At 65.9% G+C, this 56,842-nt stretch carries 55 protein-coding genes and 2 pseudogenes (1 of these 57 only partly in view); 50 read left to right on the forward strand and 7 right to left on the reverse strand.

The features are described from left to right. Positions 1-9: 9 nt before the first annotated feature. The 4 genes from AC3WJE_RS00745 to flgA all read right to left on the reverse strand — a co-directional run bounded on the left by AC3WJE_RS00745 (position 10) and on the right by flgA (position 2,638). Positions 10-1,236: an ATP-binding protein gene (locus AC3WJE_RS00745; RefSeq protein ID WP_493728850.1), complete on the reverse strand. Its 1,227-nt coding sequence runs from the start codon at positions 1,234-1,236 to the stop codon at positions 10-12. A gap of 58 nt (positions 1,237-1,294) precedes the next feature. Beyond that, positions 1,295-1,621, reverse strand: a complete 327-nt coding sequence (locus tag AC3WJE_RS00750; protein ID WP_493728851.1) for a hypothetical protein — start codon at positions 1,619-1,621, stop codon at positions 1,295-1,297. An 8-nt stretch (positions 1,622-1,629) separates the two neighbouring features. Next, on the reverse strand, positions 1,630-1,926 hold the full coding sequence (flgM, locus tag AC3WJE_RS00755; protein ID WP_493728852.1) for a flagellar biosynthesis anti-sigma factor FlgM: 297 nt from the start codon (positions 1,924-1,926) through the stop codon (positions 1,630-1,632). 67 nt (positions 1,927-1,993) lie between these two features. Beyond that, on the reverse strand, positions 1,994-2,638 hold the full coding sequence (gene flgA / locus AC3WJE_RS00760) for a flagellar basal body P-ring formation chaperone FlgA (protein WP_493728853.1): 645 nt from the start codon (positions 2,636-2,638) through the stop codon (positions 1,994-1,996). Between the two features lie 199 nt (positions 2,639-2,837). On the opposite strand from flgA, the gene AC3WJE_RS00765 reads away from it, so the two are divergent. Further along, a complete protein-coding gene (locus tag AC3WJE_RS00765; RefSeq protein ID WP_493728854.1) occupies positions 2,838-3,785 on the forward strand; it encodes a chemotaxis protein in 948 nt (315 codons plus the stop codon). Positions 3,786-3,924: 139 nt separating this feature from the next. Here the strand turns inward: AC3WJE_RS00765 and AC3WJE_RS00770 are convergent, their stop codons facing one another. Next, positions 3,925-4,140, reverse strand: a complete 216-nt coding sequence (locus AC3WJE_RS00770) for a hypothetical protein (RefSeq protein ID WP_493728855.1) — start codon at positions 4,138-4,140, stop codon at positions 3,925-3,927. 213 nt (positions 4,141-4,353) lie between these two features. Between AC3WJE_RS00770 and flgB the strand changes: the two genes are divergently transcribed. From flgB to AC3WJE_RS01010, 48 genes and pseudogenes are all read left to right on the forward strand, one after another. Continuing rightward, on the forward strand, positions 4,354-4,749 hold the full coding sequence (gene flgB / locus AC3WJE_RS00775) for a flagellar basal body rod protein FlgB (protein WP_493728856.1): 396 nt from the start codon (positions 4,354-4,356) through the stop codon (positions 4,747-4,749). Positions 4,750-4,760: 11 nt separating this feature from the next. After that, on the forward strand, positions 4,761-5,168 hold the full coding sequence (gene flgC, locus AC3WJE_RS00780; RefSeq protein ID WP_493728857.1) for a flagellar basal body rod protein FlgC: 408 nt from the start codon (positions 4,761-4,763) through the stop codon (positions 5,166-5,168). Between the two features lie 20 nt (positions 5,169-5,188). Then, complete coding sequence (locus AC3WJE_RS00785; RefSeq protein WP_493728858.1) at positions 5,189-5,884, forward strand: flagellar hook assembly protein FlgD; 696 nt, start codon at positions 5,189-5,191, stop codon at positions 5,882-5,884. A gap of 85 nt (positions 5,885-5,969) precedes the next feature. Further along, positions 5,970-7,196: a flagellar hook protein FlgE gene (flgE, locus tag AC3WJE_RS00790; RefSeq protein WP_493728859.1), complete on the forward strand. Its 1,227-nt coding sequence runs from the start codon at positions 5,970-5,972 to the stop codon at positions 7,194-7,196. Between the two features lie 141 nt (positions 7,197-7,337). Further along, positions 7,338-8,084: a flagellar basal body rod protein FlgF gene (locus tag AC3WJE_RS00795; RefSeq protein ID WP_493728860.1), complete on the forward strand. Its 747-nt coding sequence runs from the start codon at positions 7,338-7,340 to the stop codon at positions 8,082-8,084. A 220-nt stretch (positions 8,085-8,304) separates the two neighbouring features. Beyond that, entirely contained in the window at positions 8,305-9,090 is a 786-nt protein-coding gene (flgG, locus tag AC3WJE_RS00800) for a flagellar basal-body rod protein FlgG (RefSeq protein WP_493728861.1), read from the forward strand. An 11-nt stretch (positions 9,091-9,101) separates the two neighbouring features. Next, positions 9,102-9,797, forward strand: coding sequence for a flagellar basal body L-ring protein FlgH (gene flgH, locus AC3WJE_RS00805; RefSeq protein WP_493728862.1), 696 nt, complete (start codon positions 9,102-9,104; stop codon positions 9,795-9,797). 70 nt (positions 9,798-9,867) lie between these two features. Then, a complete protein-coding gene (locus AC3WJE_RS00810) occupies positions 9,868-10,980 on the forward strand; it encodes a flagellar basal body P-ring protein FlgI (protein WP_493729020.1) in 1,113 nt (370 codons plus the stop codon). Further along, positions 10,980-12,008, forward strand: coding sequence for a flagellar assembly peptidoglycan hydrolase FlgJ (gene flgJ, locus AC3WJE_RS00815; RefSeq protein ID WP_493728863.1), 1,029 nt, complete (start codon positions 10,980-10,982; stop codon positions 12,006-12,008). The genes AC3WJE_RS00810 and flgJ overlap by 1 nt, the downstream gene beginning before the upstream one ends. Before the next feature lie 14 nt (positions 12,009-12,022). Continuing rightward, entirely contained in the window at positions 12,023-13,864 is a 1,842-nt protein-coding gene (gene flgK / locus AC3WJE_RS00820; protein WP_493728864.1) for a flagellar hook-associated protein FlgK, read from the forward strand. A gap of 11 nt (positions 13,865-13,875) precedes the next feature. Then, complete coding sequence (gene flgL, locus AC3WJE_RS00825; protein ID WP_493728865.1) at positions 13,876-15,078, forward strand: flagellar hook-associated protein FlgL; 1,203 nt, start codon at positions 13,876-13,878, stop codon at positions 15,076-15,078. A 382-nt stretch (positions 15,079-15,460) separates the two neighbouring features. Further along, positions 15,461-16,675 (forward strand): flagellin, encoded by a 1,215-nt coding sequence (locus AC3WJE_RS00830; protein WP_493728866.1) that lies wholly within the window; start codon positions 15,461-15,463, stop codon positions 16,673-16,675. A gap of 130 nt (positions 16,676-16,805) precedes the next feature. Further along, entirely contained in the window at positions 16,806-18,245 is a 1,440-nt protein-coding gene (gene fliD, locus AC3WJE_RS00835; RefSeq protein WP_493728867.1) for a flagellar filament capping protein FliD, read from the forward strand. A gap of 23 nt (positions 18,246-18,268) precedes the next feature. Further along, entirely contained in the window at positions 18,269-18,691 is a 423-nt protein-coding gene (gene fliS / locus AC3WJE_RS00840; RefSeq protein WP_493728868.1) for a flagellar export chaperone FliS, read from the forward strand. Beyond that, the gene (locus tag AC3WJE_RS00845; RefSeq protein ID WP_493728869.1) at positions 18,688-19,011 is read left to right on the forward strand and encodes a hypothetical protein; all 324 of its coding nucleotides are present in this window, start codon (positions 18,688-18,690) and stop codon (positions 19,009-19,011) included. The genes fliS and AC3WJE_RS00845 overlap by 4 nt, the downstream gene beginning before the upstream one ends. 23 nt (positions 19,012-19,034) lie before the next feature. Beyond that, entirely contained in the window at positions 19,035-19,607 is a 573-nt protein-coding gene (locus tag AC3WJE_RS00850; protein ID WP_493728870.1) for a PilZ domain-containing protein, read from the forward strand. Positions 19,608-19,687: 80 nt separating this feature from the next. Beyond that, positions 19,688-20,320, forward strand: coding sequence for a response regulator (locus tag AC3WJE_RS00855; protein ID WP_493728871.1), 633 nt, complete (start codon positions 19,688-19,690; stop codon positions 20,318-20,320). 176 nt (positions 20,321-20,496) lie between these two features. Next, a pseudogene (rpoN, locus tag AC3WJE_RS00860) lies at positions 20,497-21,896 on the forward strand (RNA polymerase factor sigma-54). Positions 21,897-21,911: 15 nt separating this feature from the next. Next, entirely contained in the window at positions 21,912-22,289 is a 378-nt protein-coding gene (locus AC3WJE_RS00865; RefSeq protein ID WP_493728872.1) for a response regulator, read from the forward strand. Further along, positions 22,286-23,731 carry a sigma-54 dependent transcriptional regulator gene (locus AC3WJE_RS00870; protein ID WP_493728873.1) on the forward strand — a complete coding sequence of 482 codons (1,446 nt, stop codon included), beginning with the start codon at positions 22,286-22,288 and terminating at the stop codon, positions 23,729-23,731. The genes AC3WJE_RS00865 and AC3WJE_RS00870 overlap by 4 nt, the downstream gene beginning before the upstream one ends. A 286-nt stretch (positions 23,732-24,017) precedes the next feature. Then, the gene (gene fliE, locus AC3WJE_RS00875) at positions 24,018-24,389 is read left to right on the forward strand and encodes a flagellar hook-basal body complex protein FliE (RefSeq protein WP_493728874.1); all 372 of its coding nucleotides are present in this window, start codon (positions 24,018-24,020) and stop codon (positions 24,387-24,389) included. 17 nt (positions 24,390-24,406) lie between these two features. Continuing rightward, positions 24,407-26,140: a flagellar basal-body MS-ring/collar protein FliF gene (fliF, locus tag AC3WJE_RS00880; protein ID WP_493728875.1), complete on the forward strand. Its 1,734-nt coding sequence runs from the start codon at positions 24,407-24,409 to the stop codon at positions 26,138-26,140. After that, entirely contained in the window at positions 26,130-27,140 is a 1,011-nt protein-coding gene (gene fliG / locus AC3WJE_RS00885) for a flagellar motor switch protein FliG (RefSeq protein WP_493728876.1), read from the forward strand. Before fliF ends, fliG begins: the two co-directional genes overlap by 11 nt. After that, positions 27,137-27,754, forward strand: coding sequence for a FliH/SctL family protein (locus tag AC3WJE_RS00890; RefSeq protein WP_493728877.1), 618 nt, complete (start codon positions 27,137-27,139; stop codon positions 27,752-27,754). The genes fliG and AC3WJE_RS00890 overlap by 4 nt, the downstream gene beginning before the upstream one ends. Positions 27,755-27,995: 241 nt before the next feature. Beyond that, positions 27,996-29,339: a flagellar protein export ATPase FliI gene (gene fliI / locus AC3WJE_RS00895; RefSeq protein ID WP_493729021.1), complete on the forward strand. Its 1,344-nt coding sequence runs from the start codon at positions 27,996-27,998 to the stop codon at positions 29,337-29,339. A gap of 15 nt (positions 29,340-29,354) precedes the next feature. Continuing rightward, entirely contained in the window at positions 29,355-29,816 is a 462-nt protein-coding gene (gene fliJ, locus AC3WJE_RS00900; protein ID WP_493728878.1) for a flagellar export protein FliJ, read from the forward strand. Further along, complete coding sequence (locus AC3WJE_RS00905; protein WP_493728879.1) at positions 29,813-31,126, forward strand: flagellar hook-length control protein FliK; 1,314 nt, start codon at positions 29,813-29,815, stop codon at positions 31,124-31,126. The genes fliJ and AC3WJE_RS00905 overlap by 4 nt, the downstream gene beginning before the upstream one ends. A gap of 245 nt (positions 31,127-31,371) precedes the next feature. Further along, positions 31,372-31,890 carry a flagellar basal body-associated FliL family protein gene (locus AC3WJE_RS00910; RefSeq protein WP_493728880.1) on the forward strand — a complete coding sequence of 173 codons (519 nt, stop codon included), beginning with the start codon at positions 31,372-31,374 and terminating at the stop codon, positions 31,888-31,890. 12 nt (positions 31,891-31,902) lie between these two features. Beyond that, a complete protein-coding gene (gene fliM / locus AC3WJE_RS00915; protein ID WP_493728881.1) occupies positions 31,903-32,919 on the forward strand; it encodes a flagellar motor switch protein FliM in 1,017 nt (338 codons plus the stop codon). A gap of 80 nt (positions 32,920-32,999) precedes the next feature. Then, positions 33,000-33,254: pseudogene (gene fliN / locus AC3WJE_RS00920) on the forward strand (flagellar motor switch protein FliN); the annotation flags it as partial. Next, positions 33,251-33,661 (forward strand): flagellar biosynthetic protein FliO, encoded by a 411-nt coding sequence (gene fliO, locus AC3WJE_RS00925; RefSeq protein ID WP_493728882.1) that lies wholly within the window; start codon positions 33,251-33,253, stop codon positions 33,659-33,661. The pseudogene fliN and the gene fliO, both read left to right, overlap by 4 nt. A gap of 2 nt (positions 33,662-33,663) precedes the next feature. Beyond that, positions 33,664-34,512 (forward strand): flagellar type III secretion system pore protein FliP, encoded by an 849-nt coding sequence (gene fliP / locus AC3WJE_RS00930; protein WP_493728883.1) that lies wholly within the window; start codon positions 33,664-33,666, stop codon positions 34,510-34,512. Positions 34,513-34,606: 94 nt separating this feature from the next. Then, positions 34,607-34,876, forward strand: a complete 270-nt coding sequence (locus tag AC3WJE_RS00935; protein ID WP_493728884.1) for a flagellar biosynthetic protein FliQ — start codon at positions 34,607-34,609, stop codon at positions 34,874-34,876. A gap of 274 nt (positions 34,877-35,150) precedes the next feature. Further along, complete coding sequence (gene fliR, locus AC3WJE_RS00940) at positions 35,151-35,942, forward strand: flagellar biosynthetic protein FliR (RefSeq protein WP_493728885.1); 792 nt, start codon at positions 35,151-35,153, stop codon at positions 35,940-35,942. 126 nt (positions 35,943-36,068) lie between these two features. Continuing rightward, positions 36,069-38,996, forward strand: a complete 2,928-nt coding sequence (locus AC3WJE_RS00945; RefSeq protein ID WP_493728886.1) for a ligand-binding sensor domain-containing diguanylate cyclase — start codon at positions 36,069-36,071, stop codon at positions 38,994-38,996. A 101-nt stretch (positions 38,997-39,097) separates the two neighbouring features. Continuing rightward, positions 39,098-41,998, forward strand: coding sequence for a ligand-binding sensor domain-containing diguanylate cyclase (locus tag AC3WJE_RS00950; protein WP_493728887.1), 2,901 nt, complete (start codon positions 39,098-39,100; stop codon positions 41,996-41,998). Positions 41,999-42,090: 92 nt separating this feature from the next. Beyond that, positions 42,091-42,414, forward strand: coding sequence for an ArsR/SmtB family transcription factor (locus AC3WJE_RS00955; protein WP_493728888.1), 324 nt, complete (start codon positions 42,091-42,093; stop codon positions 42,412-42,414). 150 nt (positions 42,415-42,564) lie between these two features. Beyond that, on the forward strand, positions 42,565-43,596 hold the full coding sequence (arsB, locus tag AC3WJE_RS00960; protein WP_493729022.1) for an ACR3 family arsenite efflux transporter: 1,032 nt from the start codon (positions 42,565-42,567) through the stop codon (positions 43,594-43,596). Positions 43,597-43,612: 16 nt separating this feature from the next. Continuing rightward, positions 43,613-44,035 carry an arsenate reductase (glutaredoxin) gene (arsC, locus tag AC3WJE_RS00965; protein ID WP_493728889.1) on the forward strand — a complete coding sequence of 141 codons (423 nt, stop codon included), beginning with the start codon at positions 43,613-43,615 and terminating at the stop codon, positions 44,033-44,035. Continuing rightward, positions 44,013-44,756 (forward strand): arsenical resistance protein ArsH, encoded by a 744-nt coding sequence (arsH, locus tag AC3WJE_RS00970; protein WP_493728890.1) that lies wholly within the window; start codon positions 44,013-44,015, stop codon positions 44,754-44,756. Before arsC ends, arsH begins: the two co-directional genes overlap by 23 nt. A 362-nt stretch (positions 44,757-45,118) precedes the next feature. After that, positions 45,119-46,252, forward strand: coding sequence for a flagellar biosynthesis protein FlhB (flhB, locus tag AC3WJE_RS00975; protein ID WP_493728891.1), 1,134 nt, complete (start codon positions 45,119-45,121; stop codon positions 46,250-46,252). Then, positions 46,249-48,354 carry a flagellar biosynthesis protein FlhA gene (flhA, locus tag AC3WJE_RS00980; RefSeq protein ID WP_493728892.1) on the forward strand — a complete coding sequence of 702 codons (2,106 nt, stop codon included), beginning with the start codon at positions 46,249-46,251 and terminating at the stop codon, positions 48,352-48,354. The genes flhB and flhA overlap by 4 nt, the downstream gene beginning before the upstream one ends. A gap of 164 nt (positions 48,355-48,518) precedes the next feature. Then, positions 48,519-49,997: a flagellar biosynthesis GTPase FlhF gene (flhF, locus tag AC3WJE_RS00985; protein WP_493728893.1), complete on the forward strand. Its 1,479-nt coding sequence runs from the start codon at positions 48,519-48,521 to the stop codon at positions 49,995-49,997. A 52-nt stretch (positions 49,998-50,049) separates the two neighbouring features. Further along, positions 50,050-50,874 (forward strand): nucleotide-binding protein, encoded by an 825-nt coding sequence (locus AC3WJE_RS00990; protein WP_493729023.1) that lies wholly within the window; start codon positions 50,050-50,052, stop codon positions 50,872-50,874. Continuing rightward, positions 50,871-51,620: an RNA polymerase sigma factor FliA gene (locus AC3WJE_RS00995; RefSeq protein ID WP_493728894.1), complete on the forward strand. Its 750-nt coding sequence runs from the start codon at positions 50,871-50,873 to the stop codon at positions 51,618-51,620. The genes AC3WJE_RS00990 and AC3WJE_RS00995 overlap by 4 nt, the downstream gene beginning before the upstream one ends. A 109-nt stretch (positions 51,621-51,729) precedes the next feature. Further along, positions 51,730-52,122: a chemotaxis response regulator CheY gene (cheY, locus tag AC3WJE_RS01000; RefSeq protein ID WP_493728895.1), complete on the forward strand. Its 393-nt coding sequence runs from the start codon at positions 51,730-51,732 to the stop codon at positions 52,120-52,122. Beyond that, positions 52,122-52,739 carry a protein phosphatase CheZ gene (locus tag AC3WJE_RS01005; RefSeq protein ID WP_493728896.1) on the forward strand — a complete coding sequence of 206 codons (618 nt, stop codon included), beginning with the start codon at positions 52,122-52,124 and terminating at the stop codon, positions 52,737-52,739. The genes cheY and AC3WJE_RS01005 overlap by 1 nt, the downstream gene beginning before the upstream one ends. Positions 52,740-52,755: 16 nt before the next feature. Continuing rightward, positions 52,756-54,519, forward strand: a complete 1,764-nt coding sequence (locus AC3WJE_RS01010) for a chemotaxis protein CheA (RefSeq protein WP_493728897.1) — start codon at positions 52,756-52,758, stop codon at positions 54,517-54,519. A gap of 61 nt (positions 54,520-54,580) precedes the next feature. Here the strand turns inward: AC3WJE_RS01010 and AC3WJE_RS01015 are convergent, their stop codons facing one another. Both AC3WJE_RS01015 and AC3WJE_RS01020 read right to left on the reverse strand, forming a co-directional pair. After that, positions 54,581-54,844, reverse strand: coding sequence for a hypothetical protein (locus AC3WJE_RS01015; RefSeq protein ID WP_493728898.1), 264 nt, complete (start codon positions 54,842-54,844; stop codon positions 54,581-54,583). A gap of 83 nt (positions 54,845-54,927) precedes the next feature. Beyond that, positions 54,928-55,626 carry an alpha/beta hydrolase gene (locus AC3WJE_RS01020; protein ID WP_493728899.1) on the reverse strand — a complete coding sequence of 233 codons (699 nt, stop codon included), beginning with the start codon at positions 55,624-55,626 and terminating at the stop codon, positions 54,928-54,930. Between the two features lie 294 nt (positions 55,627-55,920). On the opposite strand from AC3WJE_RS01020, the gene AC3WJE_RS01025 reads away from it, so the two are divergent. Further along, positions 55,921-56,842, forward strand: partial view of an alpha/beta hydrolase gene (locus AC3WJE_RS01025; protein ID WP_493728900.1) — the 5' portion only. The gene runs 14 nt beyond the window's last position; 922 of the gene's 936 nt are visible here — the first part of the coding sequence; it begins with the start codon at positions 55,921-55,923; its stop codon lies beyond the right edge, outside the window.

Here is a 56,842-nt window from a genome sequence, read left to right on the forward strand (position 1 = left end):
ATCACGGCTTCACCGCGGCTGCCGCACCGGGAGCACGATCCGGAACGTCGCGCCCTGCCCTGTCGTGCTGTTCACGTCGATGCGGCCGTGGTGTTTGTTGATGATGCCGTAGGAGATCGACAGACCCAGGCCGGTGCCGCTGCCTACCGGCTTGGTGGTGAAGAACGGATCGAAGATGCGCTGCAGCAGGTCGGCGGGAATGCCGCTGCCGCTGTCCTTGAATTCTATCCAGGCGTGTTCGCCGCCTTCGCAGCCGGTGCTGACGATGATCGTGCCGCGCTCGGCGATGGCCTGGCCGGCGTTGAGCAGCAGGTTCATGTAGACCTGGTTGAGCTCGGACGGCAGGCACTCCACCAGCGGCAGCTCGCCGTAGTGGCGTTCCAGCGTCACCTTGTACTTGAGCTCGTTCCAGATGATGTTGATGGTCGATTCCAGACCGGCGTGCAGGTCCACCAGCTTCCATGACTCGGAACGGTCCGAGTACGAGAAGTCCTTAAGATCACGCACGATCCGGGTCACCCGCTCGATGCCCTCGCGCGATTCGGCCATCAGCTGCGGCAGGTCACGACTGATGAAGTCGATGTCGGCGCGGTTGCGGATGTCGTCGATCTCCGGGATCAGCGCCTTCGGATCGGGCGCGCGCAGGGCGCGCTCATAGGCTTCGATCAGGGTGAACAGGCTGCGCAGGTATTCCTGCAGGCTGCCCAGGTTGGAGTGCACATAGCCGATCGGATTGTTGATCTCGTGCGCGACGCCGGCGGCGAGCTGGCCGATCGAGGCCATCTTCTCCGACTGCAGCAGCTTGTCCTGGGCACCGTTCAAGCGCATGTAGGCCTGGCGCAGCTCGGCGTGGCGTTGTTGCAGTTCGCGCTCGTAGTCCTGCTGCCCTTCCAGGTTGTGGAAGATCGACAGGTAGTGGCCGACACCCTTGTCCTCATGGAAGTACAGGTGCGTGATCACCACCCGCTCACCGACCGGCAGGCTGCCGCTCCAGTTGCCTTTGGCGCGGGCCTGGGCCAGCGCATCGGCGGGCAGGATCTGGGCGACGTGTTTTTCGAATTCGCTGCCGCTCCTGGCTTTCTCGTCGTCCAGTGCCTCACGTGCGACGGCGTTGGCGAAGACCAGCCGGCCATCGGCGCGGAACAGCACGATGCCTTCCAGCGTTCGCTCGCTGAAGGCACGCAAGGTGTTGGGGGATGGCAGCAGGGTCGAGTCGAAAAGCGGTGTGTCGGTCACAGTGCGAGATGGATGCAACGGTGCACGCACTATACGCCGGCCGTTCCGGCGGACGGAATCAGGCTACGGCGAGCGGGCGACTGGCCTGCAAGGTGTTGGACTGCCCGTTGGCGTCGTACGCCGGTGCGCTCTCGCTGCGGCCGAGGTGACGCAGGGCCCAGTTGACCTCGCGGCGGCGACGCGCCAGCAGGGCACCGTTGGCACGGTTGAACTCGGCCAGTTCGCGCAGGCGCTGTTGCTGGCCTTGCGGCACCGCGGTTTCCAGTTCGCGCAGGGCATCCAGCTTGGCCTGCACGGCCTGCATCAGCCCTTCGACATCGTGCTCGAGCAAAGCCCGGCGCTCACCGGCGAGGGCGTCGCTCAGGCGTTGCAGCGGCTCGCTCATGGCCTGGCTCATCCGGCGAGCTGCTGTTCCAGATTCTGCAGGCGGCTGGAGATGACGTCGGCGTTGACCTTGTAGCTGCCGTTCTGCAGGGAGTCCTTGACCGCCTGCACGCGACTGCTGTCCACCGCCGGCGCCTTGGCGAGGTTGCGCTGCAGGGCCTGCAGATTGGTGGCCTCCCCGGTCAGGCTGAGGCTGTCACTCGGGGTGGTGGCGGTGATCGCCGACCCCGCCGATGCAACCCTGCCGCTCGCACTGCTGCGCACGGTGGCGGCTGCAGGGAGATTGCCGTCGATTTTCTGGCTCATGACAGGTTGGGTCCTTTACGGTTCGCTGGGGTTAACGGCCATGGGCGGCCGAACTTTAGTGAATGTGTCAACGCGAAACGACTACTGCACCGCTGGCATCGACCGTTCCCTGGACGACGCGGCGCGAGGAAGCATTCTCTACCGATACCCGCTCGTCCTGCCCGGCATCGGACAGGGCGCGTCCGGTCATCCGCACTTCCAGTCCGTTGCGACGCGAGACCAGCTCCACGGTATCGCCACGCTTGACTAGCCGAGGTGAAACCACGTCGTTGGCCGACAGCAGCGTGCCGGCCGACAACACGCGCCGGGCGGTCTTGCCGACCGCATCGACCGGGTTGGCCAGTGCTGCGCCGGCGATACGCGACGCGTCGCGCTTCTCGATGCTGATATCGGCCAGGCTGATGGTTTCTCCAGCGGCGATGCCGCGATTGAGCACCAGCACGTCCTGGTTGCGCCGGACTTTGACCGGCACGAACAACCGCCAGCCGGCCGGTTGCGGGCAGGCCACCTCGACGGTGTTGCTGCCGGTGGGCTGGGCCTGCAGCGGTACCGGACACGCCGGCATGCGCAGCCCGGGATCCAGCGTGGCTTCGGCATCGGCGTTCGGCCCCACCGTGGACAGCGCCGCGGCACGGATCGAATCCACCGGCTGGAAGCCGTCGGCCCAGGCGGGGGCGGCCACCAGAAGGAGAATCAGCAGGATCGGGCGCATCGACGACTCCGGGACAACGGTTCGAGCGGACTTTCTGCAAGTGCTGTGCCGAAAGGGCCGGGATTGGGGATTCGGGATGGGGGATTCGTAAAAGCGACTCCTGGCCTCCGCAGCGCTTTTACGAATCCCGAATCCCCAATCCCGACTCCCTGTCTTTAAGAGCCTCAAGTTGCCCGCCGGACGTGTCGATAACGGTTGCATGTCCTATGACCTGCTCAACCGGATCGACCAGCGCACCCGCCTGGCCGGCCATAACCGACTGGCGCTGCTGCTGTTCCGGCTCGGCGGTCGTCAGCTTTTTGGCGTGAACGTGTTCAAGGTGCAGGAGGTGCTGCGTCGGCCGGGGTTGTTCCAGGTGCCGGGGCTGCCTTCCGAGTTCGCCGGCGTGGCCGATGTGCGCGGGCGGTCGGTGCCGGTGCTCGACCTGGGACTGGTGATCGGGCACCCCGAGCGCCGCACCTCGGAGGCCGAGGGCGATCCGGGCTATCTGGTGGTCGCCGAGTTCAATCGGTCGGTGCAGGGGTTCCTGGTCAGTGGCGTGGAGCGGATCGTCAACATCGCGGTGGAAGACATCCATCCGCCGCCGGAGCTGGGCGCCGAGGCCACCTACCTGACCGCGGTCACGCGCTTCCAGGGCGAGCTGATCCAGGTCATCGACGTGGAAAGCGTGCTGGCCGACATCGCCCAGGTCGAGACCGACATCCAGTTGGACCCGTCGCTGGTGCTCGATACCGCGGGCCGCCAGCTGCAGGTGCTGGTGGTCGACGATTCGCGCGTGGCGCGCCAGCAGATCCGCAGCGTGCTCGATCAGCTGGGTGTGGGCGGCACCCTGCTCTCGGATGGTCGCCAGGCACTGGACCACCTGCTGCAGGTGCTGGCATCCGGCGAGAGCCCGGCCGAGCGCTATGCCATGGTCATCTCCGACATCGAGATGCCGGCCATGGACGGCTACACGCTGACGACGGAAATCCGGCGCAACCCGGGGTTGGCGGATCTGTACGTGCTGCTGCACACCTCGCTGTCCGGCGTGTTCAACAACGCCATGGTCGAGCAGGTCGGCGCCAATGCGTTCGTCGCCAAGTACAGCGCGCACGAGCTGGCGGAATACGTACTTGCCCGGCTCAGAGTGGTGGCCGAGGCGGCCTGACGGCCTTATCGCTCGAAGTGTTGCGGCATTGTGCTTGCAACGGCCGGGGCAGCCAGGATCGATATGGGCGCCGTGGCGCAACCGGGCGCGCCGGGAAAATGACGCACTCTTCCCGTCAACGCTGCCGGCGATGGCTGATTCAGGCGAAAACGTCGACCAGTGAACCCAGCGCGGCATCGCCGGCCAGTGCGACCACGCCGGTGGTCAGGGGCAGCGAGCCGGTGGCCATGCCGGCCACGACGGCGACCTTGGCGATGTCCTTGAGGTCGCCGTTCAAGGCGCCGCGCGCGGTGTCGCGCATCGCGCGCCAACTTGCGCCGATGGTGTGATCTGCTACTGAGGAAATGATTCCCACAGCTTCTCTCCCGAAAATTAAAGCAACGCAATGCCGGATCCACCACATGGTCCACCCGGCTTCCGGACAGCAGGCCAAAGCAGCCTGCAAACAGTCCGAAAGGGATAGCGGCACGCCTCCGGGCGATCTTTAGCGCGACCTTCAGCCTGCCGATCCGGCATTTCTGGCACAAAGCTTGCCTGCACCCCTGCGAGCCATACCCCTGGGGGTGCCATGTCTTCCAACCCGATCTCGGCCTACTTCGGCGTCCACGGCGCCGCCCTGCCCCTGCGCGAGGAGCGGATGAAGCTCATCGCCAGCAATCTGACCAACGCCGACACGCCGGGCTACAAGGCCAAGGAGCTGAACTTCGATGCCGCGCTGCAGGCGTCGATGAGCCAGCAGGGCCCGCTCGCCACCACCGATGCCAGGCACGTCGCGATTCCCGAACAGGGGCCGAGTGCGTTCCTGTTCAACCGCCAGGGCGCCCAGCCCAGCCTGGACGGCAACACCGTCGACCCGGATCTCGAGCGCGCCGCCTACGGCCGCGCGGCACTGGAGTACCGGGCCTCGCTGTCCTTCCTCGAATCCAAGGTCAAGAACATGTTGACCGCGATCACCGGCCAGTAAGGGGTACTGCGATGAGCAACCTCCCGATCTTCGACGTCGCCGGCTCGGCCTTGCAGGCCCAGTCGGTGCGCCTGAGCACGATTGCCTCGAACCTGGCCAATGCCGATTCGGTGGCCTCCACGCCCGAACAGGCCTACCGGCCGATCGAGCCGATCTTCCAGGCCCAGCCCAACCGCGAGGATTCCAGCCTCACCGGGGTGAAGGTCAAGGAGATCGCGCAGAGCAACGTGCCGGCCATCAAGCGCTACGAGCCGGGCCATCCGCTCGCCGATGGCGATGGCTACGTCTACGCACCGGATGTCGATCCGGTCGCGCAGATGGTCAACCTGATCTCCGCCTCGCGCAGCTACCAGGCCGGCGTGGAAATGCTCAACACCGCCAAGGACCTGGCCCTCGCCACCCTGACCATGGGCCGCTGAGGCGCCCCGGAGAAACCACGATGTCCGCGATTTCCATGGATTCGCTTTCCAGCCTGGGCCTGACTGCCGGCGGCAAGAAGACCGCGATCGAACGTCAGAAGGTCGATGACAAGGCGCAGAAGGACAAGCTCGGCCAGGCCGACTTCCTGATGATGATGACCCAGCAGTTGAAGAACCAGGACCCGCTCAATCCGATGGACAACGGCGCGTTCCTGGCGCAGTTGGCACAGATTTCCACGGTGCAGGGCCTGGGCGATCTCAACAAGAAGGCCGACCAGTTCCTCAGTGTCAACGGCACCGACCAGGCGCTGCGTGGTGCGGCGCTGATCGGGCATCAGGTGGAGGTGCCGGGTGGTTCGCTCTCGCTGAGTGCGGATGGCAGCGCCACCGCCTCGGCCACGGCTTCCGGCCCCGGACCGGTCAATGTGGTGGTGCAGGACAGTGCCGGCAATCCGGTGCGGGCGCTGACGCTTGCCGATGGCGGCGCCGGCCCGCGTCGCATCGATTGGGACGGCAAGGACACCGCGGGCAATCGCCTGCCCGCCGGTGACTACCGCTTCTCCGCAAGCCAGGCCGGTCCTGACGGCAAGCCGGTTTCGCTGGACACCTATGGCAACGCCAAGGTCGAGAGCGTCAGCCTCGACAAGGACGGCGCCACCCTCAACCTCGCCGGTGGCCAGACCGTGCCGTTGGCCAAGGTACTGCGCATCAGCTAGTGCTCCAGCCGTCGTCCCGCTGTTGCGGGAGTGACGGGAAAACGCCCTTCCGAACCACGGCTGTCACTTCCTTCGAGGAACCATCATGGGTTTCAACACTTCTCTCTCCGGTCTGCGCGCCAGCAACAGCGACCTCAATGTGACGTCCAACAACATCGCCAATTCCGCGACCACCGGCTTCAAGGAGTCACGCGCGGAGTTTGCCGACATCTTCATGGGCAGCACCTACGGTGTCGCCAACAACGCGACCGGCAGTGGCGTGCGCGTGGCCGACATCGCCCAGCAGTTCAAGCAGGGCAACATCGACAACACCGAGAACACGCTGGACGTGGCGATCTCCGGTGAAGGCTTCTTCAACCTGTCCAACAACGGCAACACGCTGTACACGCGCTCGGGCAACTTCCAGATGGACAAGGAAGGCAACGTGGTCTCGCCGGAGGGCTACAACCTGAAGGTGTTCGCCCCCAGCGAGGACGGCACCACGGTCAGCACTTCCACGATGAAGAACCTGCAGCTGACCACCACCGACAGCGCGCCCAATCCGACCAGTGCGGTGGGCGCCAACGTGACCCTGCCCGCCAATTCCAGCGCGCCGACGGTCGCCACGTTCGATCCGAGCGATACCAACAGCTACAACTACTCGACCTCGCTGACCGTGTATGACTCGTTGGGCGTGTCGCATGTGATGTCGCTGTACTACGTCAAGACCGGCAACGCCAACGAATGGCAGCAGCACGCCTATATCGACGGGACCTCGGTCAGCGCCACGCCGACCACGCTGCAGTATTCGGACAATGGCACGCTGGTGTCGCCGACCGACGGCAAGATCGCGCTGGACAGCTACACGCCTTCCAACGGTGCCGGCACGCTGGCGATCACGCTGGACCTGGCCAAGTCCTCGCAGTACGGCGAGTCGTTCTCAGTCAACAACTTGAACCAGGACGGCTACGCCGCCGGCCGCCTGTCGAAGTTCGAGATCGCCCAGGACGGCATGGTCTATGCCAACTACAGCAACGGCAACAAGGTGCTGCTTGGGCAGATCGCGCTGACCAACTTCAACAACAAGCAGGGCCTGGCGCCGCAGGGCAACAACTGCTGGACCGCGACCGCCGCCGCTGGAACGCCGCGTACCGGCGCCCCCGGCAGCTCGAACTTCGGCAATGTGCAGTCCGGCGCGCTGGAAGCCTCGACGGTCGATCTGACCGAGCAGTTGGTGAACATGATCGTGGCGCAGCGCAACTTCCAGGCCAACGCCAAGATGATCACCACGCAGGATGAGTTGACCCAGACCGTGATCAATATCAACCGTTGATCTGTGTAGCCGTCATTCCCGCGAAATCGGGAATCCATGGACGTAGATCTGGCGAGAAAGCAACGTCCCTGGATTCCCGCTTTCGCGGGAATGACGAACAAGAAAATCCTTTTAGCCGCTTGAACCCGGGAGTTTCCCTCGATGGACAAGGCCGCCTATGTTGCGATGACCGGAGCCAGCGCCACGTTGCAGGCGCAGACGGCGGTTTCGCACAACCTGGCCAATGCCGACACCGCCGGTTTCAAGGAGGCGTTGGCGAATACGCAGGCCTTCCGTGTAACCGGGCCGGGTTATGCCTCGCGCTACGCCACCATCCTCGGCGACACCGGTTTCAACGCCCAGCCCGGTCCGCAGCAGGTCACCGGTAATCCGCTCGATGTCTCGCTGGCGCAGGACACCTGGCTGGCGGTGCAGTCCAAGGATGGCCAGGAGGGCTACACGCGTGCCGGCAACCTGCAGCTGACCCCGAACGGCCAGTTGCTATCGGGCAGCCGCCCGTTGCTGGACGACAACGGCGTGCCGGTGACGGTGCCGCCACACGAATCGATGGAGATCGGCAATGACGGCACGATCTCGATCGTGCCGCAGGGCCAAGGCCCGCAATCGATGGCGATCATCGGCCGTTTGCGTACCGTCACCGCCGGGCAGCAGCAACTCGTGCGCGGACTGGACGGCCTGATGCGCAACGCCGAACCGCGCACACCGCTGCCGCGTGCCGCAGGCGATGTGTTGAGTACCGGCATGGTGGAAGGCAGCAACGTCGATCCCGCCGCCGCGCTGGTGCAGATGATCCAGCTGCAGCGCCAGTTCGAGATGCAGGTGAAGGTCGTCAAGAGCAGCGACGAGAACGCACAGTCGGCCAATACCTTGCTGCGTCTGAATGGCTAAAAGGCCGGGATTGGGGATTCGGGATTAGGGATTCGTAGGAGCGGCTTCAGCCGCGATGGGCTTCCGCGTGAAAGCCCATCGCGGCTGAAGCCGCTCCTACGTCGTGTGCCTGCTTTTTACGCATCCCCAATCCCAAATCCCCAATCCCACGCCTTTAGGCACACCCTTTGCATGGTGATGGGCAACGGCGTAAACCCGACGCCGCATCGAGGAATACGTCATGAATCAGGCTTTGTGGGTCGCCAAGACCGGACTGGATGCGCAGCAGACGCGCATGTCCGTGGTTTCCAACAACCTGGCCAACGCGAATACCACCGGCTTCAAGAGCGATCGCGCCAGTTTCGAGGATCTGCTCTATCACCAGGTGCGTCAGCCCGGTGGTTCCAGTTCGCAGCAGACCACGCTGCCGACCGGTCTGCAGCTCGGTACCGGTACGCGTGTGGTGGCGACGTCCAAGGACTTCCAACAGGGCAGCCAGCAGCAGACCGGCAACGCGATGGACGTGATGATCAACGGGCGCGGCTTCTTCGAAGTGCAGTTGCCCGATGGCACCTCCGCCTACACGCGCGATGGCACCTTCCACGTCAACGCCGAAGGCCAGGTCGTCACCAACAGTGGCTACCAGTTGCAGCCCGGCATCCAGATTCCCGAAGGCGCGCAGAGCGTCACCATCGGCAGCGATGGCACGGTCAGCGTGCAGATTGCCGGTACTGCGGCCGCTACCGAAGTCGGCACGATCAGCCTCACCGATTTCATCAATCCCGCCGGCCTGCAGGCCAAGGGCCAGAACCTTTACGTGGAAACCACCGCTTCCGGTCCGGCGCAGAACGGCACCGCGGGCCTGGATGGCCTGGGCAGCATCGTCCAGGGCGCGCTGGAAGGCTCCAACGTCAATGTGGTCGAGCAACTGGTCAGCATGATCGAAACCCAGCGTGCCTACGAGATGAACGCCAAGGCGATCTCGACCACCGATTCGATGCTCGGCTATCTGAACAACAACACCTGAGGCCTTGTTCCATGAAGACCTGTCGCCTGGCGCTGTGCGCCCTCGCCTGCTCATTCCTGCTCAGCGGTTGCCTCAGCATTCCGCTGCTGTCGATGGGGGGATCGAAGAAGGACGATGCGGAGCTGCCACAGACGGCGGTCGAGTACGCACCCACGGCGGGCGCGATCTATCGCGAAGGTGCGCCGGGGCGCATGAATCTGTACTCGGACCATCGCGCGCGTGACGTCGGCGACCTGCTGACGATCGTGTTGAGCGAGACCACCGCCGCACAGACCAAGGCGGCCACCACGACCAAGAAGGACTCCAAGATCGACATGGCCAATCCGACCATCGCCGGCAAGAGCCCGACCTTCCGTGGTCGCGAGATCCTCAACAACGAGATCGATGCCAACCGCGACTTCAACGGCACCGGCGACAGCAGCCAGAGCAACAGCCTCAACGGCAACCTCACCGTCACGGTGATCCGTCGCCTGGCCAACGGCAATCTGGTGGTGCGCGGACAGAAGAACCTGCGCCTGAACCAGGGCAACGAGTTCGTGGAGGTCGAGGGTGTGGTGCGGGAGGTCGATATCAGCCGCGAGAACACCGTGGCTTCCAGCCTGGTGGCCGATGCGCGCATCTCCTACAACGGGCGCGGCACGCTCTCGCAGAGCAACCAGATGGGCGCGCTGGCGCGCTTCTTCAATTCTCCGTTGTATCCGTACTGAGGAAGCGAGGTAGGCCATGGGTACCGCCCGTTCACATGACATGTCAGCCATCCGGGCACTTGCCGGTGGCATGCTTCCGGGCCTGGGACGGCTGTTCTGCGCGATCGCGCTGGTCGGCGTTTTCCTGGCACCGGCGCACGCCGAGCGCGTCAAGGATCTGGCGCAGGTCGGCGGTGTGCGCAACAACCCGCTGGTCGGTTACGGCCTGGTGGTGGGGTTGGACGGTACCGGCGACCGCACCAGCCAGACCCCGTTCACCGTGCAGAGCCTGCGCAACCTGCTCAACGAGCTGGGCGTCAACGTGCCGTCCAACGTCAATCCGCAGTTGAAGAACGTGGCGGCGGTGGCGATCCATGCCGATCTTCCGGCGTTCGCCAAGCCCGGCCAACCGATCGACGTGACGGTGTCCTCGATCGGCAACTCGGTGTCGCTGCGCGGCGGCACGCTGCTGATGGCACCGCTGAAGGGCGCCGACGGTCAGGTGTACGCGATCGCGCAGGGCAACCTGGTGGTCGGCGGCTTCGGTGCCGAAGGCAAGGATGGTTCGCGCATCTCGGTGAACGTGCCTAGTGCCGGTCGGATTCCCGGCGGTGCGCTGGTGGAACGTGCCCTGCCCGACGTGTTCGCCGGCACCGGCGAAATCACCCTCAATCTGCACCAGCCCGACTTCACCACCGCGTCGCGTCTGGTGGCGGTGCTGGATTCCACGTTCGGCGCCGGCAGCGCACGCGCCCTCGATGGCGGTACGGTGTCACTGCGCTCGCCGACCGATTCGAGCGCACGCATCAACTTCCTCGCCCAGGTCGAGAACCTGGAGCTGACGCCCGGTGAAGCCGCCGCCCGGATCGTGATCAACGCACGTACCGGCACGGTGGTGATCGGTTCGGCGGTGCGGGTGATGCCGGCCGCGGTGTCGCATGGTTCGCTGACGGTGACGGTGGCCGAATCGAGCAACGTCAGCCAACCCAACGCGTTCTCCAATGGCCAGACCGTGGTGACTCCACAGTCGCAGATCACCGCGACCGCCGAGGGCAGCCACATGTTCAAGTTCCAGGGCGGTGTCACCCTCGACCAGATCGTCAAGGCGGTCAACGAAATCGGCGCAGCGCCTGGCGATCTTGTCGCGATTCTCGAAGCGCTCAAGCAGGTCGGTGCGCTGCAGGCGGAACTGGAGGTGATCTGATGAACATCACCCGCCCCGGCCTTTCCCTCGGCCCGGTCGATCAGAAGCCGTCGCCGCAGCGGATCGACGAGGTCTCGCGCAAGCTGGAGAGCCAGTTCACGCAGATGCTGGTCAAGTGCATGCGTGATGCGGGCGGTGGCGATTCGCTGTTCCCCGAACAGAACCAGACCTATCGCGACATGTACGACCGCCAGCTCTCCGACCTGCTCAGCCAGGGCAAGGGACTCGGGCTGGCACCGCTGATCGCAAAGCAGCTCAACGGAGGCAAGCCGCTCGATGCCGACGCGAAAGCCGCTGGCGGCGGCATTGTCGATATGGCGCCGTCGCAGGCGCGTTCCCAGGCCGCGTTCTACAAGCGTTTTCCGGCCGGAGATGCCAGCGCCGACGCGCTCGATGCGATCGCCAGCCGTGGCGACAAGGCGCGCAGCAAGGCCGTGGCCCCGGTCGGTGGCGACGACGCGATGATCGACTCGCGCGCCTGCGACGAGGTGCAGGACGTGGCCGAGACCAACCCAAATGCCTTCCCGCCGGGCTCGCCCGAGCACTTCGTCGCCAAGATCTGGCCGCATGCGCTGCGCGCCGCGAAGGAACTCGGTGTGGATCCGCGCGGCCTGGTCGCTCAAGCCGCGCTGGAGACCGGCTGGGGCCGTCGTGGCATCCGCGACCGCGATGGCAACAGCGCCAACAATCTGTTCGGCATCAAGGCCACCGGCTGGCAGGGCCAACGTATCAGCACGTCGACCCACGAGTACGTCAACGGCGAGCGCCGCTCCGAACGTGCCGATTTCCGCGCCTACCAATCGCCGGCGGACAGCTTTGCCGACTACGTACGCCTGCTCAAGAGCAGCCCGCGCTACCAGCACGTGCTCAATGCCGGTGGCGATGTGCATCGTTTCGCCTCCGAATTGCAGCGCGCCGGCTATGCCACCGATCCGTCCTACGCCAGGAAGATCTACGCCATCGCCAACGGCCCGACACTCGATCGGGCCCTGGCCAACGCCACCGGCAACCTCGTTGCCAGCCGCTGACTGAGGCCTGAAACATGTCCAGCCTGCTCGCCACCGGTACCAGTGCGCTGCTCAGCTACCAGCGCTCGCTCAGCACGGTCGGCAACAACGTGGCCAACGCGAGCACGCCGGGCTACAGCCGGCAGGTGGCCGAACTTTCCACGCGCGGCACAGGTGGCGTGCAGGTACAGGACGTCAAACGCCTTTCCGACTCGCTGGCGACCAGCCGCGTGCTCAACAGCACCGACGAACTCAATCGCCTCCAGCAGCTGTCGGGCAAGGCCGGCGATCTGGACACGCTGATGTCGGACAGCTCGACCAATCTAAGCGGAACCTGGTCGAACTTCTTCGACAGCTTGAGCGGGCTCGGCACCAACCCGGCTTCCGACACCTCACGCAAGGCGGTGCTGCAGAGCGCCGATGCGCTGGCCGGACGCTTCCGGCAGTTGGACAGCACCATGGCCGGCATGAGCGACGACGTGAACGCCAGCCTCAGCGACAGCGTGCGCCAGGTCAACGACCTCACCGACCAGATCGCCAAGCTCAACCGGCTGATATCGCGCGGCAGCGGGCCCACCGCGGAAACGCTGGACAAGCGTGACGTGCTGATCGAGAAGCTGGTCGGCATCACCGGCGGCAACGTGTTCACCCAGGATGACGGATCGATCAACGTCTACACCTCGGGCGGACAGGCCCTGGTGGTCGGCGTCACGCCGATGTCGCTGACCACCATCAGCGATCCCTACCAGTCCGATCGGCTCAATCTGGCGCTGCAGGGCCAGGGCCAGACCATCCCGCTCGGCAACGATGTACTCGGTGGCACGCTGGGCGGCCTGCTGGATTTCCGCAACAACGTGCTCGACCCGGCCCGCAGCGAGCTGGGGCGTCTGGCGGTCGCGGTCAGCAGCGGCATCAACGCTGCCCAGGCCGCCGGTACCGATATCTACGGCAACGCCGGTGCCGATCTGTTTTCGATCAATCCGCCGACGGTCAGCGCGCATGCCTCCAACACCGGCACCGCGACCTTGCAGGCGAGCGTGGCCGATGTCGGCAAGCTCGACGGCGCCAACGTGCTGTTGCGCTTCGATGGCACCGCCTGGTCGGCGGCCAATGCCGACACCGGTGCGACGCTGACCCTCACGGGAACCGGTACCGCTGGCGATCCACTGGTGGTCAACGGCGTGCAGATGCAGTTGAGTGGCGCCGCCGCAGCGGGCGACCGCTTCCTGCTGCGTCCCAGCAGTGGCGCCGGCACGATCCAGCTCAAGGTCGGCGACCCCGGCCTGATCGCCGCCGCGCGCGCAGTCCAGGGCAGCGCCGATCTGGACAACCTCGGCAATGCCACCATTTCCGGCCTGACGGTGACCGATGCCGGCAACGCCGCGCTGCGCAACGCCTCGACGATCGAGTTCACCGATACCAACCAGTACACCATCGACGGCAGCGGCCCTTTCACCTATGCGGCTGGTGACTCGATCGCGGCCAATGGCTGGAGCTTCAAGCTGGCCGGCTCACCGTCCGCCGGCGACGTCTTCACCATCGGCGCCACCGGGCCCGGCTCCAGCGACAACGCCAACGCGCTGAACATGGCCGTGCTGGACGAGGCCAAGCTGTTGTCCAGCGGCACGGTCAGCCTCAACGGCGCGGTGTCCAGCTTCACCACGATGGTCGCCTCGGCCGCCGCGCAGTCCAACTACGCGTACGAATCGCAGCAGACCATCCACAACCAGGCGGTGTCGGCGCGCGACACGGTGTCCGGCGTCAATCTGGATGAGGAAGCGGCAGACCTGATCAAGTACCAGCAGGCCTACCAGGCGGCGGCCAAGATCATCGCCAGCGCCGACAACATCTTCCAGACCCTGCTGCAGGCCGTCTAGGAGGCTATCCGATGGGCATTACACGCATCTCCACCAGCGGCCAGTACCAGTTCTCGCTCAACCTGATGCTGGCCAAGCAGCGCGAGTTGGCCAAGACCTACCAGCAGGTATCCACCGGCTCGAAGATGGTCAATGGCGCGGACGATCCGCTCGGCGCCGGGCGCTCGGTGCAGATGGACCGCAGTCTGGCTCGCCTGGACCAATACGGCGACAACGCCAAGACCGTCGAGTCGCGCCTCAACCAGCAGGAAAGCGTGCTGTCGCAGGCCGGCGACCTGTTGACCCGGGTCCGGACGCTGACCGTCCAGGCCAACAACGCCACGTTGTCGGACAAGGACCGCCAGTCGATCGCCAGCGAGGTCAGCTCGATCCACGACCAGCTGGTGGCGTTGGCCAATACCGACGATGGCATGGGCCGGTTCCTGTTCGGCGGCAGCCAGGATGCCAACGCACCGTTCACTCTGAGCGGCGACAGCGTCGCCTACAACGGTGACCAGAACCAGCGCAAGGTCGAGGTCGCCTCCGGCCTGCAGGTCGCCGACACCCTGCCCGGCAGCGAGGTGTTCATGCGCGTCCGCACCGGTGACGGCAACGCCGATGCAGCCGCCGACAGCAGCAACACCGGCACCGGCGTGCTGATGGATTTCGGCATCACCAACACCACCACCTGGAACAAGGCCAGCTACGACATCGTGTTCACCGCACCTGACACGTATGAAGTGCGCGATTCCGGCGGCAACGTGCTCGACACCGGCACCTACAGCGACGGCGACACGCTCAACTACGGGGGTGTCCAGATGCGCCTGGAGGGCGCGCCGGCCACTGGCGACCAGTTCCACATCGGCCCGGCGACCAGCCGTGACGTGTTCTCGACCCTGCAGAATCTGGTCGCCGCGCTGGGCAGCACCGCCAGCTCACCGGCGGAACGAGCCGCGCAGCAGAACGTGCTGCAGACCTCATTGCGCGACATCAGCGGCGCCCAGCAGCACTTCATCGATGCGCGTGCCGAAGGCGGTGCCAGCCAGGGTGCGATCGACAACGCCAACGCGTTGAACGATTCCAGGGCCGTCGCCACCAAGACCAACCTGTCGGCGATCCGCGATCTCGATTACTCCGAGGCACTCAGCCGCTACAGCCAGCAGAGCACCGCACTGGAAGCGGCACAGAAGGTGTTCGCGCAGTTCCAGCAGATGTCGTTGTTCGACCTGATCTGACACCGCGCCGATGTCCGTCCCTGCCCGCGATTTCCCCGACACCTTTGAGGCCGCTGTCCAGGAACGTTCGTGCCGGCAGCGGCAACACTCATGGGCTTCCGCACGCCCGATCGTATCGGCGGGACCGTCGCTCGCCCGTCACGGCTTCGAAAAGAATCTCCTAAAGCTTGCCCATTCCGCGCCGCTATCTGACCCTCAGGGCGTTGCGGAAAGCAGCATTTTCCGCGCAATAAACCGCAAAAGGACCCAGAAAAAACCTTTAAAGCTTGTCGCCCTGTCGCCGTTATCCATTCCAGCAGAGGCGAGGGTGGTTCACCCGGCTGGCTGCGGAAGCCGGCCGGACCAGTCTCCGCCGGGTCACATCCCAACTGGAGATAGCACCATGGCACAAGTCATCAACACCAACGTGATGTCGCTGAATGCTCAGCGGAATCTGAACAACACGAGCTCGAGCCTGTCGAACACGATCCAGCGCCTGTCGTCCGGTCTGCGCATCAACAGCGCGAAAGATGATGCCGCCGGCCTGGCGATCTCCCAGCGCTTCAGCACCCAGATCAACGGCCTGGACCAGGCTTCGCGCAACGCCAACGACGGTATCTCGCTGGCGCAGACCGCTGAAGGCGCGATGGAAGAGATCACCAACAACCTGCAGCGCGTTCGTGAGCTGTCGGTGCAGTCGGCCAACGCGACCAACTCGACCGAAGACCGGACGGCGCTGCAGTCGGAAGTGAACCAGCTGCTGAAGGAAATCGACCGCGTCGCCAACCAGACCAACTTCAACGGCACCAACCTGCTGGATGGCAGCTTCGCCGGCGCGTTGTTCCAGGTCGGCGCCAATTCGGGCCAGACCATCAACGTCGGCAGCATCGTCGATGCCAACATCGACTCGCTGGGCAGCACCCAGTTTGCCGCTGACGGCTCGCTGACGGTCGCCACCGACACCGCTGCGGCCGCCGGCACGGTTTCCGGCCTGGCCCTGCAGGTCACCGACGCCAGCGGCAAGACCAGCACCGTCAACATCGACGACATCAGCTACTCGGCCGGCGATTCGATCAGCTCCAAGATCGCCTCCGCGATCAATGACAAGCTCGATGCCAGCGGCGTGTATGCGGACGTGCAGAAGGACTCCACCGGCGCCGTCACCGGCATCGCCCTGAGCTCGGTGAAGGCCGGCCAGACCTTCACGCTCGGTGAAGTGGACGGTACCGGTGCTTTCACCGCCGGCACCACCACCAACGCCGGTCTGACCACCGTCCAGTCCACCGGCCTGACCACCGCCGTCACCGCCAGCTCGATCGACATCACCAGCTTCACCGGTGCCTCGCGCGCTCTGGACATCGTCGACAAGGCCCTGAAGAACGTCAACTCGGCCCGCGCCGACATGGGTGCGATCCAGAACCGCTTCACCTCGACGATCGCCAACCTGTCCACCACCTCCGAGAACCTGTCGGCTTCGCGCAGCCGCATCATGGATGCCGACTACGCCTCGGAAACCGCCGAGCTGAGCCGCAACCAGATCCTGCAGCAGGCCGGTACCGCCATGCTGGCCCAGGCCAATGCGTCCACCCAGAACGTGTTGAGCCTCCTGCGGAGCTAAGCGACATCCCGGAGGGCGCCCAGGCGCCCTCCGGACCTACCCAATGGAGACACCCATGATCCAATCCAATCGCCGGAATCACCCCAAGGCCCGCAAGGGCCGTGTTCGTTCCTGCGCCTGAGGACTCATCATGGCCTCCATCTACACCGGCACCATCAGCTTTTCCGGACTCAGCTCCGGCGTCGATACCGCCAGCATGGTCGACAAGCTGGTGGCCGCCGAGCGCGCCGGTGCGGATACCCGCATCACCTCGGCGACGAATGACACCAAATCCAAGATCTCCTCGCTCGGCAACGTCTCCTCGTCGCTGACCACGCTGCAGAAAGCGCTTGATGCGCTGTCCAGCACCGAGACCGGTAACGCGCGCAAGACCACTGTCACCGATGGCGCGGGCTTCACCGCCAGCGCTGCCGCCGGTGCGGCGGTCGGCAACTACGACATCGAAGTCACCCAGCTCGCGACCAAGAACAAGCTCACGTCCGCCGCGTTCGCCACCGACGCCACCGTCGGCAGCGGCACGTTGAACATCACCGCCGGCGACCAGTCGTTCTCCGTGCCGGTGAACGCGACCAACAAGCTCAGCGACATCGCCAAGGCGATCAACACCGTGGCCGCCGGCAAGGGCGTCGTTGCCAGTGTCGTCAGCACTGACGACGGCGACCGGCTGGTATTGACCTCCGCCGACACCGGCGTGGCCAATGCCATCACCGTGACCAGCAGCGACAGCAGCCTGGCCGCCCTCACCTACCCGGCCACCACCAGCACCGATGACGACGGCAACACCGTCACCACCGGCATGACCCAGACCACCGCGGCCCAGGACGCGGTGATCAAGGTCGACGGCTACACCAAGACCTCCTCCAGCAACACCATCAGCAACGTGCTCAACGGCGTCACGCTGACCCTCACCAAGGCCAGCGCAGGCACGGCGTACGCGCTGGATATCGACAGCGACCAGAGTGCCATCAGCGGCGCGGTGTCGAATTTCGTCAGTTCCTACAACACCACGTTGACGATGCTTGGCACGGTCAGTGCCTTCGACGTCAAGGCGGAGACGGAAGCGCCGCTGAGCAGCGATGCGATGGTGCGTGGCCTGCAGAGCCAGCTGCGCAACATGGTCGGCAACAACATCGTCGCGCTGAATGCGCTCGGCATCACCACCGACAAGACCGGCGCGATGACCCTGGACAGCAGCAAGCTGGCCGAGGCGCTGGAGGACAACCCCTCCGCCGCCAGCAACCTGTTCACCAACACCAGCAGTTCGAGCAGCACGTCCTCCGGCAGTTCGTCCAACAACCTGGGCACCAGCCTTGCCGCCTTGATCAGCAGCATGGTCGATTCCAGCAAGGGTGTGATCACGCAGCGCACCACTGCCCTGAACGACAAGCTGGGCGATCTGTCCGACCAGAGCACGGCGCTCGACGCGCGCATGGCCAAGGTGAAGGCGCGCTACGAGGCGCAGTTCACCGCCATGGAAACCACCATGGCGAAGATGCAGACCACCAGCAGCTACCTCACGCAGATGCTCGACAGCGTCAGCACCGCCAAATCCGGCACCAGCAGCAGCTAAACCACCCAGAGAGGTAATCGGCCATGTATGGCGCCAACCGACACGTCGCAGATTTCTACCGCAATACCGGGGTGGCCAGCGCTGCGCTGGGGGACGACCCGCATCGACTGATCGGGCTGATGCTGGATGGTGCCTGCAAGCGCATCCGGCTGGCGCGCGCCTGCATCGAGCGCCAGGACATACCCGGCAAGGGCAAGGCGATCGCCGATGCGTGCGCGATCGTCTCGCACCTCAATGCCTCGCTGAATCACGAGCTGGGCGGCGACATCGCCTCCAACCTGTCGTCGCTGTACGACTATTCGATGCTCCGCCTGACCGAAGCCAACCTCCACAACGACAAGGATGCGCTGGACGAAGTCAGCACCCTGCTCGATGAAATCGCCTCGGCCTGGAACGCCATCCCCCGCGAAAGCCGCCAGAAGCCCGAAGCCGGAGTGCCGGCGTGACCACCAGCCTGGCCTCCCGCCGGTTGTTGACCGGTCTTGAGCGGATCCGCGATGCGCTCGAGGCTGGCGACTATCCCGTGCTTGAGGAAAGGATCAGCGAGTACGACACGGCATTGCGAGCCTGTTTTTCCAGCACGCCGCCGGAAGTGACGCTGGAGGAATGCCAGGAATTGCAGCAACAACATGCCGAACTGCAGGCCACGATGCACCGCCTGCGCGATGAAGCCGCCGAATGGCTCCGCAACGAACACCGCACCCGCAACGCGATCCTGGCCTACGCCGGTCGCGGCCAGCGGCGACGCGGCATCGGCCTGCGTTGAGGCCCGTACCGGAGATACCGCCGTTGAATTCTTCCTCACCCTCCACCCCCGCGGATGCGGAACTGTTCCAGGACTCGATCTCCTGCGAGCTGGCGCTGCCCGCCGAGTTCCGCCTGGGCAGCGGGATTTCGCGTAGCGGTGCCGCCGAATCGGTGCTGCGAGGCCTGGCCCAGGTCGAGGAACTGCGTGGCGACGACCCGGGCGAGGATCGCGGCGAGCTGCCGCAGGCCGTGGCGCGGATCGAAGCCAAGCTGGACCTGGTGCTGGCGTTGATCGGTCAGCTCACCCGACAGTCCGGCCATGCCCTGCCGTTGCGACCGGTGCGCTGGTCGCGCCGTGGTATCCGCCTGGAGACCGGCGTGCGCAGCGGCGCAGTGCCGGGCGCCGCCGGCACGCTCAGCCTGCAACCGGCCGACTGGCTGCCGGAGAACATCGAGCTGCCGGTCACAGTATTGGCCGAGGCGGCCAGCGGCAACGGGGGCTTCTTCCTCTGGCTGCGCTTCAGCGAGCTGGGTGGTGGCCTTGAAACAGCACTGGAGCGGCACCTGTTCCGCCTGCATCGACGCCAGATCGCCGACGCGCGGCGGGCGCGCTGACCTACCACCGGGACAGCCGCTCCGGGTTGGCGCTATCTTGCCGCTCGGCTAAGGTGCCCGTTCGTCTGGGAGAAACGACCGTGCGAATCATCATCGTCGACGATCACACGCTGGTGCGTGCTGGATTGTCGCGTCTGCTGCAAAGCTTCGCCGGGATCGATGTCGTGGCCGAGGCGAGCAATGCCCAGCAGGCACTTGACCTGGCCACCCTGCACCGTCCCGACGTGGTGCTGATGGACCTGTCGTTGCCCGGACGCAGCGGTCTGGATGCGATGAGCGATGTGCTGCGCGATGCACCGCGCACCCGCGTGGTGATGATGTCGATGCACGACGACCCCGCGCATGTGCGCGACGCGCTCGATCGCGGCGCGATCGGTTTCGTGGTCAAGGACGCGGCACCGCTCGAACTCGAACTGGCCCTGCGCGCGGCTACCGCCGGCCAAGTGTTCCTGAGCCCGCAGATCTCCTCGAAGATGCTCGCGCCGATCCTGGGCCGCGAGAAGCCGGTTGGCATTGCCGCGCTGTCACCGCGCCAGCGCGAGATCCTGCGCGAGATCGGGCGTGGCCAGAGCAACAAGGAAATCGCGGCCGACCTGGGCATCAGCGTCAAGACCGTGGAGACCCACCGCGCGCGGATGATGGAGTCGCTCGGCTGCCGGCGCGCCAACGATCTGGTGCTGCTCGCCGCGCGGCATCACAACGAATTGGCCTGAGCGGGTGCCGAAAATCCGACGCCCGTCGCAGTTGGTGTCGATCTTGTAGGTGAATCACCCACATCGTGTAGGTGTTTTAACGACACCACCTACAAGAACCCCTGATTAAAACGCCGTCGCCTTCACATGCAAGATGCATTCCACAGCACGCCAATCGCGTGCCCTGGGGATTTCGCATGAAGCCGACCATTTCCGCCCAGTTGGGCCAGCACCTGCATCTGACCCCGCAGTTGCTGCAGTCGATCCGTCTGCTGCAACTGGACGGCCTGCAACTGGAGCTGGAAATCCGTCGCGCCCTGGAAACCAACCCGCTGCTGGAACTGGAGGAGTCGCAGGAAGACGCTGTTCCGTCCAGCGACGTCGACAGCGTCACACTTGAAGTGGCCGCCTTCGACGAACTTCCGGAAAGCTCGATCTGGGATGTCGCCGGTGCCGCCTGGAACGCTGGCGACGACGAGCGCATGCAGCGGGTCGCCGACGGCGAATCCACCGATCTGCATCTGCGCGTGCTGCGGGCCCTGGCGCTGGAACTGGAGGAGCGCGAGCTGGCGGTGGCGGCGTTCTGGCTGGAGCACACCGACGACGCCGGCTATCTCGATGCCGGATTGGCGCCGCTGACGCTGCTCGCCTCGGCGCGCTTCGATGTGACCGGCGAGGTCGCCGAGACGATCCGCCAACGCCTGCTGCACGGCGAGCCGGCCGGCCTGGCCGCGGTGGACCTGCGCGAATGCCTGCTGGCCCAGCTCTCGGCCATGTCCGGCCCGGTCGCGGCCCGGCCCCTGGCAGTCCGCATTCTGAGCAACGGCCTCGACATGCTGGCCGGCCATGACTACCCCGCCCTCGCCCGTTGCCTGGGCTGCGAGGAAGTCGACGTGTGCGAGGCGGTGCGCCTGATCCTGTCGCTGCAGCCGCGTCCCGGCGAGGTCCTGCTGGAAAGCGACAACACCAGCGTGATCCCGGACGTGATCGCCTGGCATGCCGACGAACAGTGGCGGGTTGCGCTGAATCCGGCCACCACCCACCGCATCGGCATCAACGCCGGCTACGAACGCGCCCTGTCCGACAACAGCGAGCTCTCGCCGGCGATGCGCGAGATGCTGCAGGAAGCGCGCTGGCTCACCCGTGGCCTGTCGATGCGCTACGAAACCCTGCTGCGCACCACCCGTGCGATCGTCGAGCGCCAGGCTGCGTTCCTGGTCCGTGGCGAAGAAGCGATGGCGCCGCTGACGTTGAAGGAGATCGCCGACGAGATCGGCATGCATGAATCGACGATCTCGCGCATCACCACCGGCAAGTACCTGCAGACCCCGCGCGGCACCTTCGAGCTGAAGCACTTCTTCGCGGTGCGGCTGGAAGGCGCCAGCGTGTCCGGAGCGGCCGTCAAGGCGATGGTCAAGCGCCTGATCGAGAGCGAACCGGCCGGCCGCTGGCCGACGAGGCGATCGCCGGTTTGCTGGCCCGCCAAGGCGTTAATATTGCGCGCAGGACGGTAGCCAAGTATCGCGAACAGCTGGATATCGCTCCAGCACGTGAGCGCCGCCGACACACCAAGCCGCTGCTGGCACGCGCGGGATAAGCAAAAGGATCTGACATGAGCAAGCTGACCGTCCTGCTGGTCGATGACCACGAGGGCTTCATCAACGCGGCCATGCGCCACTTCCGCAAGGTCGAGTGGTTGGACATCGTCGGCAGCGCGGCCAATGGCCTGGAGGCGATCGAGCGCTCCGAGTCGCTGCGCCCGCAGGTGGTGCTCATGGACCTGGCGATGCCGGAGATGGGCGGCCTGCAGGCCACGCGCCTGATCAAGACCCAGGACGAGCCGCCGTACATCGTGATTGCCAGCCATTTCGACGACGCCGAACACCGCGAGCATGCGTTGCGCGCCGGCGCCGACAACTTCGTAAGCAAGCTGTCCTACATCCAGGAAGTCATGCCGATCCTGGAGGGCCTGACCGGAGCGCGTCCATGAGCGAATCGCGCATTCTGCTGATCGACAGTGACGCGATCCGCGCCGAGCGGACCATCTCGCTGCTTGAATTCATGGATTTCAATCCGCGCTGGGTGACCGACGGCGCCGACCTGAATCCGTCCCGCCATCGCGCCGACGAGTGGATGGCGGTGCTGGTTGGCTCGGCCGACGACGCCACCCAGGCCGATGCATTCTTCGACTGGCTGGCCGCTGCCAAGCTGCCGCCGCCGGTGATGCTGATGGAAGGCGACGCAGCAGCCTTCGCTGCCGCCCATCGCATGCACGAGGCCAATGTCTGGTCGCTGGATACGCCGCTGCGGCATGCCCAGCTCGAAGCCATGCTGCGCCGGGCCAGCCTGAAACGGCTGGATGCCGAGCATCAGGCCGGTACGTACCAGCACAACGGCCCGACCGGCAACAGCGAGGCGGTGGTCCGTCTGCGCCGCCTGATCGATCAGGTCGCCGCGTTCGATACCACCGTGCTGGTACTGGGCGAGTCCGGCACCGGCAAGGAAGTGGTCGCGCGTGCGATCCACCAGCAGTCGCCGCGTCGCGATGGCCCGTTCGTGGCGATCAACTGCGGCGCGATCCCGCCGGACCTGCTGGAAAGCGAATTGTTCGGCCACGAGAAGGGTGCGTTCACCGGCGCGCTGACCGCCCGCAAGGGCCGCTTCGAAATGGCCGAAGGCGGCACGCTGCTGCTGGACGAGATCGGCGACATGAGCCTGCCGATGCAGGTCAAGCTGCTGCGCGTGCTGCAGGAGCGCAGCTTCGAGCGCGTCGGCGGTGGCCAGACCATCCGCTGCAACGTGCGGGTGATCGCCGCCACCCACCGCAACCTGGAGACGCGCATCGGCGACGGCCAGTTCCGCGAGGACCTGTTCTACCGTCTGAACGTGTTCCCGATCGAGATGCCGGCCCTGCGCGAGCGCGTGGACGACCTGCTGGTGCTGGTGCAGACCATCGCCGGGCAACTGGCGCGGACCGGCCGTGGCGAGGTGCGTTTCGCCGACGAGGCGCTGCAGGCGCTGCGCAGCTACGACTGGCCGGGCAACGTGCGCGAGCTGACCAATCTGGTCGAGCGCCTGGCGGTGCTGCATCCGGGCGGACTGGTGCGGGTGCAGGATCTGCCGGCGCGCTACCGCGGCGACTTCAAGTTGCCTGCCGCCGATGAAGCCGCTGCAGTGCCTACCGCCGCCGCGGCCACGCCATCGGTCGAAGGACAGGAGCCGGTCAACGCCGTGGCGAACCTGCCCGAGGACGGCATCGACCTGCGCGATCACATGGCCAGCATCGAGCTGGCGCTGATCAACGAGGCGCTGCAACGCACCCAGGGCGTGGTCGCGCATGCCGCCCAGTTGCTCGGCCTGCGCCGTACCACGCTGGTGGAGAAGCTGCGCAAGTACGGCATCGATCGCGAGCAGACCGAACTGACGAATTAGTCCCTTCTCCCGCTTGCGGGAGAAGGGGGCGCAGAGCACCGGATGAGGGTGCTTTTGACGCCGGAAAGCCCCCATCCGCCCTTCGGGCACCTTCCCCCGCAAGCGGGAGAAGGAAAGAGCGCGGGCACGTCACCAACGGCGGCTCCACAGCGCTGATCCCCTGCTGATCTCGCTGCCCAAGCGTGCATCCAGACACGGCATCGCACCACCCCGCCAGAATCCCGACGCGATTCCGGCACAGCGCTTGCATGAATGAGCCTGCCCCACCCGGCATGGTCATGAACCGATGAGCGACTCCATAACCTCGATCCTCTCGCAGATCCGCAGCTACCAAGGCCAGATTGGCCAGACCGGTGCCGCGGCGTCCGGCGATGTGGCGCGCAGCAACGGCGTGCAGGGGCTTTCCGGCCTGCAGGGTGTGCAGGAAACCTCCGCGCCCAGCTTCACCGAGACCCTGCGCAATGCCATTGGTGGCGTCAACGATGCCCAGCAGACCTCCGGAGCGCTGGCCGAGGCGTTCGAAATGGGGGACCCCAGCGCCGATCTGGCCAAGGTGATGGTCGCCGCGCAGCAGTCCTCCATCGCCTTCCGCGCCACCGTGGAAGTCCGCAACCGACTCGTCCAGGCCTACCAGGACGTCATGAACATGCCGTTGTAAGGAAGGGTTCGTAACGGATGGCACTCGCGATCAGCAAGGAAAACCTCACCAACACCTCGGAAAAGGCCGGGGCGTGGTTCGACCGTATGCAAAGCCTGCAGATCACCCGCAGGCTGGGCTTGATGACGATGGTCGCCATCGCCGTCGCTGCCGGGCTGGGGGTGTTCTTCTGGTCGCAGAAGCCGGACTACACCCCGCTCTACACCGGCCTGGACGAGAAGGCCACGGCCGAGGCCACCGATCTGCTGCGCACCGCGCAGATCCCGTTCAAGATCGATCCGGCCACCGGCGCGATCACCGTGCCGGAAACCAACCTGCACGACGCGCGCCTCAAGCTCGCCGGCTCCGGGCTGACCGACAGCGGCCGGCTCGGTTTCGAGCTGATGGAGAAGGATCCCGGCTTCGGCGTCAGCCAGTTCGTCGAGAACGCCCGCTACCAGCACGCGCTGGAAACCGAACTGGTGCGCACCATCACCACGCTGCGTCCGGTCCGCGATGCGCGCGTGCATCTGGCGATCCCCAAGCCCAGCGCGTTCACCCGCCAGCGCGACGTCGCCAGTGCCTCGGTGGTGCTGGAGCTGCGTGGCGGCCAGGCGCTGGAACGCAATCAGGTCGATGCGATCGTGCATCTGGTCGCTTCGTCGATCCCGGATCTGGCGCCGGAGCGCGTCACCGTGGTCGATCAGAGTGGTCGCATGCTCACCATCGCCGATCCCAACAGCGACGCAGCGATGAACGCGGCGCAGTTCGATCAGGTGCGTCGCCAGGAACAGTCCTACAGCCAGCGCATCCGCGAGCTGCTGGAACCGATGACCGGCCCCGGCCGGGTCAATCCGGAAGTCAACGTGGACATGGACTTCTCGGTGATCGAGGAGGCGCGTGAGCTGTACAACGGCGATCCGCCGAAGCTGCGCAGCGAGCAGGTCAGCGAGAACAGCACCAACGTGCCCGGCCCGCAGGGCGTGCCCGGCGCGACCAGCAACACCCCGCCCGGCCAGACCGGCGCGCCGCCGGCGGCCAATGTCGCCAACGGTGCCAACCCCGCCGCGGCGCAGGCACAGCAGGCAACCGCCGCCAACCCGGCCGACAGTTCCAAGAGCGCCACCCGCAACTACGAGCTGGACCGCACCCTGCAGCACACCCGCCAGCCGGCCGGGCGCATCAAGCGCGTCTCGGTGGCGGTGCTGGTCGATCACGTGCCGCGTCCCGGCACCAATGGCCGCGTCACCGAGCAGGCATTGAGCGCGGCCGAACTGACCCGGATCGAAGCGCTGGTGAAGCAGGCGGTCGGTTTCAACGCCGAGCGTGGCGACACGGTCTCGGTGATGAACGCGCCATTCGTGCGCCCGCAGCCCATCGCCGACGAAGGCCCGCGCTGGTGGGAGGATCCGCGCATCCAGAACTGGCTGCGGCTTGGCGTCGGTGCGCTGGTGGTGCTGGCGCTCGCCTTCGGCGTGCTGCGCCCCGCGTTGCGTCAGTTGACTGGCGCAATGCCGGCCAAGCGCAAGAAGGACGATTCCGACGGACGCCGCGAGCCTCAGATCGCCGACGTGCGCATGCTCGACGAGGACGGCGACGGCATGTTGTCGGGGCTGGAGGATGACACCGCCAAGATCGCCAGCAGGAAGGAGGCGATCGCACTCCCGTCAGACGCCTACGAGGACCGCCTGCGCCAGGCGCGTGACGCGGTGAAGGCCGATTCCAAGCGGGTCGCGCAGGTCGTGAAGGGATGGGTCGCCAATGAAGCCTGAGACCCCGCCCATGACCGGCGTACAGCGCGCCGCCGTGTTGCTGCTCTCGCTCGGTGAGGCCGACGCCGCCGAAGTGCTCAAGCACATGGAGCCCAAGGAGGTGCAGAAGATCGGCATCGCCATGGCGACCATGGCCGGTGTCAGCCGTGACCAGGTCGAACGGGTGATGGACGATTTCAACGGTGAACTCGCCGGCAAGACCTCGCTGGGCGTGGGTGCCGACGACTACATCCGCAACGTGCTGATCCAGGCGCTGGGCGCGGAGAAGGCCAGTGGCCTGATCGATCGCATCCTGCTCGGCCGCAACACCACCGGCCTGGACACGCTCAAGTGGATGGACCCGCGCGCGGTTGCCGATCTGGTGCGCAACGAACACCCGCAGATCATCGCGATCGTGATGGCGCATCTGGACAGCGACCAGGCTGCCGAGGCGCTGAAGATCCTGCCCGAGCGCACCCGTGCCGACGTGCTGCTGCGCATCGCCACGCTCGACGGCATTCCGCCGAACGCGCTGAGCGAACTCAACGAGATCATGGAACGCCAGTTCGCCGGCAACCAGAACCTCAAGTCCTCGACCATCGGCGGCGTCAAATGCGCCGCGAACATCCTCAACTTCCTCGAATCCGGCCAGGATCAAGGTGTGTTGCAGGCGATCGGCAAGGTCGATGCGGATCTGGCCGGCAAGATCCAGGACCAGATGTTCGTGTTCGACAATCTGGTGGACCTGGACGACCGCTCGATCCAGACGCTGCTGCGCGAGGTCTCCGGCGACAAGCTCGGTCTGGCCCTGCGCGGCGCCGACGCCAAGGTGCGCGACAAGATCACCCGCAACATGTCGCAGCGCGCCGCCGAGATCCTGCTTGAGGACATGGAGGCACGCGGCCCGGTGCGTCTGTCCGATGTCGAAGCGGCGCAGAAGGAGATCCTCACCATCGTCCGCCGCCTGGCTGACGAAGGCACGATTTCGCTCGGCAGCGGCGGCGTGGAGGCGATGGTATGAACAACGTTGTGCGCTGGATCGCACCGGATCTGTCCATCGCACTGGCCGAACCCGAGCTGCTGGCCGAGACGATCGAGGATGCACCGCCACCGCTGCGTCCACCGACGCTGGAGGAAATCCAGGCGATCCAGGACGCGGCCTACGAGGAAGGTCTCGAACGCGGCCACGCCGACGGCTATGCGCAAGGCCAGGCCGAAGTGCGCCGGCTGACCGCGCAGATCGAAGGCATCCTCGACAACTTCAGCCGTCCCCTCGCCCGTCTCGAGAACGAAGTGGTCGGCGCGCTGGGCGAACTGGCGGTGCGCATCGCCGGCGTGCTGGTCGGCCGCGCCTACCAGGCCGATCCGGTGCTGCTGTCGGATCTGATCAGCGAGGCGGTCGACGCGGTGGGTGGCACCAGCCGCGAGGTCGAAGTGCGCCTGCATCCTGACGACATCGCTGCGCTCACGCCATTGCTGTCGCTGATGTCGGGCGCACGCTTGTCGCCGGACATGGGCCTGAGCCGTGGCGACCTGCGCGTACACGCCGAGACCGTGCGCATCGACGGCACCCTCGATGCGCGCCTGCGCGCCGCACTGGAAACCGTGCTGCGCAAGTCGGGGGCTGGGGTATGAGCCGCGCTGCTGCACTCGCGCCAGCCGGAATCCAGCCGGTGCACAGGGCCTCGTGTGGGAGGGACTCTGGGTGGCCTAGGGCCATCAGTCCCGACGGGCTCTACCGGCAAAGCCTCGGGACTGATGGCCCTAGGCCACCCAGAGTCCCTCCCACAGGATTGCCCCAAAGCCTGCTGCCCCTCCCCACTCCAGCGAGCTCCACCCCATGAGCGCACTGATGGGCGCCACCCCGGCCGACTGGCTGGCCGCGCGCAACCTTCGCTTGGCGACGCGCCTCGGCGGCATCGGGCTCGATCACGCCCACGGGCGTGGCCTGATCCGCGAGGGCATCCTGCGTCGCGCGGTGGGCCTCACGCTGGAAGCGATCGGTTGCGAGGCGCCGATGGGCGCCACCTGCCGGGTCGAGGTCGATGGGGGTTGGGTCGATGCCGAGGTGGTCGGCTTCGCCGGCGAACGTACCTATCTGATGCCCAGCGCCGAACTGCACGGCCTGCTGCCGAATGCCCGCGTGGTGCCGGCGCGCAATCGCGGCGGCGTCGAGGTTGGTGAGGCCTTGCTCGGTCGCGTGATCGACAGCGACGGCGTGCCACTGGACGGCAAGGGCCCGATCCGCGGCGAAGGCAGCACCGGCATGGCCGGCGTTTCGATCAACCCGCTCTCGCGCGAACCGATCACCCAGCCGCTGGACGTCGGCGTGCGCGCGATCAACGCCTTGCTGCCGATCGGCCGTGGCCAGCGTGTCGGCCTGTTCGCCGGTTCCGGCGTCGGCAAATCGACGCTGCTGGGCATGATGACCCGCTACACCGCCGCCGACGTGATCGTGGTCGGCCTGATCGGCGAACGCGGCCGCGAAGTGCGCGATTTCGTCGAGACCACGCTCGGTGAGGAAGGCCTGCGTCGCGCGGTGGTTGTCGCTGCCCCGGCCGATCGCCCGCCGCTGGCACGCCTGCATGGCGCCTACCGTGCCACCGCGATCGCCGAGTGGTTCCGCGACCAGGGCCACAACGTGCTGCTGCTGATGGATTCGCTGACCCGCTTCGCCCAGGCCCAGCGCGAGATCGGCCTGTCGGTCGGCGAGCCGCCGACTACACGCGGCTACCCGCCGTCGGTGTTCGCCAAATTACCGGCGCTGGTCGAACGTGCCGGCAACGGCGCCAAGGGCCGCGGCTCGATCACCGCCTTCTACACCGTGCTGACCGAAGGCGACGACCCGCAGGACCCGATCGCCGACGCGGCGCGCGCGATCCTCGACGGCCACATCCTGCTGTCGCGCCGGGTCGCCGATTCCGGCCTGTACCCGGCGATCGACGTGGAATCCTCGGTCAGTCGCGTGGTCCAGGACATCGCCGACGACGCCTGGCGTCAGCGCATCCGCAAGCTCAAGCGGCTGGTGTCGGCCTACAGCAACAACCGCGATCTGATCGCGATCGGCGCCTACCAGCGCGGCAACGACCCGGCCACCGACGAAGCGCTGCTGCGCTGGCCGGAGATCCTCGAATTCCTGGGACAGGACGTGGCCCGTGCCGCTGACCTGCCCCACAGTCTGGCTGCCCTCAAGCAGCTTGTTGAACGCGAAGCCACGTAACGAGAGAGCACAGCCATGATGCAATCCCGCCGCATCGACCCTCTGCTGCGCCGTGCGCAGGAACATGAGGATGAAGTTGCCCGCGATCTGGCCGAGCGCCAGCGCGTGCTGGAAACCCATGTGTCGAGGCTGGACGAACTGCGCCGCTACGCCGAGGAGTACGCGAACAGCCAGATGGCGGCCACCAGCGCCGCCGCGCTGACCAACAGACGCGCTTTCCTGGACCGCCTCGACAGCGCGGTGCAGCAGCAGATGCAGACCGTGGACCTCAACCGCAGCAAGGTCGAAGCCGAGCGCGCGCGTCTGCTGCTGGCCAGTCGCGAGAAACAGGTGCTGGAGCAACTCGCCGCCAGCTACCGCGCCCAGGAGGCGGTGGTGGTAGGGCGTCGCGAGCAACGTGAAATGGACGACCTCGGTGCACGCCGCGCTCGTGCAGCCAATCACAGCAACGAAAGCGAGACCGGAGAAAGCGCATGAAGACCCTGCCACTGGGTGTTGCGGGACTCGGCGCCAAGTCGGTGCTCGGAAGTGACGCCGGGCAACACGACGACTCCCGGAATTTTTCGGCGATGCTGCAGTCGCAGCCGATCGAACGACAGCCGCCGCCACGTCCGCGCGTGCCAGCCGCCTCGGATACACCGCGGGATACGCCGCGCGATCCGCCACGTCAGGACGACACCCCTGCCACTGCCGCGCGCGATCCGGCTCCGCGCCCCCGCGCCAATGCCCAGCCCGCGCCGCGCGATGCTCGTGCCGCCGCGGATCGACAGCCGAGCGCGCGTCCGGCTCCGGCTCGCCCGACGACGACACCTTCGGCTCAGGCACCCAGCAACGTTGCAGGGCAAGCGCAGCCAACCCGTGCCAAGGTCGCGGGTGCCACCAAGCAGGACGATGAAACGCCCGGCCAGACCACGGCACAGCCCAGCGCGGACGCGCCCTGGCCACCCGCCGGGCTCGGCGGACTGGAAGCAGTGCTGACCGCCTCCGCGGCCGCAGCGCCCACGGCCGTCGTCAACGGTCAGGCCACGACGATCCCGGCAAGCACTCAACTCACCACAACCCCACCGGCCGCAGGTGTCGCGGCGGCACCGACCTCGTTGCCGCCAGGTGTCCAGGCCGGTAACGCTGCCGGTGCACAGACGCCCAGCCTTGCCGCTACCGCACCGGGCGTCGGCACGGACGATTTCGCCGCGAAGATGGCCGCCATCAAGATCGACCCGGCCACGACCAAGGCCGCCGATGCGATCGTCGCCAGTACTGGCGACGACGCCCCGGCCCCCGCCCCGGATGCCGCAACGTTGGTTGCCCTGCACGCGCCGGTCGGGCACGCCAATGCGGCACGCGGTGACGCCAGCGTGTTCGACGCCTCGCCGACGCCCACCCCGCACCTGCACGAAGGTTTCGACGACGCGGTCGGCACCCGCCTGAGCTGGCTGGCCGACCAGAAGATCGGCCACGCCCACATCAAGATCACCCCCAACGACCTCGGACCGGTCGAGGTGCGCCTGCAGCTCGACGGCGACAAGGTCACCGCCAGCTTCACCGCCGCCCACGCCGACGTGCGTCAGGCGCTGGAACAGAGCCTGCCCCGCCTGCGCGAAATGCTCGGCCAGCAGGGCTTCCAGCTTGGTCATGCCGATGTCGGTGGTCAGCAGCCGCAGGGCCGGCAGACGGACGGACGTGCTGACTTCGCGACGGGTTCCGACGCTACGGGCCTGGATGAGGTCGCCAGTGTCGGAATTCCGGCAGTGCTGCGGCAGCGCGGTCTGCTTGACGCGTATGCCTGATTGGGCGGCCCCCGGTCTTTTTCAGACCTTGGGGTGACGCACGGCGTCGGGCCGTGATGGAGGCCACTTTCCCGACCCACCTTACAGCCGTCATCCCCGCGAAGCGCTTTTCTCACAGCCGCATGGCTGGTCAAGCGGGGATGACGACCGTGGGGAAATCGAGAAAGCCTCCCTCAAGCATCCGCCCGAATTCCGGCACGACAATTGCATGAAATCCAGGAGAACGATTCATCCTGGAGCTTTCAGTGGCATTAGCCGCCGACAAAAACAAGAAGACCGACGCCAAGGACAAGCCCAAGGGCGGCGGCAATACCCTCGTGCTGATCATCGGTGCGGCCGTCGTCGCCGCAGCGGCGGCCGGTGGCGGTGCCTGGTTCTATACCAGCAAGGCCAACCAGGAAGAGCAGGCCAAGGCGGCGCCGAGGACCGTCACGCTGCCTGCGCCCGCCCAGTACTTCGCGATGGATCCGCCGTTCGTGGTCAACCTCAATGGCCCGGTCGACGGCCCGCGCTACCTGCAGGTCGAGATCCAGCTGATGACCCGCAATCCGGTCGATCTGAAGTCGATCACCGAGAACGCGCCGGCGGTCCGCGCGCACCTGCTGATGCTGCTGTCGGGCGTGCAGTCCACCGAGATCGCCGACATCGCCGGGCGCCAGAAGCTGCAGAAGACCGCGCTGGCCGAAGCGCAACGGGTGATGACGGCCGAGACCGGCAAGAAGTGCGTGGAAGACCTGCTTTTCACTAGCTTCGTCACTCAGTAGAGCGCACCGGCAATGAGCGTCAACGATCTGCTTTCCCAGGACGAAATCGATGCCTTGCTGCACGGTGTCGATTCCGGCGTGGTCAACACCGCGCCGGAGCCGGTACCGGGCGAGGCGCGTTCCTACGACCTGTCCAGCCAGGACCGCATCATCCGCGGCCGCATGCCGACCCTGGAGATGGTCAACGAGCGCTTCGCGCGGTTGTGGCGGATCGGCCTGTTCAACCTGATCCGGCGCTCGGCCGATCTGTCGGTGCGCGGCATCGACCTGATCAAGTTCAACGAGTACATGCACTCGCTGTACGTGCCGACCAACCTCAACCTGATCAAGTTCAAGCCGCTGCGCGGCACCGGCCTGATCGTGTTCGAGCCGACCCTGGTATTCACCGTGGTCGACAACTTCTTCGGCGGCGACGGCCGTTATCCCACCCGCATCGAAGGTCGCGAGTTCACCGCCACCGAGATGCGCGTGATCCAGCTGCTGCTCAAGCAGACCTTCGCCGATCTGAAGGAAGCCTGGGCGCCGGTGATGGACGTGGATTTCGAGTACATCAACTCGGAGATCAATCCGCACTTCGCCAACATCGTCACCCCGCGCGAGTATGTGGTGGTGTGCCGCTTCCACGTCGAACTGGAAGGCGGTGGCGGCGAGATCCACGTGACCCTGCCCTACTCGATGCTGGAGCCGATCCGCGACGTGCTGGATGCCGGCATCCAGAGCGATCGCAACGATCGTGACGAGACCTGGAACGTCTCGCTGCGCGAGCAGCTCGACGTCGCCGAGGTCACGCTCTCCAGCGTGCTCGCCAGCAAGCGCATCAGCCTGCGTCAGCTCACCGGCTTGAAGGTCGGCGACATCCTGCCGATCGATCTGCCCGCGCAGGTGCCGTTGTGCGTGGAAGACATTCCGTTGTTCACCGGCGAGTTCGGCATCGCCAACGGCAACAACGCCGTGAAGATCACCGCGGTGAAGCCGCCTGCTTCCCCTGCCCCGGCGCGCACCGCCGTCCCACAGGAACTCCTGCCATGACCCACACCGATCAGCTCGCCGCACCGCCGGCACAGTTCGACAACCTCCAGGCCGAGTCCGACCCGACTGCGACCGACCTCAACCTGGACGTGATCCTGGACGTGCCGGTGACGCTGTCGCTGGAAGTCGGCCGCTCGCGCATTCCGATCCGCAACCTGCTGCAGCTCAACCAGGGCTCGGTGGTGGAACTGGACCGCGGCGCCGGCGAACCGCTCGACGTGTACGTCAACGGCACCCTGATCGCGCACGGCGAAGTCGTCGTCATCAACGATCGTTTCGGCATCCGTCTGACCGACGTGGTGAGCCCGAGCGAGCGGATCCGGAGACTGCGGTGATTGCATTGCTTGCCGCCGCTACCGCACCCGTCGCCAGTCAGGCGGCGAAGGTCGGCAGTCAGGCTCCCTCCTCGCCAGGACTGTTCGGCGCAGTGTTCGCGCTGCTGCTGGTGCTGGGCCTGATCGTCGGCCTCGGCTGGCTGCTCAAGCGCATGCCAGGCAGCGGCTTCCGCCCGGCCGCCGGCTTGAAGCTGGTCGCCAGCCTGCCGCTGGGGCCGAAGGAGCGCGTGGTGGTGGTCGAGGTCAACGGCGAGCAACTGCTGCTGGGCGTCACCGCCGGCGGCATCAACACGCTGCACGCGCTGCCGGAACCGTTGCCGCCCACGCCGGCACCGACGCTCCCCAATCTGAAACAACTGCCCAATTTCGCGCAGCTGCTTTCGCAGAAACTGCGCAAGGAAGCCTGATCATGTTCCACCGCTGGAACCGTTGGAGGCGCAGCCTCAGGCTGGTGCTGATCCTGTTGACGCTGACATTGACGCCGATCGCCGCGATGGCGGCTCCGGCCGCCGTCCCGGCGCTGGCCCAGGCCGCATCGACACAAGCCACGCCACCCGCTGCGACTGGCAACCAGATTCCGTCACTGCCCAACGTCGATGTCGGCCGTATCGGCAACCAGCCGGTGAGCCTGCCGCTGCAGACGCTGTTGTTGATGACGGCGATCACCCTGCTGCCATCGATGCTGCTGGTACTGACCGCCTTCACTCGCATCACCATCGTGCTGGGCCTGTTGCGGCAGGCGCTGGGCACCGGCCAGACGCCGTCCAATCAGGTGCTGATGGGCTTGGCGATGTTCCTGACCGCGCTGGTGATGATGCCGGTGTGGCAGAAGATGTGGAGCGCCGGCCTGCAGCCCTACCTCAACGACCAGATCGACTTCCAGACCGCATGGACGCTGACCACCCAGCCACTGCGCGCGTTCATGCTGGCGCAGGTGCGCGAGACCGATCTGATGACCTTTGCCGGCATGGCCGGCGACGGCAAGTATGCCGGCCCTGATGCAGTGCCGTTCCCGGTGCTGGTCGCCTCGTTCGTGACCAGCGAGCTGAAGACCGCCTTCGAAATCGGCTTCCTGATCTTCATCCCGTTCGTGATCATCGACCTGGTGGTGGCGAGCGTGCTGATGTCGATGGGCATGATGATGATGTCGCCGATGCTGGTATCCGCACCGTTCAAGATCCTGCTGTTCGTGCTGGTGGACGGCTGGGTGCTGGTGGTGGGGACGTTGGCCGCGAGCTTCAACGCGGTAGGACCGTGATTCGTGATGGGTGATTCGTGATTGGCAAAAGCGAAGAGCCACACCTACACGCGCAACCGCTGTTCCGAATCACGACTCACGAATCACGGCCCCTATGACTCCCGAAATCGCCCTGACCGAATTACGTGGTGGCCTGGTCACCGTGCTGTGGATCGCCGGTCCGATCCTGCTTTCCATCCTAGTGGTCGGCATCGTGGTCGGTATCGTGCAGGCGGCGACGCAGCTCAATGAACCGACCATCGCGTTCATCTCCAAGGCAGTCACGCTGACGGTGGTGCTGTTCGCGACCGGTTCGATGCTGCTGGCGCACATGGTCGAGTACACGACGATGCTGTTCCAGCGCATTCCGCATCTGATCGGGTAGCGGTGATGGGTGCTGTTTTCGCCATGCTCACTGTGAGAGGGACTTCAGTCCCGACGCAGGATCTTGGAAGCCTCGTCGGGACTGAAGTCCCTCCCACAACCAGGGCGTGTCATCCATTCCCGAACAGGCCCAACCCGAAGGGCCGTTTCTCCGCGTGCCCATGGTTGCGTCATCGCTCAGACGTGAACGCCCCCTCTTCCTTGCCCCGAACACGCGGAGAAACGGCGCGACCTGTTCGGGAACGGATGACACGCCCCAGTGGGACGGCGCGCTGATGGACACCGCCACCCAGATGGTCATCGACGGTCAGCGCGCTTTCGCGATGATCGGCGCGATCCTCTGGACGATGCTGCGCACCGGGGCGTTGATGACCGCGATGCCGTTGATCGGTACGCGCGCGGTGCCCGCGCGGGTGCGGGTGATGCTGTCGGTCACGCTGGCGATGGCGTTGGCGCCGATCCTGCCGCCGGTTCCGGTGTGGGATGGCTTCAACGCCGCCGCGGTGCTGAGCATCGCGCGCGAGCTGGCGATCGGCGCATCGATGGGGTTCATGCTGCGGGTGATCTTCGAGGCCGGTGCACTGGCCGGCGAAATGATCTCGCAGAGCACCGGCCTGTCGTTCGCGCAGATGTCCGATCCGCTGCGCGGTGTCACTTCGGGCGTGGTCGCGCAGTGGTTCTACATCAGTTTCGGGCTGCTGTTCTTCGCCGCCGACGGCCATCTGGCGCTGATCGCACTGCTGGTGGACAGCTACAAGGCGCTGCCGATCGGCACCGCGTTGCCTGATGTGCATGCCTTCGCCGAGGTCGCGCCGACTTTCTTCCTGCAGATGCTGCGTGGTGGGTTGACGCTGGCGTTGCCGATGATCGTGGCGATGCTGGCGGTCAACCTCGCCTTTGGCGCGTTGTCGCGGGCGGCGCCGGCGTTGAATCCGATCCAGCTCGGCCTGCCGGTCTCGCTGCTGCTGGGCCTGTTCCTGCTGGCGATGCTGGCTGGCGAGATGGCTCCGCCGGTGCAGCGCATGTTCGATGCCGCCTTCGATGCCGCGCGTCAGCTCACTCACTAGCGCGTGTTATCCATTCCCGGCGCAGTCGGGCTCAAGATTCCGGCGGCGCGACCGATAATGACGATGAACTGCTCACGCTCCGCGTGTCGTCGGTTCACGCAGATCCATCGGGAGAGCGATCGGCACGTGTCGCCTTATCCGCCCAGGCAAGACCCCAAGGATGGCCGCCTCGCCAGGCGACACCTGGCGGCATGGTTTCTGCTGTTGTGCATGCTCGCCTTCCAGGTGCAGGCGCAGAACTACAGCTTCCGCAACTACGCGCAGGCCGACGGATTGCAGGGCCTGTCGGTCAATACCATGTACGAGGACCACGACGGCGTGGTCTGGGCAGGCTCCGAGCTGGGGCTGCACCGCTTCGAGCGCGAGCGCTTCCAGTTCCTCGGGCGCGATGCCGGCATCGACAGCATCTACATCCGCGCCATCACCGAGGACAGCGCCGGCAACCTGTGGGTCGCCACGTCCAACGGCTTGTACGTCGGGCAGCACGGCCATTTCAGGAATGTGCTGCACGATGACCAGCGCGTGCCGGTGGACACGGGCAACACCCTGGTGGCGTACCGCGACGGGGTTGCGGTGGTAAGCATGCAGCAGGTGTTCTACGTGCATCCCAAGGCGCCCGGCGTCTGGGAATACATCGCGATGCCGGTGCGCCAGCCCGACGGCAGCGTGCCTGCGATCGGCGCGGCGCTGGCGGCCGATGGCACCTCGTTGTGGCTGGTGTGCGGCGAGCACCTGTGCAACTTCGACTCGCACGGCAGGCTCACTCGACTGGGTGCCGCCGAGGGCCTGCCGCTGGAGCGCTGGCAGGCCATCTTCCGCGACGGCCACGGCACGATGTGGCTGCGTGGCGGGCCGCATGTGTATTCCCGCCAAGCCGGTGCCAAGCGTTTCATCGAACACCCTGCTCCACCGGAAACCAGTTTCGAGGTGCTGTCCGGCTCGACCAACTTCGTCGAGGACCGGCATGGTCGCGTGCTTACCCGCTCCGACAACGGCGTGGTGCGCTGGGATGGGCAGCGCTGGCAGGTCTTCAGTCGGCCGCAGGGGGTGGACGTGACGCCGCTGGCCGGCTACCTGCTGATGCAGCGCACCGGCCAGTTGTGGATCGGCACGCGTGGACTCGGCGTGCAGCGCTGGCTTGCCTACGACCAGATCGAACATTGGGACGAGCGGCAAGGTGTGGACGTGGCGCCGGTGTGGTCGATCAGGCGCGCCCCCGACGGCAGGTTGCTGGTCGGTGCCGATAGCGGCAGCCGCCAGTACGATCCGGTGACGCGGCGGATGCTGCCGTGGACGCTCGCTGACAGCCAGGCGCTGCGCCAGGCCACCAGCATGGGCATCGCGCCGGACGGTGCGGTCTGGCTCGGCCATTCTTCCGGCGCGCTGTCACGACGCGATCCAAAGACAGGGATCACCCGCAGCGCCGGCAACGTGCCATCGCCGGTGCGTGCACTGGCGTTCGACCGCAAGGGCAATCTGTGGATCGGTGGTCGCAACGGCGCGTTCGTGGTGGCTGCGGGTGCAACCACACCGGTCGCGGTGCCGGAACTGCCGCAGGCCGCCTACGGCAGCATGTTGGTGGATCGCTTCGATCGGCTCTGGGCGATATCGACTCTCGGTATTTACCAGCAGGTCGACGGCCACTGGCGGCTGGTGCCGGTAAAGGGCGACCTGCCGAATCAGGCTTTCTCGCGGCTGTCGGTCGCCCCGGACGGCGAGATCTGGGTGGCGGTGAGCGAGGCCGGGGTCTGGCATGGCCGGCTCGACGCGAACGGCGTGTTGGCGGTGACGCCGGTGCAGGACGCGCTGGTGATGCAGGTGATGCCGTACTTCCTCAATCACGATCGGCGTGGCTGGTTGTGGGTGGGCAGCAGCCAGGGCATCGACCTGTACCGGGACGGCCACTGGACCCGCCTCACCCAGCTCGACGGCCTGCTGTGGGATGACCTGTCCGCGAACGCGTTCTTCGAGGACCGCGATGGCGCGATCTGGATCGGCAGCAGCCGTGGCGTCAGCCGCATCTTCGATCCGGTGCGCCTGTCCGCGCTGACGCCGCTGCACCTGGAGATCACCTCGGTCAAGCGCGACACGGTGCCGGTGTATCCGGGGCAATCGCTGCGCTGGTCGGATGCGCCGCTGGAAGTGGAACTGTCCACGCCCGGTGTCAGCAGCGGCTCGGACCGGGTGGGCTTCCGCTATCGGATCCGCGGCTATCAAACGCAGTGGTCGGAAACCCAGCAGAGCCATGTCACCTATCCGCTGGTTTCACCGGGCAGCTATCTGCTGGAGGTGCAGGCGGTCGACAGCCGCCAGCGCCAGGCCAGCGCGATCGTGAGCTTCCCGTTCGAAATACTGCCGCCGTGGTGGCGCAGTCCGTTGGCGATCCTGGTCTACGTGCTCGCGGGCATCGCGCTGGTGTTGCAGATCCTGCGTTGGCGCACCGCCGAACTGCAGGAACGCAAACGCGAGCTGGAGCGACTGGTGGCCGAGCGCACCCAGGAGCTGGAACGCGACAAGCAGGCGCTGGAAGCGGCCCGCGCCGCGCTGGCGATCAAGGCCACCCGCGATGAGCTGACCGGCCTGCTCAACCGCGCCGGCATCCTCGACGCACTCACCGCCGAGATGACCGGCAACCACGTGCAATTGCTGGCGGTGGTGCTGATCGACCTGGACCACTTCAAGCAGATCAACGACCAGTACGGCCACCTCACCGGCGACGCCGTGCTGGCACGGGTCGGCCACCGCCTCAATGCCAGTCTGCGCGGCTCCGACCGGATCGGCCGCTACGGTGGCGAGGAACTGCTGGCGTTGCTGCCGGGGCTGGGCCGGCATGCCCGCAACCGGGTGCGGGCGCTCCACGATTCGATCTGCAAGACCCCGTTCGCGCTCGACGGCCAGATGCTGGAGGTCACCTGCTCGATCGGCGTGGCCTGGTACCGCGAAGGCGAAAGCCTCGAACAGCTGCTGGCGCGGGCCGACCAGGCGCTGTACCGGGCCAAGCATGGCGGCCGTGCCCGGATCGAGCTGGAGATCGAAGCCGATCCGATCACATGACCCGCCTGCCCCCGGCTCGAGTTACCAGGGATGCTCCTGATAACCTGAAGTCATACCTTCTCCCCTTGGAGAAGCACGAGCCACGTGGAGAGGTGACATCGGTGCCACAGCCGCCAGACTGCAAGCCGCATCGCCCGGCCCTGCCCGGTTGGGCCGGCTTGCTGCTGTCGTGGTGGTTGGCCCTCCCTGCCGGCGCGCAGACCATTCCGCTGCAGTCCTATGCGCGCGAACAGGGATTGCTGGGTCTGGCCGGCACATGCCTGCTGCAGACATCGCATACCCCGCTGTGGGTGTGTACCGAGAGCGGGCTGTATCGCTTCGACGGCAAGGAATTCCGGCAGGTCGCGCTGGACGAAGAACGCAACCTGCACGTCTCATCGATAAGCCAGGACAGCGCCGGACGAGTGTGGGTGACCAGCTTCGACAGGCTGTTCGTCGGTAACGAACAAGGCTTTCGCAGGCTGGGCTACGACGAAACCGGACGCCTGCACCAAGGATCGCTGCAGGTCGTCAGCACCCGTTGGGCCACGTTGCTGGTTGACGGCGGCCACGTACTGCGCCTGGTGCCGCAATCAGATGGAGGCTGGTGGCTGCGACCGCTGTTCGATGCCGCCACCCTCGCCCGCCAGCCGGAACTGGGACAGATCGCCAGTGCTTTCGCCGATGGCGACACGCTCTGGCTCGGCTGCGCGCGCATGCTCTGTCGCGTGGATGCGCGTGGCAATGTCGAGACATTGGGGCCGGCGCAAGGTCTTCCCGACGATATCTGGTACAGCGCGGTGCACGACCACGACGGCGCGCTGTGGGCACGTGGCCAGCGTCATGTCATGCAGCGCCCCGCCGATGCACAGCGCTTCGAGCCCCGTCCGCTGCCGATGCTGGAACCGGCCACCGTCGGCCGCCCTGCCGATATCGCCATCGACCCGCAGGGCCGCATCCTGATCCGCGGTGACACCGCACTGGCGCGTTGGGAGGACGGCCATTGGCGCCTGTTCGACCGGCACAACGGTTTGCTGGACAGCAACAGCAGCGCGTTGCTGGTCGACGGCTCGGGCGATCTGTGGATGAACACGGACGGCGAGAGCCTGGTGCGCTGGGCCGGTTATGGCTGGATCGAGAACTGGGATGCCTCACAAGGCATGCGCGCGGCGCCGACCTGGTCGATCCTGCGCGACGCCGGCGGCGGGCTACTGCTCGGCAACGAACACGGTGTCAGTCGCCAGCCGCCGACAGGCGGTCATTTTCAGCCGTGGCTGAACAGCGCCGGCATGCAGGTGGTCGGCCTGCAGCGTGCCGACGACGGCAGCTTGTGGACGATCAATTCGGCCGGCCACCTGTTCCAGCACGCACCTGACGGCAGCAGCAGCCGCGAAATCGCGCGACTGCCGCGCACCGCCAAGCGGCTGTTCCTGGATCGCGAGCAGCGCCTGTGGATCCTGACCGGTGCCGGGCTGTATCTGCTGGAACATCCGCAAGCCGGCGGCACGCCGCAACAGGTCGCCGGACTGCCGGCGGTCGCCTTCCAGGACATGTTCCAGGATGCCGGCGGCACGCTGTGGGTCGCCAGCGCCGATGGCATCTACCGGTTGAACGATGGGCGCTGGAAACCACTGACGCTGCAGATCGACGGACACAAGGTGCAGCGCTGGGTCAGCAAGGTGCGCGTGGATGCCGGCGGCGAAGTCTGGCTGTCCTTCTACCAGCCCGGGTTGTGGCACGGCACGTTGCAGGGCAACCGGGTCGAACTGCGCCGCCCCGCCGATCCGGCATTCGCCGAGCTGACGGTCTATCTCATCCATGTGGACCACGCTGGCCGCCTGTGGGTCGGGCACAACCGTGGCGTGGACGTGCAGGCGAACGGGCATTGGTCGCGGCTGTCGCAAAGCCTGGGCCTGTTGTGGGACGACACCTCCGAAAACGCGATCCTGGAAGATCCCGACGGCTCGATCTGGCTGGGCAACTCCAAGGGCGTGAGCCACATCCTCGATCCCACGCGCCTGTTCGACACCGCCACGCCGCGCATGGAAATCACCCGCATTCGCCGAGGCGACGAGCCGATCGTGGCCGGTACCCGGCTGCCCTGGAGCGATCGGCCGCTGCACGTGGAGCTGACCGCGCTGGGCATCTACGACGATCCCAGCCACGCCTGGTTCCGCTTCCGCCTGACAGGGCTGCACAACGAATGGGTCTACACCCGCAACCCGCAGATCGAACAACCCCCGCTGCCGGCAGGCCGCTATGTGTTCGAGGCGCAATTGCTCGACGAGTACCGCCGCAGCGCCTCGGCGCTGTCGCGGATCGAATTCGAGGTGGCACCGCGCTGGTGGGCAGGCTGGCCGGCGCTGATCGCCTATGCGCTGCTGGCGGCCGGTCTGCTGACCGTCATCTGGCACTGGCGGCTGCGTCGGCTGCTGCATCGTGAGCGCACCCTCGCGCGACTGGTGGCCGAACGCACCCTTGAGCTGGAGCGTGAAAAAGTCGAACTGGAAAACGCTCGTGCGGCGCTGGCGCTGAAGGCCACCCACGACGATCTGACCGGCCTGCTCAACCGCGCCGGCATCTTCGCCACGCTGACCAACGGGATGATCGCGGCGGAGGGGAATGGACAACCGATGGCCGTAGCACTGATCGACCTGGATCACTTCAAGCAGGTCAACGATCTCTACGGCCACCTGATCGGTGACGGCGTACTGGCCCAGGTCGGACGTCGCCTCAATGCAAGCCTGCACGAACCGGATCAGGTCGGCCGCTATGGCGGCGAGGAACTGCTTGCCATCCTGTCGGGCCTCCCGCCTGGCGGCGACCAGCGCCTGCAAATACTCCACGACGCCATCCGCACCACGCCCTACCTCGTGGATGGACATACCCTTACCGTCACCTGCTCGATCGGCGTGGCCTGGTTCCGCGAAGGCGAGAACCCCGAGCAATTGCTGGGGCGCGCCGACGATGCGCTGTATCGGGCCAAGCACAATGGCCGGGACCGGATCGAGTTGGAGTCGTGATCCGGCCAATTCCGTCACATTGAAGACGATTGCAGCCATGCGTTCGAAGCACCGCGGATGCTGTAATTCAATAAATCATGTATTATTGAATAATGAACGAGGATCAAGTCATTTCCGCTCTCGGTGCCCTTGCGCACCCACAACGCCTGCGCGTGTTCCGTGCCCTGGTCATCACCGGTCCGGAAGGGCTGATGCCTAGCGTCCTGGCCGACCAGCTCAACGTAGCCCGCAATGCCATGTCGTTCCACCTCAAGGAATTGGCCCATGCCGGCCTAGTCACCATCGAGCAGCAGGGACGCAACCTGATCTATCGCGCCGAGTACGCCCATATGAACGGCCTGATCGGCTATCTGACCGAGCACTGCTGCCAGGGCGGCGTCTGCGAGGTTTCCGACTCCTCCAATTGCGCCTGCTGACCCCATGACCGACGCCACCCATAACGTGCTGTTCCTCCGCACGGGCAATTCTGTCCAAGCCCTGCTCAATGCGCTGGGCCAAGGCCGCTTCAAGGCGGCATCATGACCATAGCAACCGAGACGACCGGTCACGCACCGACCACCCTTGCCATGAGCGGTTTCGAGCGCTACCTGAGTGTGTGCGTGGTGCTGTGCATCGTCGCTGGCATCGTGCTGGGCCAGTTCGCGCCGGGCCTGTTCCAGACCATCGGTCGCATGGAAGTGGCGCAGGTCAATCTACCGGTCGGTCTACTGATCTGGATCATGATCATTCCGATGCTGCTGAAGGTGGACTTCGGCGCGCTTGGCCAGGTCAGACAACACTGGCGCGGCATTGGGGTGACCCTGTTCGTCAACTGGGTCGTCAAACCGTTCTCGATGGCGTTGCTGGCGTGGTTCTTCATTCGCCACCTGTTTGCCGACTGGCTGCCGATCGATCAACTGGACAGCTATATCGCCGGTCTGATCCTGTTGGCCACTGCGCCTTGCACGGCGATGGTGTTCGTCTGGAGTCGACTGACCGGCGGTGACGCGGTGTTCACGCTGTCGCAGGTGGCGCTCAACGACACCATCATGGTGTTCGCCTTCGCCCCCATCGTCGGCTTGCTGTTGGGCCTGTCGGCCATCACAGTGCCGTGGGCCACACTGTTGGTGTCGGTGGCGCTATACATCGTCATTCCTGTCGTCCTCGCGCAACTCTGGCGTCGGGTACTGCTGCGTCGAGGCCAGGTTGTGTTCGATACCACACTGGCGCGCATCGGCCCGCTGTCGATCGCGGCGCTGCTGCTGACGCTGGTGCTGCTGTTCGCCTTTCAAGGTGAGGCGATCCTGCGCCAGCCGCTGGTGATCGCTCTGCTGGCGGTGCCGATCCTGATCCAGGTGTTCTTCAATTCCGGGCTGGCCTACTGGCTCAACCGTCAGGTCGGCGAGCAACACAGCATCGCCGGCCCCTCCGCTCTGATCGGTGCCAGCAACTTCTTCGAACTGGCTGTGGCCGCCGCCATCAGCCTGTTCGGTTTTCACTCCGGCGCCGCGCTGGCTACCGTGGTCGGTGTGTTGATCGAAGTGCCGGTGATGCTGCTGGTCGTGCGCGTGGTCAACCGCTCGCGCGGCTGGTACGAACGCCGCGCCCCCACACCGTAACGCGACAGGTCCGTCCATGAGCGACATCACGATCTATCACAACCCCGCCTGCGGCACCTCGCGCAACGTGCTCGGCCTGATCCGCAACAACGGCGAGGAACCCACCGTCATCGAGTACCTGAAGACGCCGCCCGATCGCGAAACACTCAGGGCGCTGATCGCCGCTATGGGTATACCGGTGCGTGAGCTGCTGCGCCAGAAAGGCACACCCTACGCCGAACTTGGCCTGGATGATCTCCAATGGAGTGAGGAACAGTTGATCGACTTCATGCTCCAGCATCCGATCCTCATCAACCGCCCCATCGTGGTCACGCCACTGGGCACGCGCCTGTGTCGACCTTCAGAGGCCGTGCTCGACATCCTGCCGCACCCGCAGCGTGGTGCATTCAACAAGGAAGACGGCGAACCAGTGGTGGATGCGGAGGGCCGTCGTGTCTGAGTCCCCTATCAATCTGCCGAACATCGACGCTGAGCTGCTCCATCGGCCGGATACGCAACGACTGCTGGCGCCTGTACGTGCCACGCATGCACCGCGCTTCCTGCTGCTGTATGGCTCGTTGCGTGATCACTCGTATAGCCGCCTGGTGGCCGAAGAAGCCGCGCGCATCCTGCGCGCACTCGGGGGGCAGACGCGGATGTTCAATCCGTCAGGCCTGCCGCTGGTCGACGATGCCCCCGGCGATCACCCGAAGGTCCGTGAGCTGCATGAACTGGTGCAATGGGCCGAAGGCATGGTGTGGAGTTCACCCGAACGCCACGGCGCGATGACCGGCTTGATGAAGACCCAGATCGACTGGATCCCGCTGTCGGTCGGCGCAGTGCGCCCGACTCAGGGCAAGACGCTGGCAGTGATGCAGGTATCGGGCGGCTCACAGTCCTTCAATGCGCTCAATCAGATGCGTGTGCTGGGCCGCTGGATGCGGATGCTGACCATCCCCAACCAGTCCTCGGTCGCCAAGGCTTACCAGGAGTTCGATGAGACGGGTCGCATGAAGCCTTCGGCCTACTACGATCGAGTAGTGGACGTGATGGAAGAGCTGATGAAATTCACCTTGCTGGTGCGCGAACATACGGATTACCTGACTGACCGTTACAGCGAGCGCAAGGCGGATGGGATTGCCCATGCCTTGGCCAATGCATCAGGTGCTGCGTCCGCATAAGTGATCGATTGTTTGGCGTCATATCCCTTGCGCGGGCGTCGGTCGCCTGTCGTACCTGCGTCAACTACCGCTCCATTTGTGTGTGGTGTTGCGGCCGGTGCCGTCGTCACGATTGACTGGCCCTCATGTTCGGTCGGCCGAATGGTCAGGTCGGCAATGTGCTCCCCAAACTGCACGACCTCTCGCCAGGGCTTGGCGGGCTGCGGTTTACAAGGTTTGGCTGTGCCGTAGGACCGCTTCTAGTTCTCGACATCCGGGCGGCGAAACAGCCCTGCCCTACCAAGGCTGCCTCCCGAAACCAGAGCCCATGCATCTGGAACAAGTCTTGCAGCACCGAAGGCAGCCCCTTCCCCTGCATCCCGATGGCCGAGAACGAAGACGGCGCCGAACGCACCGAACAACCTACCGAAAAACGCCTGCGCGAGGCCCGCGAGCAGGGCAACATCGCGCGTTCCCGTGAGTTGGCGACGGCGGCGGTGTTCACTGCCGGTGTGTTCGCGCTGATGGGCATGGCCGGCAGCATGGCGGCCGGTGCGCGTGGCTGGATGGTGACTGCGCTGACGCCGGATCCGGGCCTGCGTGACAACCCGGCGCTGCTGCTCGGCCATTTCGGTGGGCTGCTGCTGCAGTTGCTGTGGGTGATCGTGCCGCTGGCGCTGGTATGCCTGCTGGCCGGCCTGGCCGGGCCGCTGCTGATGGGCGGGCTGCGTTTCTCCGGCAAGTCGCTGATGCCCGACTTGAACAAACTCAACCCGCTGACGGGCTTCAAGCGCCTGTACGGCGCCGATGGTGCCGGCGAACTGGTCAAGTCGCTGCTGCGGGTGGTGTTCGTCGGTACCGCCACCGGCCTGTGCATCTGGCACGGGCTGCATGACCTGCGTGCGCTGCTGAACGAGCCGCTGGAAAGCGCGATCGTCGATGGCCTGGGTTTCACCCTGAAGCTGCTCGTGTACGCAGCGCTTGCACTCGGCCTGCTCGCCGCCATCGACGCGCCGTATCAGAAGTGGAACTGGCTGCGGAAGCTGAAGATGACTCGCGAGGAGGTCAAGCGCGAGATCAAGGAGAGCGAAGGCAGCCCCGAGATCAAGGCCAAGATCCGGCAGATGCAGATGCAGCTGGCGCAGCGCCGGATGATCGAGTCGGTGCCGAAGGCTGACGTGGTGCTGGTCAACCCGACCCACTACGCGGTGGCGCTGCAGTACGAAGGCGGCAAGATGCGCGCGCCGATCGTGGTGGCCAAGGGCGTGGACGAAGTCGCCCAGCGCATCCGCGAAGTCGGTGAGCAGCACCGGATCGCGATCGTGTCGGCGCCGCCTTTGGCACGCGCCTTGTATCGGGAAGCCCGAATCGGCAAGGAAATCCCCGTGAGACTGTATTCGGCCGTGGCCCAGGTCCTGTCCTATGTGTACCAGTTGCGCGCCTGGCGCCGTGGCCCGATGCCGCAGCTGCCGGCGATCGAGCTGGATGAGTTCGACGGCAAGGATGTCCAGGCATGAGTGCACAGGCTCCGGCGATGAACGTGCGCAAGCTGCTGGACATGATCAAGCACGGCCTCGGCGCGCCGATCATCGTGCTGGCGATGCTGGCGATGGTGGTGGTGCCGCTGGCGGCACCGGTGCTGGACGCGCTGTTCACCTTCAACATCGCGATCTCGCTGATGGTGTTGCTGGCGGTGGTCTACGTGAAGCGGCCGCTGGATTTCACGATCTTCCCGATCGTGCTGCTGATGACCACGATGCTGCGGCTGGCGCTGAACGTGGCCTCCACCCGCGTGATCCTGATCAATGGCCAGAACGGTCATGACGCCGCCGGCAAGGTGATCGCCGCGTTCGGCGAGTTCGTGATCGGTGGCAATTACGCGGTCGGCATCGTGGTGTTCGCGATCCTGACCATCATCAACTTCGTGGTCATCACCAAGGGCGCCGGGCGCGTGTCGGAAGTGACCGCGCGCTTCATCCTCGACGCCATGCCCGGCAAGCAGATGGCGATCGACGCCGATCTCAATGCCGGCCTGCTGACCCGCGAGGAAGCCAAGGCCCGTCGCGAGGAAGTGCGCGAGGAAGCCGACTTCTACGGTGCGATGGACGGTGCCAGCAAGTTCATCCGCGGCGATGCGATCGCCGGCATCCTGATCCTGTTCGTCAACCTGCTCGGCGGCCTGGGCGTGGGCATGCTCCAGCACGGCATGGCATTCGGCGATGCCGCCTCGACCTACACCCTGCTCTCGATCGGTGACGGTCTGGTGGCGCAGTTGCCGGCGTTGCTGGTGTCCTCGGCGGTGGCCATGCTGGTCACCCGCGCCTCGCGTTCGCAGGACATGAGCCAGGCGATGGTCGGGCAGGTGTTCGGCCAGCACAAGGCGTTGGCGATCGCCGCCGGCATCCTCGGTCTGGTCGGCCTGGTGCCGGGCATGCCGAACGTCGCCTTTTTGACGTTGGGGCTGATCCTGGGCTTCATCGCCTGGCGTTTATGGCGCCGCGGCGCCGAAACTCCGGCGGCCGGCGCCGGTGGTTTGCCAGCCAAGCCGGGTGATCCCAAGTTGCCGGGCGCGGCACCGGCGCCCTCGCCGGAACTGAGCTGGGACGAACTGCGCCCGATCGACCCGCTTGGCCTGGAAGTCGGCTATCGGCTGATCCCGCTGGTCGACAAGAACCAGGGCGGCGAACTGATGGCGCGCATCAAGGGCGTGCGCCGCAAGCTGACCCAGGACATCGGTTTCCTGATTCCGCCGGTGCACATCCGCGACAACCTCGAACTGACCGCCACCGCCTACCGCCTGCTGGTGCACGGCGTACCGGTCGCCACCGCCGAAGTCCATCCCGATCGTGAGCTGGCGCTGGACCCGGGCGGTGCGCTCGGCAAGCTCGAAGGCATCAAGGGCAAGGATCCTGCGTTTGGGCTGGACGCCACCTGGATCCAGCCGAACCAGCGTGCCCAGGCCGAATCGATGGGCTACACCGTGGTCGATCCGGCCACGGTGATCGCCACCCACCTCTCGCACCTGATCCGAGAGCACGCCCCCGAAATGCTCGGTCACGAGGAGGTGCAGCAGCTGCTGGCGCAGCTCGGCAAGAGCGCGCCCAAGCTGGTCGAAGATCTCACCCCGAAGGCGCTGCCGCTGGCGGTGGTGGTGCGGGTACTGCAGAACCTGCTGATCGAGCGCATCCCGATCCGCCAGCTGCGCAAGATCGTCGAGGCGCTGCTCGAACACGCCCCGCACAGCCAGGACCCGACCACCCTGACCGCCGCCGTGCGGACCTCACTGGGCCGTTTCATCGTCCAGGAGATCGCCGGCATGTCGCCGGAGCTGCCGGTGTACACCCTCGCCCCGCAGTTGGAACGGGTCTTGCAGGAGTCTGCACAGGGCACCGGCAACGTCGCCCTGGAACCGGGTCTCGCCGAACGTCTGCACCAGAGCCTGGCCGAGTGCGTCGGCAAGCAGGAAGCCAGGAACGAACCGGCGGTGGTGCTGGTACCGGGACAAGTCCGCGCCGCCCTGGCGCGCCTGGTCCGGCACAGCGTCCCGCAACTGTCGGTCCTGGCCTACAGCGAAGTGCCGGAGGACAAGCGGTTGAAGCTGGTGGGGACGATTAGTTGAAGAGCCGAGATTGGGGATTCGGGATTGGGGATTCGTGAAGGCGGATTCCCGTTAGCGGAGAGAACAGTGATGAAAGCGCACAAGACATCAGCACAACGCCCACGGACAGGCCGAAGCCCGGCTGTTGCCGTTGCGAATCCCCAATCCCCAATCCCCAATCCCGTATGAAGATCAAACGCTTCGTCGCCCCCGACATGCGCGCCGCGTTTCGCATGGTGCGGGAGGAGCACGGCCCGGATGCGGTGATCCTGTCCAATCGTCGGACCGAGGAAGGCATCGAGATCGTTGCCGCCAGCAACTATGACGAGGAACTGGTGCAGCGCGCTCTGGACAACGTACGTCCGGCGCCGACCGCTGCACGAGTGGCCGACACGGTGCCGGCGCGTAGCCCGGCCGATGAGATGATCGCCGCCCTCTCCCGGCGCCAGCCACCTGCCGCCGCACGCCGCGAGCGCAGTGCAGCGGTCGCCGAAACCAGCGCACCGACGGTTCGCGCGCCGAAAGCGGCATCCACCGCCACGCCTTCCGTTCCCGCTGCCCGCGCTGCCGTGCCGACGCAGTTGCCGGAACATATCTTCGCCAACTTCATGCAGGCCACACCGCAGGACGAGCCCGCGCTGTCCCCCGGCCTGCCGGCGACGCTGCCGAAGATGGCCGCGCCCGAACCACTCCCCGCCCCCGCACCGATCGCGGCTCCGGCCGCTGCCGCAATCGCACCGCTGCCGACGCCGCAGGACGACGCCGAGCTGCGCCAGCTGCGCGAGGAACTGGCGCTGATGCGGCACATGATCGAGCGCGAGATGAACCGCCTCACCGACGAGCGCCTTCGCGGTTCGCCGGTGCGCGCGCAGGCATTGGAGCTGCTGGACGACTACGGCTTCGATGCCGGCATCACCCGCGACGTGGCGATGCAGATCCCGGCCGATACCGAACTGCCCCGTGGCCGTGGCCTGATGCTGGGGCTGCTGTCCAAGCGCCTGCCGATCACCCCGGTCGATCCGCTGGAGATCGGCGGCGTGATCGCGCTGGTCGGCCCGACTGGCGCCGGCAAGACCACCACCATCGCCAAGCTGGCTGCGCGCTTCGCCGCCCAGCACGCACCGCGCGATGTGGCCCTGGTCACCACCGACACCCTGCGCGTCGGTGGCCGCGAACAACTGCACAGCTACGGCCGCCAGCTCGGCATCGCCGTGCACGAGGCCGACAGCGACCACGCCCTGATCGAGCTGCTCGAACGCCTGCGCGACTACAAGCTGGTGCTGATCGACACCGCCGGCATGGGCCAGCGCGACCGCGCCCTCGCCGCCCAGCTGACCTGGCTGCGCGCCGCGCGCCAGGTCACCTCGCTGCTGGTACTGCCGGCCAACGCCCACTTCTCGGACCTGGACGAAGTGGTGCGCCGCTTCGCCGGCGCCCGCCCGCAGGGCGTGGTGCTGACCAAGCTGGACGAGACCGGCCGGCTCGGCAGCGCCCTGTCGGTGGTGGTCGACCACCAGTTGCCGATGACCTGGGTCACCGACGGCCAGCGCGTCCCGGACGACCTGCACCGGGCCAATGCGGCCAGTCTTGTACTTCGCCTTGAAGATTTGCGGCGCGCTGCCGATAAGCCCTGCACTCCGGAGCAAAACCATGCCGTCGCGTGAATACGCCCAGCTGACCAATGCCTACCCGTTGTCCGCCACCCGTACCGAGCCGCTGGGCCCGGTGCGCAGCATTGCCGTGACCGGCGGCAAGGGCGGCGTGGGCAAGACCAACCTCTCGGCCAACCTGGCCGTGGCGCTGGCCGACATGGGCAAGCGCACCCTGCTGCTGGATGCCGACCTCGGCCTGGCCAACATCGACGTGGTGCTGGGCCTGCAGCCCAAGCTGACCCTCGCCGACCTGATCGCCGGCCGCTGCACGCTGGAAGACGTCATCCTCACCGGCCCCGGCGGCGTACTGGTGGTGCCGGCCGCGTCCGGCCGCCGCCACATGGCCGAGCTGGCCTCGGCCGAGCACATCGGCCTGGTCAACGTGTTCTCCGAGCTGGAGCGCGACCTGGACGTGATGGTCGTCGACACCGCCGCCGGCATCACCGACAGCGTGCTGACCTTCTGCCAGGCCGCACAGGACGCGATCGTCGTGGTCTGCGACGAGCCGGCCTCGATCACCGATGCCTATGCATTGATCAAGGTGCTCTCGCGCGAGCGCGGCGTGGACCGCATGCAGATCGTCGCCAACATGGTGCGCGACCCGAACGAAGGCCGGCTGCTGTACGACAAGCTGGCGCGGGTCTGCGAGAAGTTCCTCGGCGACGTTTCGCTCAATTACCTCGGCCACGTGCCGCAGGACGACTGGTTGCGTCTGGCCGTGCAGCGCCAGCAGCCGGTGATGAAGCTCTACCCGGCCAGTCCGTCGGCGCAGGCGATCGCCGAGATCGCCCGCCGCACCTCGCGCTGGCAGGCGCCGACCGCCGCACGCGGCAATGTCGAATTCTTCGTCGAGCGCATCATCCAGCAGCGCAACGGGGTCGCGGCATGAACGCCGCGGCCCAGTACAAGGCCGTCCAGCGCGCCAGCGCCAATGACAACGTGCACCTGCACGCCGATCTGGTGCGTCGCATCGCCCACCATCTCGCCGCACGCCTGCCCGCCAGCGTGGAGATCGATGACCTGATCCAGGCCGGCATGATCGGCCTGATCGAGGCCTCGCGCAGCTATGACGCCGAGCAAGGCGCTTCGTTCGAGACCTACGCCTCGATCCGCATCCGGGGTTCGATGATCGACGAGATCCGCCGTGGCGACTGGGTACCGCGCTCGGTGCACCGCCGCGCCCGCGATGCCGCCGCCGCGATCCGCAGGATCGAGCAGGCCACCGGCCGCGCCGCCTCCGCCACCGACGTCGCCGCCGCGATGGAGATGCCGCTGCCGGAATACCTGCGGCTGATGGAAGACGCCGCGCGAGGCCAGGTACTGAGCCTGGAGTCGCGCATCGAGGACCACGGCGAACTGGACAGCCCCTCCAAGGGCGGCCCGACTCCGCAGCAGATGATGGAACGCGGCGAGTTCGGTCGCGAACTGGCCAAGGCCATCACCCAACTGCCCGAACGCGAACAACTGGTGCTCTCGCTCTACTACGAGCAGGAACTCAACCTGAAGGAAATCGGCGCCGTGCTCGGCGTAAGCGAATCGCGCGTGTGCCAGATCCATGGCCAGGCGATGGTGCGCCTGCGCGGCCGCCTGAAGGTCTTCGAGCTGGCCGACACCGGCGTCGTGGATGAAGAATGACGGGCCGGGAATGGGGAATCGGGAATGGGGAATCGCAGAAGCCACAGCGCTTTTCCGATTCCCCATTCCCGATTCCCCATTCCCGGTTTTTACAAATTAGGAGCCAGAAGTGAACAAGAACATGCGGATTCTGATCGTGGACGATTTCTCGACGATGCGACGCATCGTCAAGAATCTGCTCAGCGATCTGGGCTTCACCAATACCGCCGAGGCCGAGGACGGCAATGCCGCGTTGGCCGTGCTGCGCTCGAGCCCGATCGACTTCGTCATCACCGACTGGAACATGCCCGGCATGACCGGCATCGAGCTGCTCAAGGAAATCCGCGTCGATGCCAAGCTCAAGACGCTGCCGGTGCTGATGGTGACCGCCGAGGCCAAGCGCGAGCAGATCATCGAGGCCGCGCAGAGCGGCGTGAACGGCTACATCATCAAGCCGTTCACCGCGCAGACGCTGGAAGAAAAGCTCGGCAAGATCTTCGAACGTCTGGCGGCCACCGCTTGATGAATACAGTCGCCGAGACCAATACCGAACGCGCCGCCCTGATCGAACGCCTGCAAGGCGCTCTGGAAGCGCTGGAAAGCGGCGACGAAGCCGGCTGGCGCCGGGAAATCGACGCGCTGGCCGCGTGGCGCACGCGTCCGATGATCCAGGGTCTGAGCCGGCTCGCGCGCGAGCTGGGCCAGGCGCTGGGTGAACTGCCAAGCCTGCCTGAAGAAGCCGGTGAACTCGGCGACGCCTGCGCGCGCCTGGATCACGTCGTGCAGATGACCGAACAGGCCAGCCACCGCACCCTGGATCTGGCCGAGGAATGCCGCAGGCTGGCCGATCGCCTGCACGCCGGCGGCCTCGATGCCGAACAGGGCGAAATCCTGGAGCAGATCCGCCAGAACCTCACCGAGATGGCGCTGACCCAGAGCTACCAGGACCTCACCGGCCAGATCATCCGCCGCGTGGTCGGTATCGTGCGCCGCGTGCACGAGGGTTTCGGCGCGCTCGGCCTGCCGCCGAAGGACGAAAAGCCGGGCACCGGTCTCGCCGGTCCCGCGCTCAAGGGCCTGGACCGCCACGCGGTCTCGCAGGACGACGCCGACGACCTGCTGTCCGGGTTGGGGTTGTAGTAGAGGACTGCTGGGCATGAGCGCCGTTCCCGACGACATCGCGGCCGACTTCATCGTCGAGGCCCAGGAAATCCTGGATCGCCTCGGCGAGCAGTTGGTGTCGCTGGAGCAGGCACCGAAAGATGCCGGCCAGCTCAACGCGGTGTTCCGCGGCTTCCATACGCTCAAGGGCGGCGCCGGCTTCCTGGCGGTGCAGCCGATGGTCGAGCTGTGCCACGCCGCCGAGGAGACCCTCGGCATGGCGCGCTCCGGCCAGGCCACATTGCAGGCCCATCACTTCGACGCCGCACAACAATCGCTGGACTACCTGCAGGCGATGCTCGATGCGCTCTCCGCCGGCACCGAGCCGGCACACGCGCCGGCCAGCCTGATCGCCCAGTTCGACGTCAAAGCGCCGCCGCCGAAGGCGGCTGCGCCGGCGCCGGGGCCGGGGGTCAGGGGCCAGGGGTCGGGGAAAACCGAAACCCAAGCGGCTTCGAGCAGCGATCTGATCACCGAGGACGAGTTCGAATCCCTGCTGGACGAGTTACACGGCACCACCGCGCCCGGCGCAAAGTCGTCGTCCTCGAATCGCTCCGCCCCGGCCCCTGGCCCCCGACCTCCGGCCCCCGCTCCCAAGGCCTCCGAGGCCGAGCTGACCGTGCGCGTGGACACCAAGCGCCTGGACGCCATCGTCAACCTGATCGGCGAACTGGTGCTGGCGCGCAATCGCCTGAAGACTCTGCGCGCACGCATTCGCGACGAGGAACTGGACCGCGCCGTCAGCACCCTCGACATCGCCACCGCGCGCCTGCAATCAGCGGTGATGCGTACCCGCATGCAACCGGTCGGCAAGGTGTTCTCGCGCTTCCCCAAGGTCGCCCGCGACGTCGCCCGCACGCTCCGCAAGGAAGTCGAGCTGGAGCTGGTCGGTGCCGAGACCGAGCTGGATCGCAATCTGGTGGAAGCGTTGGCCGACCCGCTGGTGCATCTGGTCCGCAATGCGATCGACCACGGCGTTGAAGACCCCAATCTGCGCGAGGCCAGCGGCAAACCACGCAGCGGCCATGTACGCCTGTCCGCACAACAGGAAGGCGACTACGTCAGCATCGAGATCCAGGACGATGGCGCCGGCATCGACCCGGAGCGCCTGCGCGAAAAAGCCCGCGAAAAGGGCCTGATCGACCCCGAAGCCGCCGCGCGCCTGAGCGTGGAAGAGTGCCTGCACCTGATCTTCCTGCCGGGCTTCTCGACCAAGGCCGAAGTCACCGACATTTCCGGGCGCGGCGTCGGTATGGACGTAGTGCAGTCACGTATCCGCGAACTGAGCGGCACGATCCAGATCCAATCCGAGCTGGGTCGTGGCAGCCGCTTCATGATCCGCGTGCCGCTGACCCTGGCGATCCTGCCAACCCTGCTGGTGCAGGCCGGCGAGGACGTCTACGCCCTGCCACTGGCACGCGTGCTGGAAGTGCTGCACGCACCGCAGACCTCACTGGGCTGGTTCGACGGCCGCGCCGTACTCGACCGCCGTTCGCACGCCCTGGCGCTGGTGGACCTGCGCCGCTGGCTGGGCGTGGACGTGCAGAACACACCGCTGTTGACCGTGGTGGTGCTGCAAGCCGGCGAAGCCCGCTTCGGCCTGGTCGTGGACCAAGTGCGTGGTCGCGAGGAAGTGGTGATCAAGCCATTGCCGCGTGCCCTGCGCGGCCTGCCCGGTTATGCCGGCGCCACGTTGATCGGTGACGGCCGCATGGCACTGATCCTGGATGTGGACGGGTTGCGCGCAAGCGACGGTTGACCACAGCCTCTACACCGACGCCCAACGATCAGCCGCCGAGAAGCGGCGTCGACCGAACGAACTATTGGGCCGCTCGCGGCGCTACGAGCGTGCCTATCAGTGCGCCAGCAAGGCCGCCGTAGATAATGCCTTCGGAAAAGCGGAAGCCGGCGAAATGGGTGACAACAACGCCGATGGCAGAACCTGCAAGAGCACACCAAGCCACTCGACGCTGTCTTGCGAGTTTCGCAGCCTCTGCGGCCCTTTTTCGGTCCAGCTCTTCTTGTGCTCGGAGATTTGGCCCCAGGATGGCGTTGATAATTGCGTCAGCTTGTATCTTTTCCATTCGCTATAAATCCTGTTGTCCGCTCAACAAGTATCGGCTTAAAAATTCACTCAAGCCAACATCGATCCGTGATTCAACTTAATTCAAGCTTTGGCAAGCTCTGCGGCGGCCTCATCAATGAGAGCCGCCACTTCAACCGGCTTGGACGCCAATGAAGCATGGCTCGCCGCCAAGGTGATCGTCTTGCGCGGGTTGATGCGTGCCGCCATCTGCTTCTGGTTGTCCGGATGGATCATGCGATCGTCGCTGGATATCTGATACCAGCTCGGCTTGTTCTTCCAGGCCGGCGCGCTCACCGCATCGCCGAAGGCACTGGCCAGTGGCGCCTTCTGCCCCACCGCCATCACCAAGGCTTCGTCAGCGCTCAGGTCATGGCAGAAACTCTCGTGGAACTTGTCGTACTTGGCCCAGAGATAGCCGTCGCTGTCGGGCGCGAGGTTGGCAATCGCGGCCGGCGGCATGGCTTGGCTGATACCACCGGCGCTTTCGCCGGCATCCGGCGCGAACGCGGCGATATAGACCAGGCCCACCACGTTGGGCAGGTTGCCGGCTTCGCTGATCACCGCGCCGCCATAAGAATGTCCGACCAACAGCACCGGACCGGCCTGCTGCGCCACCATCTTGCGGGTGCGCTCGGCATCGTCGCCCAGCGAGGTCAGCGGCAGCTCGACGGCACGCAGCCTGGTGTGGCCCAGCCGGGCCAGTTCGACGATCACCTTGCCCCAGTGCGCCGTATTGCCCCAGAAGCCGTGCACCAGAACGATTGTAGGTTTGTCACTCATGACTGAATCTCCCTCTTCGAAAGGTATTCCCGCGATGGAACTGGACCACTCGCCTTCAAGTGCGGGTGGGTGAGCGTCGAGCACGAAACGGACGAGTTCCGTGAACGTTGCAGTGTTCTTCGCTCAAGTACTTACGCAGCCGTCACGGCCCATGACTACCTTTCCGATCATAGAGCCGCTCTCCGCCAATCGGCGTACTTCAGCCTGCGATGAACCATGAACGGAACAGCTTCCGCCGGACAGCTGAGTAAGCACACCGTGCGAAAATTGGTTATTGAACGCTGCGGAGTGTCCATGAGCAATGAAAATGAAATTGTCTATGAGCATCCAGGTTCGGTCAGCTGGCTGGGCCGGTTCGTCAAGTTCTATCTCTGGGCGAGTGGCGACAAGCCCAAGCTGACCAAGGAATTGCGGAACCCACCCGGCAAGCCGGGAGATCCCATACCCAAGCGGTTTGCAGACGAATTCAAGATCAGCATGGCGCAGGTACAGGGCCGCAATGTTCATACCCTGGCACCCAAAGGGGCCACATCAGGCCAGGTCGTTTTCTACATTCACGGAGGCGCCTACATCCTGAACATTTCCGGCGCGCATTGGAACCTGATCGGCGATCTGATCCGGCAAACCAACGCTACCTTTGTCGTCCCGGACTATCCCAAGGCACCCGCCGCAACTGCGCCCGTGGGGCTGGCAATGGTGGAACAGGCCTATAAGGACCTGATTGCCAGGGTCCCTGCGCAGAACGTCACGGTCATGGGTGATAGCTCCGGCGGCGGATTGTCCCTGGCGCTGGCGCAGAAACTTCATGCCGATGGGGCTGCCCAGCCGCGGCAGATCGTGTTGCTGTCGCCGTTTCTCGACGGCAGCATGAGCAACTCGGGCTATGTATCCATCGAGAGGAACGATCCATCGCTGAGCATCGAGATTGGCAAGATGGCAGGCGCACTATGGGCCGGTGATCTCGACATCAAAGATCCCAGGGTAAGTCCGATCCATGGATCCCTGGAAGGACTGAGCCATGTCAGCGTTTTTGCCGGCGGCTGCGAGATATTCGTCGCCGACTGCAGAAAATTCAAAGCGCTGATGGCGCAGCACGGCACGCCGGTCAATTACTACGAGTATCCCGGAATGTTTCACGTCTGGATGGCCGCGACATTCCTGCCGGAAGCCAGGGCTGCGATCACGCAGATCGCGGCCCTGGTGAACGATCGGACCA

The organism is Pseudomonas sp. GW821-FHT07E12 (assembly GCF_058986605.1).

Excerpts from the sequence above, each read along its gene's own strand:
- AC3WJE_RS00750 (WP_493728851.1), bottom strand. The coding sequence starts at position 1,621 with ATGAGCGAGCCGCTGCAACGCCTGAGCGACGCCCTCGCCGGTGAGCGC.
- flgM (WP_493728852.1), bottom strand. The coding sequence starts at position 1,926 with ATGAGCCAGAAAATCGACGGCAATCTCCCTGCAGCCGCCACCGTGCGC.
- flgA (WP_493728853.1), bottom strand. The coding sequence starts at position 2,638 with ATGCGCCCGATCCTGCTGATTCTCCTTCTGGTGGCCGCCCCCGCCTGG.
- AC3WJE_RS00765 (WP_493728854.1), top strand. The coding sequence starts at position 2,838 with ATGTCCTATGACCTGCTCAACCGGATCGACCAGCGCACCCGCCTGGCC.
- flgB (WP_493728856.1), top strand. The coding sequence starts at position 4,354 with ATGTCTTCCAACCCGATCTCGGCCTACTTCGGCGTCCACGGCGCCGCC.
- flgC (WP_493728857.1), top strand. The coding sequence starts at position 4,761 with ATGAGCAACCTCCCGATCTTCGACGTCGCCGGCTCGGCCTTGCAGGCC.
- AC3WJE_RS00785 (WP_493728858.1), top strand. The coding sequence starts at position 5,189 with ATGTCCGCGATTTCCATGGATTCGCTTTCCAGCCTGGGCCTGACTGCC.
- flgE (WP_493728859.1), top strand. The coding sequence starts at position 5,970 with ATGGGTTTCAACACTTCTCTCTCCGGTCTGCGCGCCAGCAACAGCGAC.
- AC3WJE_RS00795 (WP_493728860.1), top strand. The coding sequence starts at position 7,338 with ATGGACAAGGCCGCCTATGTTGCGATGACCGGAGCCAGCGCCACGTTG.
- flgG (WP_493728861.1), top strand. The coding sequence starts at position 8,305 with ATGAATCAGGCTTTGTGGGTCGCCAAGACCGGACTGGATGCGCAGCAG.
- flgH (WP_493728862.1), top strand. The coding sequence starts at position 9,102 with ATGAAGACCTGTCGCCTGGCGCTGTGCGCCCTCGCCTGCTCATTCCTG.
- AC3WJE_RS00810 (WP_493729020.1), top strand. The coding sequence starts at position 9,868 with ATGCTTCCGGGCCTGGGACGGCTGTTCTGCGCGATCGCGCTGGTCGGC.
- flgJ (WP_493728863.1), top strand. The coding sequence starts at position 10,980 with ATGAACATCACCCGCCCCGGCCTTTCCCTCGGCCCGGTCGATCAGAAG.
- flgK (WP_493728864.1), top strand. The coding sequence starts at position 12,023 with ATGTCCAGCCTGCTCGCCACCGGTACCAGTGCGCTGCTCAGCTACCAG.
- flgL (WP_493728865.1), top strand. The coding sequence starts at position 13,876 with ATGGGCATTACACGCATCTCCACCAGCGGCCAGTACCAGTTCTCGCTC.
- AC3WJE_RS00830 (WP_493728866.1), top strand. The coding sequence starts at position 15,461 with ATGGCACAAGTCATCAACACCAACGTGATGTCGCTGAATGCTCAGCGG.
- fliD (WP_493728867.1), top strand. The coding sequence starts at position 16,806 with ATGGCCTCCATCTACACCGGCACCATCAGCTTTTCCGGACTCAGCTCC.
- fliS (WP_493728868.1), top strand. The coding sequence starts at position 18,269 with ATGTATGGCGCCAACCGACACGTCGCAGATTTCTACCGCAATACCGGG.
- AC3WJE_RS00865 (WP_493728872.1), top strand. The coding sequence starts at position 21,912 with ATGAGCAAGCTGACCGTCCTGCTGGTCGATGACCACGAGGGCTTCATC.
- AC3WJE_RS00870 (WP_493728873.1), top strand. The coding sequence starts at position 22,286 with ATGAGCGAATCGCGCATTCTGCTGATCGACAGTGACGCGATCCGCGCC.
- fliE (WP_493728874.1), top strand. The coding sequence starts at position 24,018 with ATGAGCGACTCCATAACCTCGATCCTCTCGCAGATCCGCAGCTACCAA.
- fliF (WP_493728875.1), top strand. The coding sequence starts at position 24,407 with ATGGCACTCGCGATCAGCAAGGAAAACCTCACCAACACCTCGGAAAAG.
- fliG (WP_493728876.1), top strand. The coding sequence starts at position 26,130 with ATGAAGCCTGAGACCCCGCCCATGACCGGCGTACAGCGCGCCGCCGTG.
- AC3WJE_RS00890 (WP_493728877.1), top strand. The coding sequence starts at position 27,137 with ATGAACAACGTTGTGCGCTGGATCGCACCGGATCTGTCCATCGCACTG.
- fliJ (WP_493728878.1), top strand. The coding sequence starts at position 29,355 with ATGATGCAATCCCGCCGCATCGACCCTCTGCTGCGCCGTGCGCAGGAA.
- AC3WJE_RS00905 (WP_493728879.1), top strand. The coding sequence starts at position 29,813 with ATGAAGACCCTGCCACTGGGTGTTGCGGGACTCGGCGCCAAGTCGGTG.
- fliM (WP_493728881.1), top strand. The coding sequence starts at position 31,903 with ATGAGCGTCAACGATCTGCTTTCCCAGGACGAAATCGATGCCTTGCTG.
- fliP (WP_493728883.1), top strand. The coding sequence starts at position 33,664 with ATGTTCCACCGCTGGAACCGTTGGAGGCGCAGCCTCAGGCTGGTGCTG.
- AC3WJE_RS00935 (WP_493728884.1), top strand. The coding sequence starts at position 34,607 with ATGACTCCCGAAATCGCCCTGACCGAATTACGTGGTGGCCTGGTCACC.
- fliR (WP_493728885.1), top strand. The coding sequence starts at position 35,151 with ATGGACACCGCCACCCAGATGGTCATCGACGGTCAGCGCGCTTTCGCG.
- AC3WJE_RS00955 (WP_493728888.1), top strand. The coding sequence starts at position 42,091 with ATGAACGAGGATCAAGTCATTTCCGCTCTCGGTGCCCTTGCGCACCCA.
- arsB (WP_493729022.1), top strand. The coding sequence starts at position 42,565 with ATGAGCGGTTTCGAGCGCTACCTGAGTGTGTGCGTGGTGCTGTGCATC.
- arsC (WP_493728889.1), top strand. The coding sequence starts at position 43,613 with ATGAGCGACATCACGATCTATCACAACCCCGCCTGCGGCACCTCGCGC.
- arsH (WP_493728890.1), top strand. The coding sequence starts at position 44,013 with ATGCGGAGGGCCGTCGTGTCTGAGTCCCCTATCAATCTGCCGAACATC.
- flhB (WP_493728891.1), top strand. The coding sequence starts at position 45,119 with ATGGCCGAGAACGAAGACGGCGCCGAACGCACCGAACAACCTACCGAA.
- flhA (WP_493728892.1), top strand. The coding sequence starts at position 46,249 with ATGAGTGCACAGGCTCCGGCGATGAACGTGCGCAAGCTGCTGGACATG.
- flhF (WP_493728893.1), top strand. The coding sequence starts at position 48,519 with ATGAAGATCAAACGCTTCGTCGCCCCCGACATGCGCGCCGCGTTTCGC.
- AC3WJE_RS00995 (WP_493728894.1), top strand. The coding sequence starts at position 50,871 with ATGAACGCCGCGGCCCAGTACAAGGCCGTCCAGCGCGCCAGCGCCAAT.
- AC3WJE_RS01005 (WP_493728896.1), top strand. The coding sequence starts at position 52,122 with ATGAATACAGTCGCCGAGACCAATACCGAACGCGCCGCCCTGATCGAA.
- AC3WJE_RS01010 (WP_493728897.1), top strand. The coding sequence starts at position 52,756 with ATGAGCGCCGTTCCCGACGACATCGCGGCCGACTTCATCGTCGAGGCC.
- AC3WJE_RS01015 (WP_493728898.1), bottom strand. The coding sequence starts at position 54,844 with ATGGAAAAGATACAAGCTGACGCAATTATCAACGCCATCCTGGGGCCA.
- AC3WJE_RS01020 (WP_493728899.1), bottom strand. The coding sequence starts at position 55,626 with ATGAGTGACAAACCTACAATCGTTCTGGTGCACGGCTTCTGGGGCAAT.